Here is a 57,671-nt window from a genome sequence, read left to right as displayed (position 1 = left end):
TAATACGTCTTGATCTAATTCATTTAAATTAATCAAGTAATTTTTTGTAACACTATCTTGTTCTATGGATGTAACAGGAACATTTAATTTTATTTTAAAATACGCAGTTAACGGTTTTATACGACGATGCGTTGGCTTCATCACAAATTTGCCCGAAAGTTCTTTATCGTTATCCTTATTTAATACCCCTTCCATGTTTTCACATGGTCCTAACATGGTGTTAAGATTAAAAAGTATTGATTTTTGAATCTTTTTATTAGGATATGTATACTTATGAAAACCTACTCTTTTTGTGCTTGTTAATTCTGTTTTTATAGCGTATCTATTTAGCTCAACATAATGATAACCAGGAGACACCTTTTCTTTATCATGCGAGAATTTTGAATAAAAATCTTTGTATATATTTTTTTTATTTGATTTATCAACTGTAACTGGCAATACAGATAAACCAGACATTTGCCAAGCATGAATATGACTATACCCTTTTATGGTGTCTTTAGAAAATCGATAACCAGATCCCCATGCACCATTTATTTCTGTATCTGGACTTAAATTAACCATTCCGAAAGGACGACTAGCAGAAGAAAAGAAAAACCATCTAGAATTTTCTGTATCAAGTAATGGATACACATTATCGACAAATTGTGTGTTTTCTATAGTTGTTATTTTTTCTTCCTTACAGGATATGAAAAAAAGAAAAAACAATACTATTACAATATTTCTTTTAATATAAATTCTATTCAATTTCATTGACTTCTAATCTATGACAACCTTAATATTTGGGCTAAACTTTCTATTTAATTCTTATAGAAATGAGACTTATTTTAATGTCTTAAGCTTGACACTGATATTCATCTAAAACACTGACAAGAAGGTGTTTATGTTTTTATTTAATTTATAAAAAATATAAGCAGGCAATTTAACTCGCCTGCCTATATCTAAAAACTAAACTCAACTATTCAAATTCTTACTTGTGCTATTAATTATCGTAATTAGGGTTTTGTGTAATACTACCTCCAGTAATATCTATTTCTTTTTGAGGAATAGGACGTAAAAGATGTTTTGCTTCCAAAGCATTATTAAATGCTGCATGTGGATTATGTATTAAAGTTCTTTCAATTAACTTTCCTGTTCTTTTTAAATCCATCCATCTATTAACTTCACCTGCTAACTCTCTAGCTCTTTCATCAAGAATAAAATCTAAATCAACATCTCCTGCTACAACAGGTGTAGTTAAACCTGCTCTAGATCTTAACGTTGTAAGTCTTGCAGCAGCATCAGTTGCATTAGAAGCTTGTAAATATGCTTCAGCAGCAATTAAATAAGATTCCCCAGATCGCATCATAACCATATCTCTTTCTCCTTGTGAAGATTGATCTGGTTGTGTAAATGGTACCGATGGGTCTTCAAATTTTATAAACTGTGGGTAATGTACTGGTGTAATACCATCACTTGTAAAATAAGTACCTGGGTTTATTACTGCATAAGGCACAGCATCAATCTCTGCTTGAGTCCAAGCTGTTTTCGGTAACAATATAGCTAATTCTCCTGCAGATACTGCTTCACCATTTTTCCCAGTATAATCTTGAGTAGCATAAATTTCTCTTGTAAATGTAGCTTCTGCTCTTTCATCTGCATCATCAAAAAGACTATAAAAGAATGGTGTTGGCATAGGATCTAACCCTTTAAGTGTTCTTGTTAAACCAGGATAGTCAAAAAATCTAAACTGGTATAACATGTGTCTTGAATTACCCCAACCTCTACTAACTGAATTACTTCCAAATAAATATGAAAATACAACTTCAGAGTTTCTTTGGTTACTTATATCTACTAAATTAGCAAATGAAGGAACTAAAGGATGGCTTGAAATTACTGTTTCTGCTAATGCTGCAGCCTGAGTAAAATCTGCTCCAGAACCAAAAGTTTTGTAACCTCTAGTTAATAATACTTTTGACATAAAATGTCTTACCGCATCCTTAGTCACCCTTCCATATTCACTTACTGTTGAAGGAACACCTGCTAAAGCATCTTGAAGGTCTTGAACTATTTGTGTATAAACAGCTTCTTCTGTAGCACGAGTGTAATCTGTATCAGGGCTAGAAACTTGGTTAAGCACCAATGGCACTCCTCCATAGTTTTCTACTAAATTAAAATAAGACAATGCTCTAAAAAATTTAGCTTCAGCTATTCCTGTCGTTTTAACACCAGCATCAACGCCTTCAATTAAATCTGCATTATCTAAAACAATATTTGCTGCAGAAATTATACTATATTGATTCGACCAATATATATATACTACCCCATTTAACGGATTAAAATTCACATAATCATTAATATCACTTACTCCAGAAATTGCTGTTCCTCTTGTAACGATATCTGTACCTAAGTCTTCAAGCATATAATACATATCTGGAGCGTAACTAGTTGTAGCTTCTCTAGATCTTTCGTAAACAGACGCTACTAATTGATCAAAAGTTTCAGATTTTAAAACAGCTGTTTCTATAGTTAATGATGAGTTATTCTCTTCTTCTAGGAAGCTTTCACAACCCGTACTAAACACTGCTATAACAAGCAGTATTAAAATTAATTTATAATTAATGTTTTTCATTTTTCTTAAATTTAATTTAATTATTAGTTAGAAGCTTAAATTAATACCTGTCATAATTGTACGTGACATAAATGCTGCACCCCATTGGTTTCTTCCTGCATTTTCAGGATCCCATCCATCGTAATCAGTAAACACAAAAGGATTTTGTACCGTAGTATAAACTCTTAAACTGTTTATTTTAAGCTTTTCTAATATTTGAGAAGGAAGTTTATACCCTAAAGTTATAAACCCTACTTTAGTGAATGATATATCTTTATATTGAATAGCATTACGATAAGGACCAGCATTACCTGGTTGATGCCATGTATTTGAAGGACTTTCAGGTGTCCAGTAATCTACATTATAACCGTTAAAGGTTCTTTGAGCTTGATTACCCCATCCCCAAGAATAGTTTGCATGAAAATTACTTCTCATTTTAGCGCCTTGACTTGTATTTATCATGAATGAAAAGTCAAAGTTTTTATAGTTCATAGTACTTGTAAAACCGCCTGTCCATTTAGGAGTTACTTGCCCAATTACTTTTCTGTCATCAGATGTAATTTGACCATCATTATTAACATCAGTTACTTTTACTTGACCAGGATATTGCCCGAATGTTGCTGCTTCAGCTTCTTCATCTAATTGCCAAATACCAGCAAATTCATAATCAAAAATAGCACCTATTGGCTCACCTACTCTATGAATAAGACTTGTTCCACCTACGTTAAAAAAGATATCTTGATCTTTAGCTAATTTTTTAAGTTCGTTCTTATTTGAAGCAAAATTTAAATTGGTAGTCCATTTAAAATCACCTTTATCAATTATTGTTGTATTTAAGGCAATCTCAATTCCTTTATTACTAGACTCTCCAATGTTTTCAAATATTCTAGTAAACCCAGTAACCGCTGGTAATTCTTTACCAAAAATAATATCAGTATTTTGTCTATCATAAACATCAATAGAACCATTAATTCTATTATTCATGAATCCAAAATCAAAACCTACGTTTATCTCTGTCGTTTTTTCCCAAGAAAGATCCTTGTTTGCTATACCAGTAATATAAGCACCAGACACTGAACTATCTCCTAAATTAGTAGCGCTAGCTGCAATAAGTGACTGTGATTTTAAAGGACCTAATCCGCCTCCTTGACCATTGTTACCAGTTTGTCCATAACTTAACCTAAGTTTAGCATTAGAAAACGTTTGTTGATTTTGCATAAAATCTTCATCCATCATTTTCCAAGCAAAAGCTGCTGATGGGAAAAATGCCCATTTATTATCTTCTGCAAGAATAGAAGCCCCATCATAACGTCCTGTTACTGTAAACAGGTACTTATCCATAAGTGTGTAGTTTATTCTACCCGTGTAAGATTCTAAAGATTGTTTAGAAAAACCACTTGAAACATCTCTAATATCAAGACCTGCACCTAGATTATAAAATGTAAAATCATCTGTAGTAAAATTTCTAACTTGATTATTATAACCTTCAGAACGCTCTAAAAATCTTGAAATCACACCTGTTACGTCAAGTGCATGAACTCCTTTATTAAACTTATAGTTAAATATATTATCCCAAGAATAAGAGAAGTAGTTAGAATTATTTACAACAGCTCTTCTGTTTGAAGCATTACCACTAACACTTTTTGAATACAGTCCACGGTATTCACCATAACGGCTATATTTAATATTAGGCGAAAATTTAGAAGTAATAGTTAAAGCTTCTATAGGCTTTATTTGCACTGCTATATCTCCTATATACTGTAAAAATTTTGTTTCTCTTGTAATATTTTGAGTATCAAATATTGGATTTGTAATTTGAGTTTCCTTATTTGTTGGAAAAAAACGCAAAGACCCATCATCATTATATGGACGACCTATAGGTTTTAATCTTACAGCACTTCTAAACGCCTCCCTACTTCCTTCATTTTGAATAGCGGTAGTGATATAATTACTTACACTTACATTAAGCCAATCAGAAAGATCACTATTCAAACTTCCTCTAACATTATACCTTGTATAATCTTCTCCTGCTACAGTACCTTCATCTTGCGTATAAGCCAAACCAGCCGAATAAGTAGTGTTTTCATTACCTCCACTTAATCCAAGTGTATGGTTTGTTTGAAACCCATTTCTAGTAATTAAATCTACCCAATCAGTACTTATACCATCAGCAACATTTTGTTGTTCTTCAGCATCAAATATTCCTGCCGTAAGATCGACATCACTCGCTCTATAACTCGTATTTCCTGAAACAAACTCTGCACCAACGGCTACATCTTTAATAAACTCAACATATTCTGCTCCATTAAACAATGACGGCATATGATATGCTTGTTTAAAACCTACATAATTACTGTAATCGACTTTTAATTTCCCGCTTTTTCCACGCTTGGTTTCTATTAAAACCACACCATTACTTCCTCTTGAACCGTATACAGCAGTAGCTGATGCATCTTTAAGGACATTCATATTACTAATATCTGCAGGATTCAAAAATGAAATATCATCTACAAAAATCCCATCTACAATAAATAATGGGTTTTGTCCAGGATTAAATCCATTACTATCATTTGTGTTAATTGTACTAGCTCCACGAATACGTATATTAAACCCACCTGAACCAGGCTTATTATCAGTACGTTGAATAACAACACCAGGCGCTTGACCTTGTAATGCTGAAACAGCATCTACCTTATTTGCTTGCTGTATAGTCTTAGAACTAATTTGAGCAACAGAACCTGTTAAATCACTTTTCTTTACAGAACCGTAACCAATAACAACTACCTCATCTAATTGAGCAGCATCCTCACTTAATTTTGCATCCAGTTTAGATCCTCCATTATAAGTAAGCTCTAATGTTTCATAACCAAGGTAAGAGAAACTAAGCACGTCTCCCACATTGGCTTTAATTGCATAATTTCCATCAAAATCTGTAGCACTTCCCGTTGTAGTACCTTTAATAACGACATTTACTCCTGGTATAGGAACATCATTAGCATCCGTTACAACTCCAGACACACTATCTTGCGCCCATGAGATTGATGAAAAACATAGCAACATGGCTATTAATAATAGTTTTAGTTTTTTCATATTTAGTTTGTTTTAATATTTATTATTGAGCTAAACTAGAATTTAACATAAAATTATAGATGGACATATTATTCTTTAATATGGACAAATTAAAGACTCCTTACTATAGTTGAGATACAATGAATACAGAAAAAGATAATTAAATAAAAACCACAGATGTATTCTCACAAAAAATTACAAACTAAGGGGGATATAGGTTGTATTATTTGGTTTATTGCTTCTAGTATTTTGTATAAATCTAACTTACTTATACTTATTTTTAAAAAATTATAAAAAACCCCCATAGATTATTCACGAAAAAACAATTTAACCAACTAGGGTTTAATAGATTTTTTGACAAAAAACACCAAAACAGGTAATATAGTATCGCTTTATGGTGTTTTTTTCTTTAGAATAAAATTCTAACACTTTACTTTTACAAAAACAAAATAATGCAATAAATAATAATTTATAAATTAAAAAAAAGCGAAGATCTCTTCAGAAAATTAGTCTGATGACATGGACGCCTATAATAACAAACATTAATATGATGAGTAAACTATTAGTACCAGCTTTTATTCTATGCTTTTTTATAAGTCTAGCACAAAAGAACACAAGCAGAGGTTACCCAATATCTCCTGTACCATTTACTTCGGTAAATGTTACAGATGTCTTTTGGGGACAACGCCTTAAAGCCAGTAGAGTTACAACTATTCCACTTGCCTTTGGCAAATGCGAAACAACAGGACGCTATGAAAATTTCTTAAAAGCAGCAAACCCTGATAAAAAATATAAAGTAGAAGGCTTTACATTTGATGATACCGATGTTTATAAAACAATTGAAGGCGCTAGCTACTCCATGCAAACTTTTACTGATGAAAAATTAGATAAGTATATTGATAGTCTTATTACAATTGTAGGTAAAGCTCAAGAACCAGATGGGTATTTATACACCTTTAGAACAATGAATCCTGAACATACTCACGATTGGGCAGGTACAAAACGTTGGGAAAAAGAAGAAGATTTAAGCCATGAACTGTACAATCTTGGACACATGGTTGAAGGTGCTATTGCACATTACCAAGCAACAGGAAAACGAAATTTTCTTGATATTGCTATTAAATTTGCCGATTGTGCCGTACGAGAAGTTGGAGATCAACCCGGACAAACCATGGTCGTTCCTGGACATCAAATTACAGAAATGGCGCTTGCTAAACTTTCTGTTGTTACAGGAGAAAAAAAATATCTTGATTTTGCAAAACTAATACTAGACAAACGTGGGCACACGCATATTAAATCAGAATATAGTCAATCTCACAAACCTGTTTTAGAACAAGATGAAGCTGTTGGACATGCGGTTCGCGCAGCATACATGTATTCTGGCATGGCTGATGTTGCTGCCCTTACTGGCGATGAAAATTATATTCATGCCATTGACAGAATTTGGGATAATATAGTGTCAAAAAAACTATATATCACAGGAGGTATTGGCGCAACAGGACACGGAGAAGCTTTTGGTAAAAATTATGAGCTCCCTAACATGTCTGCTTATTGTGAAACTTGTGCCGCTATTGGTAATGTATACTTAAATCATCGTTTATTCTTACTACATGGAGACTCTAAATATTACGATGTTTTAGAACGTACTTTGTATAACGGTCTAATATCTGGAGTATCCTTAGATGGTGGTAGCTTCTTCTATCCTAACCCATTAGAATCTATTGGTCAACACCAACGACAAGCATGGTTTGGATGCGCATGTTGCCCGTCAAATATTAGTCGCTTTATACCTTCTATTCCAGGATATGTATATGCTGTTAATAATGATGATATATACGTAAATCTTTTCATGTCTAACAATTCAGATCTTAGCGTTAATAACAAACAAGTTTCTATAAAACAAAACACAAATTATCCTTGGTCTGGAGATATAAACTTAGAAATTTCTCCAAAAAGAAAACAGGTTTTTACTCTTAAAATTCGTATTCCGGGTTGGTTACAGAATAATGTCGTCCCATCTAATCTTTATACTTTTTATGATAAAAAAGAATTAGGTTTCACTATAAGAATAAATGGAAAAGAAACACCAAGTAATATTGAAAAAGGGTATGTAAGCATAAATCGAACTTGGAAAAAAGGAGACAAAGTCGATGTTCATTTTGAGATGGAAGCAAGAACTGTAAAAGCAAATCCTGCTGTTAAAGAAAACCAAGGCAAAGTATCTATTGAACGAGGCCCTGTTGTTTATTGTGCAGAATGGCCTGATAACGATTTTGATATTTTTAGCATTATTCTAAATAAGCAGCCCAAGTTTAAAGTAGAAAAGAAAAACGATTTACTTTATGGTATTAATACGATTCAAACGCAAGCACAATCATTAAGCTATAGCGACCAAGGCAAACTTGTTACAAAAGATGTAAAATTAAACATGATACCTTATTATGCGTGGGCACATCGTGGAAGCGGCGACATGTCTGTTTGGTTACCAATAGAACTAAACGCTACAAAACCAACAATGCCTCCAACTATTGCTTCTAAAAGCAAAATAGAAGCATCTCATAACGTTAAAGCCATTGCCGCCATTAATGATAGACTTTTACCTAAAAATGAAGATGACAAATCTTTACCATATTACCATTGGTGGCCAAAAGAAGGTACTACAGAATGGATTTCTTATAGTTTTGCTGAAGAAAAAACAATAAGTCGATCAACAGTATATTGGTATGACGATAAACCCTGGGGGGGATGTCAAGTTCCTGAAAGTTGGACTTTATATTATAAAAACAAAACAGATGAATGGATTCCTATAGAAAACACATCAGAATACGGAATTAAAAAAGGCTTTGGTAATGAAGTTAGGTTTAAGCCTATAAAAACAAATGCTTTAAAACTAGAAGTAAAACTTGCCAAAAAAAATGCTGCGGGTATTTTTGAATGGGAAGTTGAATAAAAAGCATTAGTAATACTGTAACCTATAACACGAAGGTGTAACACCTTAAATTTCTTTAAACTTCCTATTAAAGGTAGTTGTATTTTGAAAACCACATTGTTAAGAAAATGAAGAAATGAAAAGGTCTGGACTATTATAAATAAGCTTACAAGCATTTTCTATGCGTTTTTCAATTAAAAATTGAAAAAGTATTTTATTTATGCGCTTTTTAAAATATCTACAAAATGCATTTTTACTCATATGTGCTTTTGTTGATACTGCATTTAAAGTTATTGGTTTACAATAATTTTCCATAGCAAATTTAAAAACGTCATTCATTCTTTTACCTTCATCATCCATTTCAAACCATTCTTCTATGAAACTTATGAAAGAAACTCTGTTTATCTAGATGTAACACAAAATGATTATAAGTAAAAACGAGAGGATTGAATATACTAAAGCATTTAGCTTTGAAAACCAAAAACCTCCACTTTTAAAATTAAGCGAACTTAATTTTAAAAGTGGAGGTTTTGAATTTATTAGTGACCGCGAAGGGATTCGAACCCCCAACCCTCAGAGCCGAAATCTGATATTCTATCCAGTTGAACTACGCAGCCATTTCTTCCTAAGAAGGCAGGAATCTTATTTTAAGTTAATTTTTGTCTTACTATGTTCGAAATGATTTTACCATCAGCTTGTCCTGCTAACTCTTGACTAACAATGCCCATGACTTTCCCCATATCTTTCATGCCTTCCGCTCCAATCTTACTAATTGTTGTAACCACTACTTTTTCTATTTCTTCTTCGCTAAGTGCTTCTGGAAGAAATTGATTTATCACTTCAGCTTCTGCTAATTCTGGAGCAGCTAAATCTTCACGTCCTTGCTCTAAATATATAGCAGCACTATCCTTACGCTGTTTTACTTGTTTTTGAAGTATTTTAAGTTCTTGATCTTCTGTTAAGTCTTCTTTAGCTCCACTTTCTGTTTGAGCTAATAAAATTGCAGACTTCACTGCACGTAAAGCTGTTAGAGCTGTTTGGTTTTTAGATTTCATGGCTTCTTTTAGCGCCGTCATTATATCTTGTTGTAAACTCATTATATTCTTTATTTAATTGCGAAGATAAAAAATAGATTCCTGCCTTCGCAGGATTGGCAAAAAATAATTAAAGGAAAACCCGAAAAGCTGAGGGATACTTTTCGGGTTAATAACTAAGTAAGTTTAGTAATATTTAATCTACATTATCATGTAAAAACGAATTGTTACTTCTTAATTGTATATCATCATTATCATCTAATCCTATACTTGTTCTAGATAAATCTGTTTCTGATGAGTGCTTAGCATCTTCTAGGTTTACACCTTGTCTTTTATAAGCAGGAACTTTCTCTATATCATCAATTTTTGCATTATTGAATTTATAATTAAAGTCTTTCATCTTACGTCTTCGCTCTTCTGCACGTTCTTTAAGTAATTCAGAAATTGGACTATTCATAGGATCCACTTCTTCATTTACAGTCTCTTCAGCAGCTTCTTGTTTAATAATTTTCTTTTCAAAAACAATTTCTTCTTCTACTTCTTCTAAAACTTCATTTGTAGATTTTTGTTTTTTATTTAAAGACGATTCTATTTCTGTATAGTCATCTAGGACATAACGAACATCTCCTTCTTCATTTGTTTCATTAACAGTAATTAATTCAACATAATCATTTACAGGAATCTTTTTAACCTCATCATCGGTTAACTCATATGATATTTTATCATCGGATTCTTTAATTTCTTCTTTTTTAGAAGAAATTGGTAAATCGAATGTTAGAGTAATTTGTTGTTCTTCTTCAATGTAATCTGAAAGCACCTCAACATCACTAATATCTTCAACATCATCAGACATTCTAGTAACAGGTTTAATAATAAAATCCTCTTCCTCTTGAACATTAGCTGAAACTTCTTCATAAACCACATCTATGTTTTTAATAATCTCTGATGTGGGAATTAAATTTATATCATCGAAAACTTCATTTGAAACTTCTTTAGTCTCAATTGCTCTTTTAACAGGAGTTTCTTCCTCAACTTCTACATCTAAAGTATGTCTTACAACTGGCGGCTCTTCTTTCTTTTCTAATTCTATAACTGGAGCAATAATAACAGGTTCGCGTTCTTGAGGGGCTAAATCCTGATCTTCACTTAACGAGTGAATTACTTTTTTAGTTTCCGTATTAGAAATCTCATCTTGTTGCTCCACATTAAATCCTGTAGCTATAATAGTAACTGCTATTGACTCTTCTAAAGTTTCATCCTCACCAACACCCATAATAATGTTAGCACCATGACCAGCTTCACTTTGAATATGATCATTTATTTCTCCTATTTCATCAATAGTAATTTCATGAGAACCAGAAACAATTAGCAGCAATACATTTTTAGCCCCAGTAATTTTATTATCATTTAATAATGGTGAATCTAGTGCTTTACGAATAGCATCTTGCGCACGGTTTTGTCCTGATGCCAATGCTGACCCCATAATGGCTGTACCACTATTACTTAGAACCGTTTTAGCATCACGTAAATCAATATTTTGTGTGTAATGATGTGTAATAACTTCGGCTATACCACGAGCAGCGGTAGATAAAACTTCGTCTGCTTTAGAGAACCCAGCTTTAAATCCAAGATTTCCATACACTTCGCGAAGTTTGTTATTATTAATTACAATTAAAGAATCTACAACATTTCTTAATTTTTCAATCCCTTTTTGAGATTGTTCGATACGCATTTTTCCTTCAAACTGAAAAGGCATCGTTACAATTCCTACTGTTAAAATATCTAAATCTTTAGCCATTTTAGCAATAATTGGAGCAGCACCAGTACCTGTACCACCTCCCATTCCTGCGGTAATGAAAACCATTTTAGTGTTTGTATCTAACATTTGTGAAATGTCATCAAAACTTTCAACTGCAGATTGCTCTCCAATATCTGGATTTGCGCCTGCTCCTAACCCTTCAGTTAAATTAAGACCTAACTGAATTTTGTTTGGAACACCACTATTTTGAAGTGCTTGTGCGTCTGTATTACAAACGTAAAAATCTACGCCTTTAATACCTTGTTGGAACATGTGGTTTATGGCATTACTACCACCACCTCCAACACCAATAACTTTAATTACATTTGATTGGTTCTTAGGTAAATCAAATGAGATGCTTTCGAATTCTTTTTTGCTGCTCATAAATTCTGTTTTACTGGGGTTTTATACTATATATTTTTTATTCAATGGATTTAATCACTCTGCGTTATCTAAAAAATCTTTAACGCGCTCTGTTAACTTATCAAGGAATGAGCGTCTTTCCTTAACTGGTTTCTCTATAATTTCATCTTCTACTGATGTTTCTTCTACAGTAGCTTGTTCTTCTTCCTGCTCAATCTTCTTTCTTTCTTGACGTTTTAAGCCGTCTAATACTAACCCTACTGCTGTTGCGTATAACGGACTTGTTACATCTTCATCACTATCTCCTGCTAAATGCTCATTTGGATAACCTATTCTGGTATCCATTCCTGTTATATATTCTACTAATTGTTTTAAATGCTTTAATTGGCTACCACCACCTGTTAAAACAATACCTGCTATTAGTTTTTTCTTTTGCTCTTCGTGTCCGTAGTTTTTAATTTCAACATATACTTGTTCTACAATTTCAACAACACGTGCATGAATAATTTTCGAAAGGTTTTTAAGAGTAATTTCTTTTGGCTCTCTACCACGTAAACCTGGTATTGAAACAATTTCATTATCCTTATTTTCTCCTGGCCATGCTGAACCAAATTTTATTTTAAGTAACTCTGCCTGCTTTTCTATAATAGAACAGCCTTCTTTTATATCTTCAGTAATAACATTTCCTCCAAAAGGAATTACTGCTGTATGACGAATAATACCATCTCTAAAAATGGCCAAATCGGTTGTTCCTCCTCCTATGTCAATTAATGCAACACCTGCTTCTTTTTCTTCCTGACTTAAAACAGCATTTGCAGAAGCTAATGGTTCTAAAGTTATTCCTTCAAGGTTTAAACCTGCACTTTGTACACAACGACCTATATTTCTAATAGAAGACACTTGCCCTACTACGACATGAAAATTAGCCTCTAAACGCCCCCCATACATTCCTATAGGTTCTTTTATTTCAGCTTGCCCATCAATTTTATATTCTTGTGGTAATACATGAATAATTTCTTCTCCAGGAAGCATTACTAATTTATGCACTTGATTAATCAACCTATCAATGTCATCATCATCTATAACCGTTTCTGAATTTGATCTCGTTATATAATCGCTATGTTGTAAACTACGAATATGCTGCCCTGCAATACCAACTGTAACACCTTCTATTTTGGTTGCAGCAGCAACTTCAGCTTCTTGTACAGCTTGCTGTATTGACTGAATAGTTTGCGTAATATTATTTACAACACCACGATGCACGCCTAAACTTTTAGACTTACCAATGCCGATAATTTCGAGTTTGCCGTATTCGTTTTTACGACCAATCATAGCCACAATCTTTGTGGTTCCTATGTCTAATCCTACTGCTATATTATGCTCCATGGTTTATGTTTTGGTACATATTACTTGGTTGCCAAATTGTAAATTGACTTTACTATAATTATTAAGCGCTTTCTCTTTTTGTTTTTTTTGATAAAACGCTTTTAAATTATTAATCTTCTTATCTAAAAAATTTACATCACCTAATTCCACTAAAAATTTACATTGTCTCAATTTTAAAGAAATCTTGTTATTGATATCTTGATGAATCTCAATAACATTTTTCTTTAAAAAGCCATCTACTTTAATTTTTATTGCAACTTTATAGACGTTTTTTAAATTATTTTTTTCAACATAACCAGTAACCAGCGGCACTCTTGCAGAATAATTATTTGACAAAGGCATGTAAGAACCTTCATCATCAATATAATACGACGCATTAGTACTAACTCGCGCAATAGGTGTCTTTTGCTCTATTCTAGCATTAAGTAAGCCATTAACAGCAACATACACTTCTGCAGTTTTTATCATTGGATTAGATTTGAGGGCATTCTCTAACTTATTCAAATCTAAAGTTTCTTTAGACACGTTTTTAACTGTCCCGTAATTTTGTATTAACAATTTACTAACAGTTTCATTTGTTATAAAAAGATTGTCTTCACCAATAAATTTCACATTAGGGTTAGCTACTTTTCTATTCATATTTCTGCTTGAAGCAAAAGCAAACAAAAAGACCACTAAACCTAGCAGAACAAACATCTTTATGTAATTCCAATTAACTCGCAATAGTAAATTCTTTTTTAATATGTTTCACTTCCTGACCTATATCTCCAGCTCCAATAGTTAATATAATTTGCGCATCACTTTTATGTATCTGCTTTAACAAATCCTTTTTACTAACTAATTGTTTCTTTTTATTATCAATTTTACTTAACAACCATTCTGATGTAACACCCGCTATTGGCAGTTCTCTTGCAGGATAAATATCTAGCAACATCAATTCATCAAATTGAGATAAGCTCTTTGCAAAATCATCTATAAAATCGCGTGTTCTACTATACAAATGAGGCTGAAAAATAGCCAACACTTTTTTATTTGGATACATTTCTCTCACGGCTTGATGTACCGCGTTAATTTCTTCAGGATGGTGCGCATAATCATCTATAAAAACAAGATTATCTGTTTTAATTTGATAAGTAAATCGTCGTTTTACACCTTTATAAGATGCTAAAGCTTTGGCGAGCTGTTGGTGAGGACAACCATATTCTACAGCCATCGCCAAGGCTATTAATGCATTCGACAAATTATGTCTACCAGGTAGGTTAAATTGTATATTTTCTAGCACTGTTTTTGGTGTTTTAACATCAAAAACATACGCACCCTTTTCTATTTTTATATTTTGAACAGCATAATCTGAATCGTCTTCTATACCGTAAGTTATTCCTTTTAATGGCAATCCGTTTTTAACAAACAACTTCCCATTTGGTTTTATTCTTTCTGAAAATTCTTTAAAAGAATCCGTTAAAGCATCAACTTCACCATAAATATCTAAATGATCGGCATCCATTGAAGTGATACAAGCTAAATCTGGAGATAATGTTAAAAAAGAACGATCGAACTCATCAGCTTCAACTACAGACACATCTGTACCGTTTAATATTAAATTAGAATTATAATTTTCACTAATCCCTCCTAAAAAAGCTGTTAATGGCACGTTGCATTCTTTCATTAAATGACCAAGAATACTAGTTGTTGTTGTTTTACCATGCGTACCCGCTACCGCTAAACAAAATGTGTGTTCGGTAATTAATCCTAAAACTTCAGAACGCTTTAAAACCTGATAACCATTACTCTTAAAATAATTTAATTCAACATGATTTTTAGGAACCGCTGGCGTATATACAACCAGAGTACTTTCAGTATTAAAATAACTAGCGTTTATATTTTCAATAGTATCTTCAAAATGAATATCAATACCTAATGACACTAAACCATCTGTAATTTCTGTCTGCGTTTTATCGTAACCAGCAACCTGCTTATTATTCGCATTAAAATATCGAGCCAAGGCACTCATACCAATGCCGCCAATACCAACAAAAAACACGCTATTTATATTCTCTAAACTCATTTATTTTTTTTCAGAAGTTTTTCAACTTCATCTGCTATTTGTTTTGTTGCATTTACTAATGCTAACTTTTTTATATTCTCTCCTAATTCCTTTTGCTTTTCAGGAGATGCTACTAACTGTGAAAATTTATTTTGAAAATCGGCATCTAAATCTTCTTCCTTAATTATCATGGCTGCATTACTATTCACAATAGACATAGCGTTTTTAGTTTGATGATCTTCCGCAACATTAGGAGACGGCACAAACACTACTGGCTTACCTACAATACAAAGCTCTGAAACCGAACCCGCTCCTGCTCTAGATATTACAATATCGGCAGCTGCGTAAGCCAAATCCATATTATTCAAAAACTCATAAACCTGTACGTTTTTTGTATTATTATAGATTTTATATTGCTGATAATATAATTTACCACATTGCCATATTATTTGGATGTTTTGCATATCTAAAAACTCCAATTCTCTTTCAATCAATTCATTTATACGTCTTGCGCCTAAACTCCCACCCAACACTAAAAGTGTATATTTACCATGCTTTAAGTTGAAAAAATCTTTAGCTTCAACTGTTTTTTCTTCAATATCCAATAAACCTTGTCTCACAGGATTTCCTGTTTTTATAATTTTATCCTTCGGAAAAAATCGTTCTAAACCATCATAGGCTACACATATTTTTTTAGCCTTTCCAGCTAATAGTTTATTTGTAATACCTGGATACGAATTTTGTTCCTGTATTAAACTTGGTATTTTTTTAGAAGCAGCCACATGCAATAATGGTCCGCTTGCAAAACCACCTGTACCAATAACAACATCTGGCTTAAATGCTTTTATAATTTTCCTAGCATTCCACAAACTACTTATCAGTTTAAAAGGAAACATCAAGTTTTTAGCAGTTAGCTTACGTTGAATTCCAGTAATCCACAACCCTTCTATCTCATATCCTGCTTGCGGCACTTTCTCCATCTCCATTCTATCTTGAGCACCAACAAACAAAAATTGTGCTTCTGGAAAACGACTCTTCAATTCATTTGCAATAGCAATTGCAGGATAAATATGCCCCCCTGTTCCTCCTCCTGATAATATGATTTTGTAATGACTCATTATATTGCTTCAGATAAAATTTCTAACGGATTATCTTCATTTATTTCTTGTTCTTTAATCTCTTCTCTTTTTGCACTTACACTTAATATAATCCCTATCGCTAAACAGGTCATCCAAATAGAAGTACCACCACTACTTATTAACGGTAATGTTTGTCCTGTTACAGGAAACAATTCTACTGCAACTGCCATATTTATTAAGGCTTGAAACACTATTGGTAACCCAACACCCAACACTAATAATTTACCAAAAATAGTATCAGCCTTTTGCGATACAATAACAATTCTAAACAACAGCCACATATACAAAAGCATAATAGACAAACCTCCTAGTAAACCATATTCTTCAATAATAATGGCAAAAATAAAATCAGATGACGACTGCGGCAATGCATGTTTTTGAACACTTTTACCTGGTCCTACACCCCATATTTGTCCTGAGGCTATAGCTACTTTTGCCTTTTCTATTTGATAATCGGCTTGTGTATCTTCTTTATTTGAAAAGTTTTTAATCCTATTTTCCCAAGTTGTCACTTTAACATGAAGCGGCCCCGTTGTTAACTTAGCCACCATCACAAAGAAGACTAAAGCTACTAATCCTGTTCCTAAAATAACACCTAAATAACGCACTGGATACCCACCAAGAAAGACCAATATCATTACCATTAAAAACATAATAGCCGCCGTTGAAAAATTTGACGGCAATATTAAACCAAGCACCATAAAAACTGGTAGCCAAAGCGGTATAACAGAAGCTTTAAACGTAACATCTTCGTCTTTTATTTTAGACATATAACGCGCTACATAAACCATTAAAACAACAAATGCCAACGTTGAAGTTTGAAAAGACATCCCCACTATTGGAATTTTAATCCATCTACTAGCACTCGCTCCCCCCATTACTGTTCCTTGCAACATAGTAACAACCAAGAGTACTAAAATCACCGGCATCATCACCAAAGACAAGCCTTTAAAATACTTATATGGAATTTTATGAACCCCATACATAATAGCAAAACCTAAAAACAAATGCATAAAATGTTTTACAAATGAAATAAACGTATTCCCATCATATTTGCTATACGCCAAATCACTTGCAGCACTATATACCGGTAAAAAAGACAATATTGCCAACAACGCCACAATAGCCCAAATTAACCGATCTCCTTTTATATTTTTAAATAATGCCTGCACGCTTTCTTTTTAATTTTATGACTTATAAATTTCTTACTGCATTTTTAAATTGACGTCCTCTATCTTCATAGTTTTCAAACAAATCAAAACTTGCACATGCAGGAGACAGCAATACATTATCACCACTTTCTGCAATTTTATAAGCAATTTTAACTGCCTCACTCATAAATTGGGTTTCAACAACTAAATCAACCATATTACCAAAGGTGCTTATTAGTTTTTCATTATCAACACCTAAACAGATAACAGCCTTTACTTTTTCGTTTACAAACTGAAACAACTCTTGATAATTATTACCTTTATCAACACCTCCTACAATCCAAACCGTAGGCGCATCCATACTTTCTAAAGCATAATAGGTCGCATTAACGTTTGTAGCCTTAGAATCATTTATATACTGCACCTTATTAATTTTAAGCACTTGCTCCAATCGATGTTCTACACCTTGAAAATTCTCCAAACTTTCTCTAATAGTTTGTTTTCTAATTTTCAACAAATGCGATACTGTTGTAGCAGCCATAGCATTTTTAACATTGTGTTTTCCTTCTAAAGTCAAATTTCTTGTCGGCATAATTATCTGGTTGTTGTTTATTGTTATTTTTATATTCTCTTTGTCTAAATACGCACCGTTTTCAATAGTTTTTTCTAATGAAAATGGTAATAATGTAGATTGAACTGGATTCTTATTTAAATGATTTACTATAACCTCATCATCAGCATCATAAATCAAATAATCATCTGATGTTTGATTCATAGCTATTCTAAATTTTGAAGCGATATAATTTTCAAACCGATAATCATATCGATCTAAATGATCGGGAGTAATATTTGTAATGACAGCTATTTTCGGTTTAAAATCGACAATATCATCTAATTGAAAACTGCTTATCTCTAACACGTAATTTTCAAAATCTTCTTCTAAAACCTGTTTTGCAAAACTGTCACCAATATTCCCCGCTAAACCCACATTCAATTCTTGTTTTAAAATATGATGCGTTAGCGTAGCCGTGGTCGTTTTACCGTTACTTCCTGTAATTCCAATAATTGTTGCTTCTGTAAATTTTGCTGCAAATTCAATTTCTGAAACTACTTGTATTCCTTTTTCATGAATTTGTTTTACTAAAGACACTTTATCTGGAATACCAGGACTTTTCATTACGACGTCTGCTTTCAGAATTCTTGCTTCTGTATGCTTCTCATCTTCCCATTCAATCTCATTATGTATAAGAACTTGTTTGTACTTTTCTTTTATTTTTCCCTTATCGGAAACAAAAACCTCATAGCCTTTTTCCTTTCCTAAAAGCGCTGTACCAACACCGCTTTCTCCGCCTCCTAATATGACTAATCTTTGTTTTGTCATTCCGTTATTTTGAGATGCTTCGACTTCGCCCAGCATGACAATTATTATCTTATTTTCAATGTTACTATCGAAAGAATTGCCAGCAATATGCCTACAATCCAAAAACGTGTAACTATTTTACTTTCGTGATATCCTAACTTTTGATAATGGTGATGCAATGGCGACATTTTAAAAATGCGTCGTCCTTCTCCAAACTTTTTCTTGGTATACTTAAACCAACTTACCTGCATAACCACGGATAAATTTTCAGCTAAAAATATACCACATAACACAGGTATTAACCACTCTTTTCTAACAGCAATAGCTATTACAGCTATAATACCACCAATAGTTAAACTCCCTGTATCTCCCATAAACACTTGTGCTGGATACGTATTGTACCATAAAAACCCAATAAGCGCTCCTACGAACGCAGCTATATATATTGTAATTTCTCCAATACTTGGGATATACATAATATTGAGGTATTCTGAAAAATCGACACGACCAGACACAAAAGCAAAAATTCCCAAAGTGAGAACAATTATTGCTGATGTACCTGCGGCAAGGCCATCAATTCCATCAGTAAGATTCGCGCCATTTGACACTGCTGTAATAATAAAAATAGAGGCCAGAATAAAAACCACCCAAGCATATTTAGCCCATTCCGGATTCATCCAAGTAATTAAATCGGCATAATCAAACTCATTATTCTTAACAAAAGGAATTGTTGTTTTAGTTGACTTCACTTCATCTTGAAATAATTTTGAAGGAGAAATATTTGGATTTTCTGCCAAAAGAACTTGTTGCTCATTAATAGGCAATTTTTCTTTCATGGTAACATCTTGATGAAAAAACAAAGTAGCTCCGACAATAATCCCTAAACCCACTTGTCCAGTAACTTTAAATCGACCTTTTAAACCTTCTTTATCATTTTTAAACTTTTTTAAATAATCATCAATAAAACCGATAGCCCCCATCCAAAGGGTTGTAACTATTAAAAGAATAATGTATATATTTTCTAACCTAGATAATAACAGCACAGGAATTAATGTTGCCAAAATGATGATTAAACCACCCATGGTTGGTGTGCCAGCTTTTTCTTTTTGTCCTTCTAAACCTAAATCTCTAATGGTTTCACCCATTTGTTTTTTCTGAAGAAAACGAATAATACGTTTACCATAAATTGTAGATATAAGCAACGACAAAATCATAGCAAAAGCAGCTCTAAAGGTTATAAAACCAAAAAGTGATGCTCCAGGAAATTGGAATTGTTTTTCTAAATATTCAAATAAATAATACAGCATATTATTTTTGTAATTGTTTTAAAAGTTCTTGCACTATTTTATAATCATCAAAATCAAAACGCTCACCATTAATTTCCTGATATGTTTCATGCCCTTTTCCTGCAATCAGAATAATATCATTAGGTTGCGCCATTTGACAAGCTGCTTTTATAGCCTGTTTTCTATCTTCAATGGTTAATGTTTTTTTGAAATTTTGTGGCTCCACTCCTTGCTCCATCTCACTTAAAATAACCTCTGGTTTTTCGCTTCGCGGATTATCACTTGTAAAAATAACCTTAGTACTTAAAGCCGAAGCGATATGCGCCATTTTAGGACGTTTTGTTTTATCTCTATCGCCACCACATCCAACAACCGTTATTAGTTCTTCGTTTTTTGTTCGAATACTATTAATGGTTTCTAACACATTTTTTAAAGCATCAGGTGTATGTGCATAATCAACAATAGCTGTTATTTTTTCGTTTGAAACTATGTATTGAAAACGCCCACTCACACTTTCTAAATCGCTTATTAATCGAAGTACTTCTACTTTTTCAAGTCCTAATAATTCCGCAGTAGCGTAAATAGCTAATACATTATAAGCATTAAAGTTCCCTATCAATCGAGTCCAAACTTCGCTATCGTTAACCTTCAATAACAAACCACCGAATTGATTTTCTAATATCTGCGCTTTATAATCAGCATAACCTTTTAAAGCATAGGTATATTTTTTTGCTTTGGTATTTTGAAGCATTACCAAACCATTTTTATCATCAACATTTACCAATGCAAATGCTTGAGGAGGCAAACAATCAAAAAACACCTTTTTAACATCTCTATATTCTGCAAAAGTTTTATGATAATCTAAATGATCGTGCGATAAATTGGTAAATATCCCACCTTCAAAACGCAAGCCTTCGGTTCTATTTTGATGAATACCGTGTGAACTTACTTCCATGAAACAAAACTCAACCCCTTCATCATTCATTTCCTTTAAATACTCATTTATAGTTAATGAATCTGGCGTTGTATGTGTTGCTTTGTAGGCTTTATTATCAACCATTATTTTAACCGTAGACAGTAAACCTACTTTAAAACCCGCATTTTTAAACAACTGAAATAGCAAACTTGCAACCGTTGTTTTACCATTTGTCCCTGTAACTCCAACAAGTTTTAAATTTTCTGATGGTACGCCATAGAAATTTGATGCCATAATTGCTAGCGCTTTACTAGAATTATCTACCTCAACATACGTAACACCATCTACTATATTTTCTGGTACAACCTCGCAAACAACTGCAATAGCACCGTTATTAATTGCTACATCTATATATTTATGACCATCAACAACACTACCATTTACAGCTACAAAAACATCGCCTTTTTGCACACTTCTAGAATCAAAATACACAGCATTAATTTCAACACTTGTATTTCCTATTACAGCATTTAAGGTAACCTTATATAATATGTCTTTTAATGCTATCATGAAGCTTTTAAAACAATTGTTTGATTATTCTTTAATTTTTGACTTTTACTTACCGACTGCTCTTTTACAACACCATTCCCATTAAGCTTTACTTTTACTTTCACTTCCATATTCTCCAAAAGCGCCAAAGCATCCATTGCAGGCATACCTACTACATTTGGCATAATAGTTTTGTATGTTTTAGATGTTTCGTAGAACTTATCATACTTATTATCAATAAGCCCCAACTTAGCATCTAGGGATTCAATCTCATCAACTACAGGTGTGTCTATAAATATTTTTTGTGCAATTTTTTTAAAAACTGGACCCGACACATCTGCACCATAATACCCAACACTTTTATCCGGCTCATGAATAACGACAATGCAAGAATACTTAGGATTATCTGCTGGAAAATAACCTGCGAAAGACGAGATATAATTCAACTTTTCTTTATTTCGATAATCTTTTTGACAGGTTCCTGTTTTTCCTGCCATTGAGAAGTTTTCAGAATACAACCTATGCCCTGTACCATGTTTTTTCTCCACAACATTTTTAAGTAACTGCTGCACCTTTTTTATGGTTTCTTTAGAGCAAATTTGGTTATTTACAACTTTTATCTCATAAGGCTCTATAACTTTATCAAACTCTTTAACCTCTTTTAAAAATTGAGGTCTCACCATTTTACCATCATTCGCAATAGCATTATAAAATGCAAGTGTTTGCAAAGGCGTAAACGACACACCATAACCATAAGCCATCCACTGCAATGCAATTCCACTCCATCTTCCATTTTTTATTCTCGGATCTGGTATTACAGGACTAGGCTCTCCAATTATAGACACACCAAGCTTTTCATTTAAGTTCATAGCATACAACCTATCTACAAACTTGCTTGGGGTTTTACTATAAGCTTGATCAATTACTTTAACTATACCTGTATTTGAAGACACCTCAAAAGCCTTCGAAATTGATATTTTACCATAGCCACCTCGATGCGAATCCCTTACTTTTTTTCCATAGAATGTTAAAATTCCATTCTCGGTATCAACAACATCACTCGTATCTATTACTTTATCTTCTAAAGCTGCTGTTAGTGCCATTAACTTAAACGTAGATCCAGACTCATGACTTTCCCCTACAGCATAATTCAATCGTTCATAATAAACACCTTTACTATTTCTTCCTAAGTTAGAAATAGCCTTAACCTCTCCGGTTTTAGTTTCCATAACCACAACACAACCATGATCTGCTTTATACTTATCTAATTGTTCTTTAAGCGCATGATGTGCTATATCTTGAATATTAACATCAATAGTTGTATAAACATCATAGCCATCTTTTGGCTCTATTTGATAATCAGTAAGTGGCTTCCACTTTCCTTTTCCTATTTTTTGTTTTAATTGTTTTCCATCAACACCCCTTAAGTATTCAACCCCAAAAGCACCATCAATACCTGGACGCGTAACATTACCTTTGTTATCTATTTTCTCATAACCTATGGTACGCCTAGCAATACTCCCCATTGGGAATTCTCGTTTTGTTTTCTGATTTACAATAAGCCCCCCAGGAATCGCTCCTAATTTTAAAAGCGGAAAATTTCTAAACCTTACGTAATCGGTGTAATTAATATCCTTAGCCAACAATAAATACTGATTTTTATTTGCCCTAGCCTTTCTAATAGCTCTTTCATAATAATTAGAAGACTTACCTGAATAACTAGAGAGAGAATCACACAAAGGCTTTACAAATTCTTCAAACTTACTTGTAGGAGCCACCACCGCATCAATTGCAATATTGTATTTAGGAATAGAAGTTGCCAACAAACTTCCGTCATCGGCATACACATTCCCCCTATTAGCTGGAATAGTTACATTTTTAACATCCCACTTCTCTACCAAGTCGCGATACTTATCACCTTGCAAAAACTGAATACTAAACAATTTAAAAAGCACAGCAATCCCGAAGATGAACATACATCCTGCGATAAAATACAATCGGTTTAATATGCCTCTTTCGTTTACTGCCAAGGTCTTGCTTTAATTTTGAGATTTAACTTTTATCTTTTTAGGCGGCACCACCGAAGACACCAAGCCCTTATCTTTCATTTTATCCACTACTGCAGATTCCATTTTAAGCCGCATTAGTTTTGAGCGACCATCTACAAATGCCGATCGCATTTCTTTAACCTCATTTGTCAACCTAACAATTTCATATACTTTTTTATCTGCACTATGTGAACTCGCAATCATAACAATAGCCAACCCAGAGAGAAACAAAATAAAACGCCAACTCTTAAAAGAATCATCGCTAATTAAAAAAGTACCTTTTAATATGTTATAGATATTTTTTTTCATTACAATTTTTCTGCTACTCTTAGTTTCGCACTTCTTGCTCTGCTATTTATTTTTATTTCTTCTTTACTAGGCACTATTAAACCGTTTACCTTTTTAAGTGGCACTTCAAAATTCCCAAACATATCACGCTCTGGCTCTCCTTCAAACAATCCATTTCTTATAAAACGTTTCACTAATCTATCTTCTAACGAATGATAAGAGATAAAACTTAACCGACCTCCTTTAACTAAAATCTCTGGCGTTTGAAGCAAAAACTCTTTTAAAGCTTCAATCTCTTGATTCACTTCAATTCTAATAGCTTGATATATTTGCGCCAACACTTTGTTTTCATGTCGTGGCGGTAAAAATTTCCTCAATACCGTTTTTAACTGTTCACTCGTTATTATAGAATCTGTTTTTCTATGCTCTACAATTAACCTAGCCATTGCCGGAGCCGCTCTCAACTCCCCATATTGCAAAAACACATCCTTCAATTGTTCTTCCTCATAATCATTAACCACATGATATGCAGATATTTCATTTTCCTGATTCATTCGCATATCTAAATCTGCCTCAAACCGGGTAGAAAACCCACGCTCTGCAACATCAAACTGATGAGACGACACACCAAAATCTGCCAAAACACCATCAACCTGTTTTACACCATAAAACCTTAAAAAACGCTTTATGTATCTAAAATTTTCATTTATTAATGTAAACCGACTGTCATCAATTGCATTCCCAAGCGCATCTAAATCTTGATCAAAAGCAAACAACCTCCCCTTTTCACCAAGTCTTTTTAATATTTCTTTACTATGTCCGCCACCACCAAAAGTAACATCCACGTAAACACCATCTTCTTTAATATTTAAACCGTCAACAGTTTCTGTTAACAATACTGGATTATGATATTCCATAGTCATCATCATCTTGTCCCATTACTTCTTCAGCTAAGTCTGCAAAATCTAAAGACGCATCATCAATAGCTTGCTCGTATAAATCTTTATCCCAAATTTCAATAATATTTATAGCAGAAGCTACCACTATATTTTTTGAAATATTAGCAAAAACCGTCAAATCCTTAGGCACCAATAAACGCCCATTAACATCCACCTCAACTATTTTTGCTCCTGCAGTAAAACGACGAATAAAATCGTTGTTCTTCTTTTTAAACTTATTTAACTTATTCATTTTTTGCATCAACACCTGCCACTCACTCATTGGGTACAACTCTAAGCATTTCTGAAACACCGAACGACGCAACACAAAACCATCTTGCAACACCGAAGCCAACTGCTTTTTTATTGCAGCAGGCATCATTAGTCTGCCTTTGGCATCTACTTTACATTCGTATGTCCCTGTTAATAAGCTCAAAGCGATTGAATAAAGTTTAAATCTTAAAGATTCAAATATATCGAAAATTTTACCACATTTTACCACTTTATACCACTTTGTTAATAAATTTTCGATTAAACGTGTTTTATAACAGGTTTTTCGCAAAAAAAATAGCACCATCACTCACTTTCAACCTATTAGAGAAAAAGATTAAAAAAGAGATGTATTGTTAACATCTTGGTTAAAAACTATTATTTTTGCAGAACAATTAAAATCATTGAAACTATGAATGATTTACCTATATTTGTTTTTAACGCAATGACTAATTAATGGCGCATCGTTTAAAAAAAGAAAAAGATTTCAGTTATATTGAAACTGGTGAAGGCACCCCTATAATTGTATTACACGGTTTAATGGGAGGACTAAGTAATTTTAATGGTGTTTCTGATTTTTTTAGCAAAAAAGGGTATAAAGTTATAATACCAGAACTACCCATATATTCAATGTCTTTACTTAAAACAAACGTAAAAAGTTTCGCCAAGTATTTATTTGATTTTATAGAATTTAAAGGTTTCGATGAAGTTATTTTATTAGGAAACTCACTTGGCGGACACATAGGCTTATATCATACAAAACTATACCCAGAAAAAGTAAAAGCTCTTATAATAACCGGAAGTTCTGGACTTTACGAAAGCGCAATGGGTGGCGGCTATACTAAACGCAGCGACTATGAGGTTATAAAAAAGAAAGCACAAGATGTTTTTTACGACCCTGAGGTTGCTACAAAAGAAATTGTAGATGAAGTATATGAAACCGTAAACGACAGAAACAAACTTATAAAAACCTTAGCGATTGCAAAAAGCGCGATAAGGCACAATATGGCTAAAGACTTACCTAAGATGCATACACCAACCTGTATTATTTGGGGTAAAAATGACAATGTAACACCGCCTGAAGTTGCTGTAGAGTTTAATGAACTTTTACCAGATTCAGATTTATATTGGATTGATAAATGCGGACATGCTGCTATGATGGAGCACCCAGATGAGTTTAACACGATACTTGATACTTGGTTTCAAAAAAGAAACCTTTAAGATTCAATTAATAAAACTCCCGATTTCTCGGAAACAATAAAATATGAAAATTAAGTCGGCCGAATTTGTTATGAGTAACTCTGATGTTGCCAAATGCCCAAAAAGCAAGTTACCTGAATATGCATTTATAGGCAGGAGCAATGTTGGAAAGTCATCCTTAATAAATATGCTTACTAGCCGAAAAAGCTTAGCAAAAACATCTGGAAGACCAGGAAAAACACAACTTATAAACCACTTTTTAATTAATAAAAACTGGCACTTGGTAGATTTACCTGGCTATGGTTATGCGCGTGTTTCTAAAAGTTCTAAAAAAGTATTTCAAAAATTTATAACTCAATATTTTGGTTTACGCGAGCAACTGGTTACCGCTTTTGTTTTAGTAGATATTAGACATACGCCACAGCCTGTAGACTTAGAATTTATGCAATGGATGGGAGAAAACGGCGTACCATTTTCTATTATTTTCACAAAAGCCGATAAGCTAAGACCAAAAGCCATTAACGACCATGTTGAAGCTTACAAAAATATACTTCTAGAAACTTGGGAAGATATGCCGAATTATTTTATCACCTCATCGTCTAAAGACATTGGTAAAGACGAGGTTTTAAAATATATTGATAGTTTGAATGAGAATATGAACTTAGATTAAGCTTTCTTACCCTTATTTACATCAATTTTATTATCAGATAAAAAGCTAGAACAACTGTACATAAACTCTATAAACTTTAAAAGCAACTCCACTCACTAATTCTTAACATCCAAAGCATCTCGCAAGGCATTCCCAATAAGCATAAATGCCATAACTAAACTCACAATACAAAGCCCAGGTATAATAGCTAAATACGGTTTTCCTAGTATAATATAATTATAATGGTCTTTAATCATTGCTCCCCAGCTTGCCATTGGCGGTTGTGCGCCTATGCCTAAAAAACTAAGCCCGCTTTCAATTAAAATAGCACCCGCAAAATTAGCTGCTGATATTACTATAACCGGAGCCATTATATTTGGTAAAATATGTTTGGTAATTATTCTAAAATCGTTAAAACCAAGCGCTCTTGCCGCCGTAACATATTGCATTTCTTTAGTACTAATTATTTGTCCGCGCACTACTCTAGCCACCTCGACCCACATAGTAAGCCCAACTGCTATAAATACTTGCCAAAAACCTTTACCCAAAGCCAAAGTTATAGCAATAACCAATAACAAGGTAGGAATAGACCAAGTAACATTAATAACCCACATAATAACAGCATCTACTTTACCGCCAAAATAACCAGCTATACTTCCAATAAAAACTCCAATAATTAACGAAATAAATACCGCCACAAAGCCAATAAAAAAAGATATTCTAGCGCCTACCAACACACGACTTAATAAATCGCGCCCATACTTATCTGTTCCAAAAAGAAAGGTTTTTTCTTTTATATAATTGGCTATGTTTTTTTTAGGAAAGCTATTTAAACTCACTATTTTTTCTACACCTTTTAAACCATCGGCAGCGTATTCGGTATATGTTACTGTATTTTCATTAATTGTGTATGCTGAAATAGGAATTTCGGTATCTGTATTTTTTTTTCCAAAGAACAATTTATCAAAAGTGCTTTGTTCCATTTTTAATTCTGAAGGCAACGTAATCATATTAACTGTAAACCCTGGTTTTTCTGAATGAATAGACAAATGCATTTGATTTGCATATTGTGAGTTGTCTGGAGCAAACACATAAGCAAACACAGAAACCAAGCCTACAAATACAATAAAATAGAAACTAAAAACGCCCCAAAAGTTCTTTTTAAACTTTTGGAGCGCTAATTGTTTTAGTGAGTTAGACTTATGACTCATCTATAATCTTAGTTTTTTACAGCAGATGCTACATTTTTAATAGGATACGACGTTTTTAAATCTTCTAAAACATTTAAGGCTTCTTCTACGTATACATCTTGACTCAAACTCTGATGCCAACGCTCGCGCTTTTCTTTTAAATCGGTAGTATCGCTTTCAAAAAGAGATTTTTCAAAAGTCGTAGAATCAAACGTTAAATTTGTTTTATAATCTGATATGGCATCAAATTGTTTGGCTTCTTCTTCATTCTTCTCTAATTCTGCTTTATATTTTTTATAATTTAAAGAATAAAGTGTTTCATCTATTTTACTCTTCACCCATTTAGCATTTTCTTCAATAAGTTTTAACTGCCCATTATTACTCATACGGTCTTTACTTTTGGTAATTGTTGAATCATAATCAAAATAATTTTCCCATGGCGTAAATTTCGCTGCATCAATTTCATCCCAAGGCAACGGATTATCTTTATCTTTTTCTCCTACATTAATAAAGCTAAATCTACCAGGTACTTCTACATCACTTTTAACGCCTTCTAATTGCACAGACCCTCCATTAATTCTATAATATTTTTGAGTTGTTACCGCCAATGCACCAAGATCTCCACTAGTATTATTTCTTAGCATATTATTCAGGTTTACAACATTTTGAACTGTCCCTTTTCCATAGGTTTGTTTACTTCCAATAATAACAGCTCTTTTATAATCTTGCATTGCTGCAGACATAATTTCGGAAGCAGAAGCCGATATTTCATTTACCAAAATAACTAATGGCCCATCCCAAGAAATAGACTTATCTCTATCGCTTAAAACATCTTTTGCTTCTCCTGTAGAACGTACTTGAACAATAGGTCCGTCTTTTATAAACAAACCAGCCATTTCAACAACTGCTGGCAAAGAACCACCTCCATTATTACGTAAATCTAATACTAAACCTTGCATTCCATCAGCCTTTAATCTCTCAATTTCTTTTTTAACATCTTTGGCTGCATTAACATTTTTATAATCTTTAAAATCTACATAAAATGCAGGTAAATTAATAACACCAAACTTTTTATTGTCTTTTGTAACCAACGATGCTTTTGCATAGGTTTCAACTAACTCAACTACATCTCTTGTAATAGTTACATCTTCTATAGAACCATCTACTTTCTTTATCGTTAAAGTCACCTTAGTTCCCTTTGGTCCTTTTATGTATTTAATAGCATCACTAATTCGCATACCAACAAGATCTACAGGGAATTCCTCATCTTCTTGTTTTGCTTTCAAAATAATATCTTCTACCTCAAGTTCATTACTTCTCCATGCTGGACCACCTGAAATTAATTCTACAATTTTAATATAATCCATTCTTTTTTGAAGTCTGGCTCCAATACCTTCAAGTTTACCAGACATACGCTGATCGAAATCTTCCTTGTTTCTAGGTGCCAAATAATAAGTATGAGGATCAAACTCTTCTACAATTGTATTTACATATTCTGCAAAGTAATCTTCTCGCTCTTTATCATCTATGTAATCGTTAAATAAAATATCTAGCGATTTTAAAGTTGATTCTCTTGCTTGTTTTTCTATTTCTGCATCTGTTTTCATTATGTAGGACGCATCTTTTTCTTTAAGTTGTTTTTCTTCTGTTTGAAGGTCGTCATAATTAGAAAGTGTAGAAAATTTAAGTAATTTTCTCCACCTGTCTTTCATTTCTTTTTTACTTTTAGCAAAGCCTATTTTATCATAATCTGTTTCATAAGTTTCATCAATAGCATAATCAAAAGGCTTAGATAATAAATCTCTATATATTTGTTTAGCCTCATCAATACGTATAAGCAATCTTTCATTTGTTACATTAAAAAATGTAATATCTGTAGCTTTTAATTGGTCATCAATATTTAACTTATATTTTTCGAAATCTTTAATATCCGATTGATAGAAATAACGTTTTACCGGATCTATAATTTTCACATAATCTTTAAATAATTCAGCTGAAAAATCATCATTTATATCCACCGGATCAAAATGCCCTTGCTCTAAAACAAAGGTAATTACTTGAATTAATAATTTATCCTTATCTGGGTTACTAAACGTTTTAGACATGAAACTACACGAAGCAAAAGCCAGTAATAATAACATTGATAGTATTTTATAATTTCTCTTCATAATTCTTTTCATAAATTTATTTTTCATGGCACACAAAAACAAAGCCCAACATTTTTTCACTAAAATAAAGAAAAAACCATGCCAATAAAGGCAATTGTTACTAATTTTTTGTTAAACCAAAGAAATAAGCAGTTTACTGAGGAAATTATGTATTTTAGCGACACCTTTTAAGTTTACGCATGACAAACAAACCACTAATTTTAGTTACTAATGACGACGGGATTACTGCTCCTGGTATTAGGATGCTTATAAGCATCATGGAAACTATAGGTGACGTTATTGTGGTAGCTCCCAACAGCCCACAAAGCGGTATGGGGCACGCTATTACTCTAGATTCGACCCTGCATGCCGAAGAGATTAATATAGATGATAAAACTCAAAAAAAAGAGTACAGCTGCTCTGGCACACCTGCCGATTGTGTTAAATTAGCTATTAGAGAGTTATCGCCCAGAAAACCAGATTTATGTGTTTCAGGCATAAACCATGGCTCTAATTCTTCTATAAATGTTATTTACTCTGGTACCATGAGCGCTGCCATTGAAGCTGGTATTGAAGGTATTCCTGCCATAGGATTCTCGTTGCTTGATTACACATGGAATGCCAATTTTAAAGCATCGAAAACATACATTAAAACCATTACCGAAAATGTTTTAAAGGAAGACTTACCTAACGGTGTTGTTTTAAATGTTAATATCCCTAACCTTTCTGAAAAAGAAATAAAAGGCATTAAAATTTGCAGACAAGCAAAAGCTAATTGGGTAGAAGAATTTGATAAGCGTAAAACACCTCAAGGAAAAGATTATTATTGGCTTACTGGAAAATTTGTTAATTTAGATAGTGGTGAAGATACTGATGAATGGGCTTTAAAAAATGGCTATATTTCTTTAGTTCCTGTTCAATTTGATTTAACAGCACATTACTTTATTAAAAACTTAAACAATTGGGATTTAAAATAGTTATTGAAAAAAATCAATATAAATGAGAAAAGAAATTTTTATAGGTATGTTTGTAGGACTTATAGCTAATACGATCGGCCTTTTTGGAGCAGCTAATTTATTAGGACAAGGTGATGATTTTACAACTGTAATTAAGGCAGCTGCAAGTGAAGGATTTTTAGGAAAACTAATTAGCCTAGGAGCTATTTTAAACTTAATTGCCTTTTTTATTTTTATAAGAAAAAAACAGGACTATAGAGCTAGAGGCGTTTTATTAATCACTGTTTTTATTGCAGTTTTTACTTTTGTTTTTAAACTCTTTTAATGAAACCAAATTGATTGAAAAGAATTTATTACAGAAATGCTTTTTTCAATTATTACAAGGTTACATGTGACAGGTGAATACAAATAATATTATCACATGAAATATTACATTCTTGCTGGAGAAGCATCGGGAGATTTACATGGTTCAAACCTAATGAAAGAACTACTTAATGAAGATGTAAATGCCGATATTAGATTTTGGGGTGGCGACCTCATGCAAGCCACTGGCGGCGCCTTAGTAAAACATTACAAAGAGCGTGCATTTATGGGATTTATTGAAGTTATTATGAACCTCAATAAAATATTTAAACTCATTTCCTTTTGTAAAGAAGATATTAAAAATTTTAATCCCGATGTTGTTATTTTTATAGACAATTCTGGTTTTAATTTACGCATCGCAAAATGGGCAAAACAAGAAAATTTTAAAACCCACTATTATATTTCACCACAAGTATGGGCTTCTAGAGCAAGCAGAGTGAAAGCTATTAAGCATGATATAGATGCTATGTATGTGATTTTTCCTTTTGTTAAAGATTTTTATAACAAATACAACTATAAAGTTGAATTTGTAGGACATCCGCTTATTGATGCTATATCTAACAGAAATCAAGTAGATGAATATGAATTTAGAAAAACACATAAACTAGGAGACAATCCCATTATAGCTTTACTTCCTGGGAGTAGAAAGCAAGAAATAAAAGAAATGCTATCTGTAATGCTTAGTCTAGTAAATGATTTTCCAGATTACCAATTTGTAATTGCTGGAGCACCAAGTCAAGATTATAGTTTTTACCAAACCTTTATTAAATCATCGCAAGTACAATTTATTGCAAATAAAACGTATGACTTATTAAGCATATCAACTGCTGCATTAGTAACATCGGGCACAGCAACTTTAGAAACAGCTTTATTTAAAGTACCACAAGTAGTTTGCTATAAAGGAAGTGCAATTTCATACTTTATTGCAAAGCAAATTATTACACTAAAATATATTTCGCTAGTAAACTTAGTTATGGATAAAGAAGTTGTTACCGAACTTATTCAGAACAATTTCAATAAAAAAAGCCTAAAAAAAGAACTTGAAAATATTTTAAATACAGAAACACGTAAAAAGCTTTTTGTTGATTATTACGATTTAGAGAAAGCCTTAGGCGGAAAAGGTGCCAGTAAAAAAACAGCGGAATTAATTTACAACACTATTAAAGCCTAAATTATTTAGATGAAGCAAATTGTTTTAATACTCATAATAATAGCAAGCTTTAGCAGTTGTAAATCTTCAAAGCGAGCTAAAAGCAGAAAAACATCTTCTTCAAGAGTAATCACAAAAAAAATTGATGTTGTAAATACGAAAGATGAAATTATTACTGACACTAAAAACAATCATGTTCGCTCTAGAACCAATGCATATACAACATCAGAAAACATAATAAATTACGCAAAGCAGTTTGAAGGTGTACGCTACAAATGGGGTGGCACCACAAAATCTGGAATGGATTGTTCTGGACTAATTTTTGAATCTTTTAAAGCTTACGATATTTTATTACCTAGAATATCAAGAGACATGGCAAAACGAGGCAAAAAAGTTTCATTAAAAAATGTTATTAAAGGCGATTTATTATTCTTTAAAACTGGAAACAAAAGAAACACCATTAATCACGTAGGATTAATTGTTGCTATAAAAAACAATAACATTCAATTTATTCATGCCACAAGTAGCAAAGGCGTTATTACATCATGGCTAAATGAAACGTATTGGCATAAAGCCTTTTTTGAAGCTCGTAAAATATTATAAGATATTTCTTATATTAGTCGAGTATGAAATTACTCAACTTCGCTATAATTAAATTAACTATCTGCCTTATTTTAGGCATTATAATTGGGTCTCTAACAAATCTTTCTTTAAACTCAATATTATATACAATATGTGTTCTTTTTGGGTTTTTATTACTATTTTTTTTTATAGCTAGAAATCAATTTACAAAAACTATTTGGTTTGGTGTTTCAGCATTTATTTTAATGATACTTGTTGGGGTTTTAACAACTAGCATTCACAATCAAAAAAACTTTTCAAATCATTATACTAATAATATTTCAAAAGAAACAGACTCTTCTAAAACTATCACATTTAGAATTAGAGAAGTCTTAAAACCTGGTAATTATTACGACAAATATATTATTGATATATTAAATATTGAAGACAAAAACGTTTCAGGAAAATCACTTTTAAATATTGAAAAAGATTCAACACAATCTCCCTTAAAAGTTGATGCTATTTTTATTAGTAAAACAACATTTAAAGATTTAATTCACCCTCTAAATCCGCATCAATTTGATTATAAAAACTATTTAAAGAAAAAATATATTTACCATCAAATTTTTATTTCTAACAAATCACTTTTAAAAGTTAATAGTGAAACACATACTTTGTTTGGCATTGCAAACAACATAAGAAACTATATTAACAGGAAACTAAAACCTTACCATTTTAACCTTAATGAACTTGCTATAATTAATGCGCTTTTACTTGGCCAACGACAAGATATTAGTAAAGAAGTTTATAGTAGTTATACCAATGCTGGCGCCATACATATTTTGGCTGTTTCAGGTTTACATGTTGGTATTATTTTACTTATTCTTAATTTTATTTTTAAACCTCTAGAAAACTTTAAACAAGGTAAACTCATTAAAACTATTTTACTAGTTGCTATTTTATGGAGTTTTGCATTAATATCAGGATTATCTGCTTCTGTAACGCGCGCTGTTACCATGTTTTGTATTGTTGCTATTGCCATGAATCTTAAAAGACCGACCAACTTATACAATACGTTGGCAATATCTATGTTTATTATTTTACTATTCAAACCTATGTTTTTGTTTGACGTTGGTTTTCAATTAAGCTACTTAGCTGTTTTTGCTATTGTTGTAATAGATCCGTTATTATATAATTTATGGAAACCTAAAAATAAAATCATTGATATATATTGGCACACATTTACTATAACCATATCTGCTCAATTTGGAATTATTCCTTTAAGCTTATATTATTTCCATCAATTTCCTAGCTTATTTTTTATATCGAATTTGGTAATTATTCCACTTTTAGGGCTTATTTTAGGTTTTGGAATCCTTGTCATTTTACTAGCCACAGTAAACTTATTACCACAATTTATAGCAAACACCTACGGAAGTATTATTGGTTATATGAATCATTTTATAAGTTGGATTTCTAAACAAGAATCCTTTTTATTTAAAGATATTGCTTTTAGCTTATTATATGTTTTCACCTCATATTTATTAATAATTGCTTTTATAAAACTTATTAAGAAATGGCATTTCTATAATTTGAAATTATTTTTAATAAGCATTCTTGTTTTTCAATGTTCTATTATTTATACTAATTTTAATAAACCTAAAAATGAATTTATTGTATTTCATAAAAGCAGATATAGTTTGCTAGGAAATACCACAAAAAACAAAACAACTATCGCACATGATTTTGATAGTATAACGCAAATAAAAAGTAATATTATAAAAGACTATACTGTTGGAAGCCATATTAATACTATTGAAAAAGACTCCATTCAATCTATTTATTTACTAAATAAAACAACACTATTTGTAATAGACAGCTTAGGAACTTACAATATAAAATCGTTTAACCCTGACTATATATTATTAAGACAATCGCCAAAAATTAACTTAAACCGACTTATAGATTCTATAAAACCAAAGTATATTATTGCCGATGGCAGTAATTACAAATCGTATATTGAAAGCTGGGAGGCTATTTGTAAAAAAAGAAAGCTCCCTTTTCACCAAACTAGTAAAAAGGGAGCTTTTATTATTAGCTACTAGAAGCTATTAACTCTTAAACTCAGATTTAAACGCTTTATAATACTCGCTAAATTCTTCTTGAGTTGTTATTTTTTTATGATCATTTGTTTTGAACATTTTTAAATACAACTCTAAACCTGCAGGTTGTTGATACCCTTTTATTGGAGCAATAAGCTCACCTGTTTCATCCATAAAAACAATAGTTGGATAAGCTTGAACTTGAAAATATCTAGATAATTCGTGTACAGAATTTCGTCTATTAGCTAATGCTGGATTATAATTAGGGTTTGAAAACTTTTTACCTTTATAATTAACTACATCATTTCCTTCTGCATTAAATTTAACAGCATAATAATGTTCATTGACATACTTTACAACATCTTCGTTGTGAAAAGTATTTTTATCGAGCATTTTACAAGGGCCACACCAACTGGTATAAACATCCATCATAATTTTTTTAGGCGTTTTTTTCTGAAGCTCTAGAGCTTCTTCAAAAGATACCCAGTTAATTTCTTGAGCAGTTGTGCATACTGTTGTAAAAACAGCTATCAGTAATATATATATTGTTTTTTTCATGTATTTATAATTATTGTTTTTTATCTGTTATGCGCAACATTCATTTAATCATTTTCGTGAGTATCAAAAACTTAATTATGATTGCTTAGTAATAACTTTAGGTACAAATGTTATACCTAACTTACATAAAAAGCTCCTAATTAGGAGCTTTTTAAATATTATTTAACTTTTTTTTCTGATTAACTCTCTTACTTGTATTTGTTTATGAGTAGATTCAATCGTAAAGAAACTCCCGGTATGTCTATAGAAATAAGGCTTAAATATTTTTAACAAAGTTATTTGCTACTTCCAACCACTTTGTAGCACCACCACGAACATACCCGGTACTTCCAAGCTTACTTAAACTTTTCTTACCGTCTTCCGCTTTTTCTGGCTTCGCAAAATGTATAGATGGATAACCTCTTACTTGAAACATTCTTTGCATTTGCGCATTCTGAATTTGAAGCTTCTGATCCAACACTTTTCTTTTAGGAAAATCTAACTCTACTAAAACCACATTATCTTTAGCCCATTTTTTAAAATCGGCAGTTTTTAAAACTTCGTTTTGCAATTTAATACACCAACCACACCAATCGGATCCTGTAAAGAACAACAAAAGGGGTTTATTTTCCTTTGTTGCAATTTCATAGGCTTTATCCATATCTGTATGCCAAGTTAAATCTTCTTGAGCAAAACCTTTTAAAAACACCGAAACGGTTAATAGTAATAATATTATTATTCTTTTCATAATTCAATTTGTTGCAAAATCTGCTCCGAACTTACAAAAAAAGCTCCTAATCTGGAGCTTTTTGAGTGTTTTTTAGTTATTTATTCGATTAACGCACACCATGCATTAGTTTTTTAATAACTGGATATAATATAGCAGACAAAACCCCTAAACCAACCGAAACAGCTGTTAAAATCCAAAAGAAGCTACTTAATCCACTTTCTCTAGCTATAGCTTCAGAAGATTCAGCAAAAACACCTGCTAATTTCATACCGATTGCAACTGCTAAATACCAAATTCCAAACATAAAAGCTATCATTCTTGCTGGCACCAATTTACTAACATATGATAATGCAACTGGAGACACACATAATTCTCCCATAGTATGAAATAAATAAACTAGAATTAACCAAATCATACTTACTGAGGCCGTTTTTGCTCCAGGCTCAATATCTGAAGCACCAATAGCAACACAAGCCATACCTAAACCTAATAAGAACATACCAATTGCCCATTTCATATTAGCATTTGGGTTGTACTTACTTTCCCACCACTTAGAAAATAACGGCGCTAAAGTGATAATAAATAAGGAATTTAATATTGAAAACCATGAAGCTGGAACCTCCGTTGTATCTTTCTGAAATTCTGCGGAAAGCATCCAAATAGCAATAGCCCAAACAATTAAAAAACTTACTGATAAAAAGATATTTGACAACGCATATTTTCCAAAAGTCTTTTTAAATAATAAAAACAAAACCCATGTAATAATACCCAATGGAATAATTGTCATTAATGAATTAACTATTTTAAAAATAAAACCTGTTTCACCCACCAAAGTCCTTTGAGTATAATCTTTAGCAAAAACTGTTAAGGAACTTGGTGATTGCTCAAAAATTGCCCAAAAGAAAATAGTAACAAAAGCAAAGAAAACAACAGCAATCATTTTATCACGCAATATTGGAGAATAACGAGGAATACGTATTAATAATAAAATAATAAAAATCACCAAAGCCAATAATATCGCTGCATTGGAACCTGATAAAGCCCCTATATTAAATGAAAACAAATTATATTCACCTTCAGATATTTTTGAAATTGGATCATTAAAAATCCATGCTAAACCTAACAAAGCTGACACCAAAATCATTATTTTCTGAACACTTGTAAATGGATTACGCGCTTCTTCAGTTGAAGCTTCAGAATTAACAATATCATCTATAATATCTATATTCTTATTTTTTACACCTTTACCAATTTCACCAAAAATGCCTTGTGCATACCAAAATTGTAATAAACCAAATAACATAAATATACCTGCAACACCAAATCCCCATGACCATCCTATTTTCTCTCCTAGATAACCACATAATAAAATTCCTAAAAAGGCACCTGCATTAACACCCATATAAAAAATAGTATAAGCACCATCTTTCTTTTCAGCCTTTCCTTCATACATCTCTGAAATAATAGAAGTCATATTTGGCTTAAAAAATCCGCTACCAATAACTAACAACCCTAAACCACAATAGATAAAAAACGGTGTTTCTAAAGCCATACAAGCATGACCTAGCGTCATTAACAAAGCTCCAATAACAACAGCTTTTCTTATACCTATGACATTATCTGCAAAATACCCCCCTAACATAGTTGAAAGATATACCAAAGAAGTATATGTACCAAAAATTGCAAATGCCCACTCACGAGGCCATCCCCAACCTTCATCCATTATTGATGCCGTAAAAAACAACACTAAAAGTGATCGCATTCCATAATAAGAAAAACGTTCCCACATTTCTGTAAAAAACAAAACAAACAATCCTGCAGGATGTCCTAAAACTTTATCTTTAAAAAGGTTTTCAATATCTGTATTCATAAATAAAAAAAATTGGTTGTTATAAAAAAGAAACCTAATAAGTTTAAAACCCATCAGGTTAATATATGTTTAATCATCTGCTAGTTCAAAGCCTTCAGCTTGAACTTTATGCATCATACGTTCATTATCTTCAGCGCCATGAGTCAATCGTTTCAATGGCTTTAAAATTAAAATAAATACAAGTCCAATAATAATAGTAAACACAAATATCCCCATAAACACGGTGTATTCACCAAAATCAGAAGCAAATTCACCAACAACACCAGCAACCTTATTTCCTAAACCAGAAGTAGCAAAATAAACACCCATCATTAAAGAAGCATATTTAGCAGGAGCTAACTTGGTTATAAAAGAAAGAGAGACAGGTGAAAGGCACAACTCACCAATAGTATGAAAAAAATAAGCAAGAACTAACCATATCATACTAGAAGTTCCTGATCTTTCAAATTCCATAGCAGCAAAAACCATAAACAAAAAGCCAAACCCCATAATAATAATACCGATGGCCATTTTAAATAATGATGATGCCTCATTGCCTTTCAACTTTCTTGAAGCCCAATAACCAGCGACAAGTGTTGCAAATAATATAATAAAACCTGCGTTTAGGCTTTGAAACATAACTGTTGGAATTTCCCACCCTAAAAGAACTCTGTCTGTTTTAGTATCAGTGTATAAATTCATCAACCCTCCAGCTTGTTCAAATGCTGCTCCAAAAATTATAACCATAATAAATGATAGTAATAACACTACAAATCGATCTTTAAAAATTTGAGACTCCAAATCTTTATAAATCATCATCAATAGAGAAGTAATCGTTGTTAAGAATAAAAATAACAAACCATAACCCCAATCCATTTTATACCACCCATAAATTGATAAAACGAATAAAACCCCAGCTATCAATAGCTGTTTAGGTGAGTGTAATAATTTCCCATACAATTTAGCATAAGAAACATGATCAACATCGTTCTTGGTTGAAACAAAATCACCTACAAGAGTCAAGTATTTTTGACCTGCAATATAATTAATCAAACCTAAAACCATCACTATCCCTGCCAAACCAAAACCTGCATGCCACCCCCATTTTGCTACAACACCACCAACAATCATAGTTGAGAGAAAAGCTCCTAAATTAATACCTATATAAAATATACTAAACCCTTTATCTCTCCTTATATCTCCTTCCTTATAAAGACCTCCTACCATGGTAGAAATATTGGGTTTTAATAAACCAACTCCTAAAATAACCAATCCTAAACCTGTATAAAAAGCCCAAATATCAGTTAACACAAGCACTCCATGCCCTAAACATAAAGTAATAGAACCAAACAACACAGCCTTTTTCTGACCAACTAATTTATCGGCTATCATACCTCCAATAATACACATTACATAAACCAACATGGTATACCAGCCATATAATGCTAAAGCCTCTTTATTTGTCCACCCTAAACCAGCCCCCCTTACATCATCACCAAGAGTAGAGGTTGTCATATACAACACTAATAAAGCACGCATTCCATAATATGAGAAACGTTCCCACATTTCGGTTAAAAACAACACGTACAATCCTATTGGTTGACCAAAGAGTTCTCTTTGATGCGGTTTCAATATTGTATCTGACATAAATTTATGGTTAGTTAATATTAAGTTATTTTTTAATTACATTAGCTTTTAATTCACCTTTCTAACTCCTCTAAGCTTTGTTCGATGAAGTTAATGATTTTTTAATATACATTTATACCATTATTAAATACTGCATAAATATGTTTGATGTATAAAAAACAAATATTAAATTTATTTGACTAAGAAATTTACCCCCCATCACTTTGCTTCTAGTGATAAAATTACAATTAAAAAAAGTACAAATATAAAAGGAGAATTTTAGGTATTCCATTAAAAATGATATTTATTTCGCAAAACGATGTCAAGTTTACTAAAATTTAAGTAAAAAACCTTTTAAATTAACACTTAAATATTTTCAAATTTAAAACATGCTTTTCTATTTTCATGCGAAGAGTGGTATCTTTGCTTTGTAAATTAACATTTTATGAGTAAATCTATTGCTGGTTTTTCAAAACTATCAAAATCTAAAAAAATTGATTGGATTGTTGAAACTTATTTTTCTAATGCCGAAGAAGCTAAAGGGATCTTAAAACAATATTGGAATACCAACGAAAAACTACAACAGCTACACGACGAGTTTATTGAGAACACCATTACCAATTACTATTTACCACTTGGTGTGGCGCCTAATTTTTTAATAAACGATACATTATACACCATCCCCATGGCTATTGAAGAAAGCTCGGTAGTTGCTGCAGCTAGTAAAGCTGCTAAATTTTGGATGGATCGAGGTGGTTTTAAAACAAAAATTATTTCGACAACAAAAATTGGTCAGGTACATTTTATGTTTTACGGCGATGTAGAAACATTAAAAAGCTTTTTTAATAACGTAAAACCAAAACTAATAAAAGATGCCACACACATAACCAAAAACATGGAAAAGCGTGGTGGCGGTATTTTAGATATTGAATTACGAGACAAAACACAAGATATAAAAGGCTATTACCAACTACATGCATCATTTGAAACTTTAGATGCTATGGGTGCTAATTTTATTAATTCATGTTTAGAACAATTTGCTAAAACTTTTAAAAGTGAAGCTTTAGTTTTTGATGCTTTTTCTGCTGAAGAAAAAAACATTCAAATAGTTATGAGTATACTTTCTAACTATGTTCCAGACTGTTTAGTTCGTGCCGAAGTAAGTTGTAAAACTGAAGATTTAAATGAAAACAACACTATTTCTTCTGAAGAGTTTGCTAATAAATTTGTTCAAGCTGTAAACATTGCTGAAGTTGAACCGTACAGAGCTGTAACTCACAACAAAGGCATTATGAATGGTATTGATGCTGTTGTTTTAGCTACAGGTAACGACTTTAGAGCTGTTGAAGCTGGTGTACATGCATATGCATCAAGAAACGGAAAATACAGTAGCTTATCGCACGCTAAAGTTGAAAACGGCATATTTACCTTTTGGATGGAAATTCCTTTGGCATTAGGTACTGTTGGCGGACTTACAGGCTTACACCCGTTAGTAAAATTATCGTTAGAATTATTGCATCATCCAAGTGCTAAAGAGTTAATGCAAATTGTTGCAGTTGCTGGTTTAGCTCAGAATTTTGCCGCTTTACGATCGCTTATAACAACTGGAATTCAAGAAGGACATATGAAAATGCACTTGATGAATATTTTAAATCAGTTTGAAGCGACTGCTATTGAAAAGGAAACGCTAACAGAACATTTTAAAAATAATACAGTATCACACAGTGCGGTGGTTAAAGCTATTAAAGATTTAAGACTTAAGAACAACAATTAGCGAATGCAGAAGTACTATAGCAACGGAAAACTTTTACTTACTGCAGAATATGTGGTTCTAGATGGCGCTTTATCGCTTGCTGTTCCTACAAAGCAAGGACAATCATTAACTATTGAATCTATTGATGAACCTAAAATTATTTGGACAAGTTTAGATGAACTTGGCTCTACTTGGTTTGAAGATACTTTTTTAATAGAGCAAATTACTTCTGGTTTTTCAAACCCTAATAATGCTATTTCTGAAAGAGTCATTCAAATTCTGAATGCCGTAAAAACTCTAAATCCTAATTTCTTAAATACAAATAACGGATTTAAAATAACCACGTCGCTTACGTTTCCAAAAAACTGGGGGCTGGGAACCTCTTCTACTTTAATAAATAATGTTGCGCAATGGGCAAATGTGGATGCTTTTGAATTGCTTAAGCTAACTTTTGGTGGTAGCGGCTATGACATTGCTTGCGCACAAAACAATACTCCAATCACTTATCAATTACAAAAGGAAAACACAGTTATAAATCCGGTTAATTTTAATCCGACGTTTAAAGAACACTTATATTTTGTTTACTTAAATAAAAAACAAAATAGTCGTGATGGCATTGCAACTTACAAGGCTAATAAAAGTAATTTAGAATCTGTTATTTCTGAAATAAATGATATTACAACAAGTATGATTAGCTGTAAAACTTTAGACACTTTTGATGCTTTAACTAAGCAACATGAAAGCTTAATTTCTAAAATAACAAAACAAGACACTGTAAAAGATGCATTGTTTAAAGATTTTAATGGCTCTGTAAAAAGTCTTGGAGCTTGGGGAGGCGATTTTGTTTTAGTTACTGCGAAAGAACATCCTGAAAATTATTTTAAGAATAAAGGTTTTGAAACTATAATCTCTTATGAGGATATGGTTTTGAAATTTTAAGCATGTTTTTCATAAATTAAAAAAAGGGACTTCGATGTTTTATCGAAGTCCCTTTTTTGCGTTAGGGATTGAAGCATTTGTTGAAGCTCTTTTTGTGTTGTTGCACATATGCAACACAAAAAAGCGACTGCTGAAAGCCCGACCTGTTCCTGAACTAAATTCAGGATAAAGGTAACGCCCTAATTATATTTTTAGCTATACAAAGCTTTATATGTTGCGCATGCTCTATAATCTGATGATTCTGGATCCATACCAAAAGATGCCCAGGCACTTGGACGGAATATTTTATCTTCGGACACATTATGCATATTCACAGGAATTCTTAACATGGAAGCCAGCGTAATTAAATCGGCTCCAATATGCCCGTAGGTGAACGCACCGTGGTTGGCACCCCAATTTGCCATAACGCTATAAACATCTTTAAACGCGCCTTTGCCCGTTAAATTTGGCACAAACCAAGTGGTTGGCCATGTAGGGTTGGTACGCTCGTTTATTGTATTATGTACATCTTCGGGAAGTTCTATGGTTTTTCCTTCGGCAATTTGCAATACAGGTCCAATTCCTTTTACAATATTAATTCGGCACATGGTTACTGGCATACCGCCTTTTGTTTTAAAGGTAGATGAAAAACCGCCGCCTCTAAAATACTCTAACATACCTGGTCCCCAAGTGGTGTTTTCTAAACATTTTTCTACTTCGTTTTCGGTGATATCCCACCAAGGTTTCATAGCAGGTTTACCATCAATTTCTTGTTCTCCTGTACCATCTAATGCTGATGCTCCAGAATTTATAAGATGAATAAATCCGTTTGAAGCATCGCCTGTTAAAGTATGCCCCGTAACACGTTTTACGGCATCTGGACTCCAATAAGTACGAACATCGCTAAATATTTGTGCAGCACCTGTTATTAAATGTCCGAATAACATAGAGATACCATTTAAACTATCGTTTTCTGTGGCGAACATAAAAGGTTGCCTAATGCCATTCCAATCGAAAGAGGATGTTAAAATTGCTTCCATAAAGTCGCCATTAGGGAAATGATCTGTCCATTGACGTTGCCCCTGAAAACCTCCAGAAATAGCGTTTCTACCTAAGGCTTCTTCGGCATAACCTATGTCTTTTAATTTAGGATTGCCTATCATTAAATCGCGACAAATTAATGCCATTTTTACAACAAACTCCCAATCTTTATCTAATTCGGCTCTTGATTTCTGTCTGTCTTCCGGATTATAATCTTTACCTTCTTTACAGTTTGCTTTTGCCCAAGCGAGTGCTTTTGTAAATTCTTCTTTATCGTAAATTTCTTGTTCTATACGTCTAATAAATTCAGACATATCGATATTTTCACAACGCATACCTAAATAGCTTTCGAAGAAATTAGGATCTAGAATGGAACCTGCAATTCCCATAGAAACAGATCCCATAGATAAATATGATTTCCCTTTCATAGTTGCTACTGCTAATCCTGCTTTTCCAAAAAGGAGTAATTTTTCTTGAACATCTTCAGGAATACTGGTATCATCGCTATCTTGAACATCTCTTCCGTAAATACCAAAGGCTGGAATTCCTTTTTGATTATGTCCTGCTAAAGCTGCTGCTAAATAAACAGCTCCAGGACGCTCGGTTCCATTAAAACCCCAAATAGCTTTCGGTATTGAAGGATCCATATCTATAGTTTCGCTACCGTAGCACCAACAAGGTGTAACCGTTAAACTAACACCAACACCTTCTCTTGAAAATTTATCGGCAGATGCTGCTGCTTCTGCAACGCCACCAATACAGGTATCTGAAATGACACATTCTACTTTACTGCCATCAGCATGTCTTAAATTTTTAGACAAAAATTCAGCTGCAATTTTTGCCATATTCATAGTTGATGTCTCAAGAGATTCTCTAACACCATCTAATCTACCATCAATAACAGGTCTGATGCCTATTTTTGGTAAATGCCCAATTAAATTTTTATAATTCATTCTTAATATATTTTATTCAATCTTAAAATTAGGAAGACTGATTTTTAGGTTTCATAATCATAGTCACTAAAAAGCCAACAAGAAAAATAGCAATAGTTCCAAATACAATAGTTAAATATGTATGAAATGATGCGCCAACAGAATCTTCACCAAAAATAGTTTCAGAAAATGTTAACCAAAGAATTACTAATATACCAGCAATCATTCCTATAATAGCACCTTTAGCATTTTTTGTTTTTGAAAAAATTCCTAAAAGAAATAACCCTAACATACCACCACTAAAAATTGATGACAATTTCCACCAAGCATCTAATGCACTCTTTACATTTATCATAGCAATGGCAATGACTATACCTATAATACTAATAATTATTGACGATATATAAAGTACTTGCATACTTCTTTTTTCGGAAGCATTTTGTTTAAAATATTTATTATAATAATCGGTTAAAAATACAGTTGCCGAACTATTAAAACTTGTAGAAATCGTACTCATTCCTGCTGCAAAAATAGAAGCAATCATTAACCCTGTTAAGCCTGATGGAAGGGCATTGACAATAAAATGAGGAAATACTCTATCAGCTTTACTAATATCTTGAAGTGCCAAAGGCAATGTTTCAGCAGAATTATAATATCCATAAAGTGCTGTTCCTATAAAAAGAAAAAGAGCCGATATAGGTAAATATATTAAACCTCCAACTAAGGCAGATCGTTGTGCTTCTTTATCAGATTTTAAAACCATATAGCGTTGTACATAGTTTTGATCGATTCCGAAATTTTGAAGATTAATAAACACTCCATAAACTAAAACCACCCAGAATGTTGGTTTAGATAAATCTAAATTAAAACTTCCTAAGCTAAATTTATCATTCTCAGCTGCAATAGTAAATATTTGTGAAGGTCCTTCGGGCATACTAAAAAGCATAAAACCAATACAAACAAAAGCTCCCGCAATTAATATAATACCTTGAATGGCATCTGTCCAAAGTACCGCAGTAATACCTCCAAGCATAGAATATACAGCAACTATTAATCCTGTAAACACAATAATAGTAGCAATATCCCAACCAGCTATGGCATTAAGTGTTAATGCTAGCAAATATAAAATAGTCCCTATCCGCATTAATTGAGTAAGCAAATAGCAAATAGAAACATAAATTCTAGCCCATGGACCAAAACGTTGCTCCATAAAAGTATATGCTGACGGACTATTAATCTTTCGATATAACGGAACAAAATATTTAACTGCAATTAAGGTTGCAATGGGAAGTGACAAACTAAAAACCAATGCACTCCAATTAGACTGAAACGCATTTCCTGGTAAGGCTAAATAACTAATACTACTAACAAAGGTTGCAAAAATGGACATGGTTACTACCCAAGTTGGAATATCTTTATTTCCTAAAGTATAGGATGAAGATGTTCTGTTTTTTTTAAAGAAAGAACCTCCAAAAAGTGCAATTCCTCCTATGTAAACAAAAAAAACTACAATATCGATAGTATTCATTAATGCTAATTTTATTAGTTAGTTATGTTGGCAAACTTTACATAAGTGTCTTTAACTTGGTTAGAGTTAAATTTTACATTTAATTACAACACTTTTGCTATTTCTATTTCAATGCGTTTAATATTTTTAACAACTTCTGCCATTTCTTTTTCTTTAAAAGTATTAAATGGCGGAGCAATATTAGCTTCAATGATTCCCAAAGCTCTAAGAGCTCCTTTCATTCCTTTTAAATAACTAGAACCATACGAACCTAAAGTATAAACTTTAGTTGCAATCTCCATAACTAAACTTTGTAATACTTTAATACGAGCAAAATCTTTAGCTAATGTTGCTTTATAAAGTTCTACATACAACTTTGGAAAAAGATTAGAACCTCCATTAACGCCTCCGTTTCCTCCCATTAAAACAGTTTCTGAAGTGATTTCTTCAGGACCAACCAAAAGGGAAAAATCTTCTTTAGCTTTTAACAAATAACAAAGTGACTGAAAATATACGGTATTAGCAGAACTATCTTTTAAACCAATAATATTTTTATGCTCAGCTAAACGAACTACTGTTTCTCTATCAATATTAACTTTAGTATGTGAAGGCATATTGTATAAGAAAAGTGGTAAGGTAAGTTGATCGGCAAGACTCCAATAATATTCGAATAATTCTTCTTGTCCTAATCCATAATAAAACGGTGGCGCAGCAACAACTGCAGTAACTCCAGCTTTATGAGCAATAGATGCCAAATTAAGACTTTCCTCTATGGAAGTATCTGATATACCAACAAAAACCGGAATTCTGTTATTAACAATTTTACAAGTTTCAACAATAAGCTGTCCGCGTGTTTTGTAACTTAAACTCGTTGCTTCACCTGTGGTTCCAAGAATAAACAAACCATGAACACCACCTGCAATAATATGTTCAATTAATCTATTAACGCCTTTTAAATCCAAAGATAGATTATCGGATAATAATGGTGTTACCATTGGAGATATAATCCCGTTTATCATTTGCTTTATATTGTAAATTTTATTTAAAATAACCTTATATCTTTATTTATAGTTTTGTAAAATAAAAATATTTGGCTCACTACTCTTTCAAATATATTATATAAAGCTTTAGTATTGTTATGGAATAGACCTTTGGTTTTTTGTTTAAAACAAAGACAAAAAAAAGCCAAACTTAAAAGTTTGGCTTTTTTACACATAGAAATTCTACAATTTCATATATATCATTTTTACTGAATTTGCGTTTTAGCTCTATTATCTTCAATAACTGAAGCTTCTTTTAAAGCATTATATAGTTTAGATGAAACAACATTTATTTTTTGTTGTTCAACTCTGTTAGCAGCAGCTTGATAATTATCTAATTCTACAGCAGGAGTTATTTTTGTTACTTGAACCATATAAACACCATTTGTACCATCAATCAATTTAGATGTTTCGCCTTCATTCAATCCGAAAGCTGCTCCAACAACTAAAGGCTCTCTTCCTGCTCCAGAAATAGTTGGTGTTTTCATGTTAATAGCTGATGCAGATCTTACTGTTGTATTTTCTGCAGCTGCTAAATCTTCTAATGTAGTAGCAGAAACTCTATCTCTAATCATTTGTGCTTTCTTTTCTTTTCTAATAATTGGTAAAACACTAGCTGTAGCATCATCTGCAGACATTAATCCTTCTTCATGTTTTGCTACTAATTGTGCAATAACATAACCGTTAGGAACACTAAAACGCTTTACATTTCCAATTTCAGCATCTTCTTCAAAAGCCCAACGTACAATTGGTCTTTGACTTCCAACACCTGGTATATTTTCGTCTAATACTTTTATACCATTTACTGGTTTTACTGTAAATTTACTTTCTTTAGCTACTTCTTCAAAATCGTTTTTACCAACTGCAATTTCAAAATTAGAAGCATCTCTAAAAATTTTATCAATTGTTTTTTCAGAAGGCTCAATTTCTCTAGCTATTGTTCCTACTTGCACTGCTCTCTTTTTGTCTTTCTGACCTTCAATTTCCATAATATGAAAACCAAAAACAGTTTTAACAACTCCTAAATCTCCTACTTTACCTTCAAATTCGAAATCGTTAAATTCAGGAACCATCGTATTATATGCATGCCAATCGTAACGTCCTTCTTTTTCTACACTTCCTTTATCAGAAGAAAACTCTTTTACAAATTCAGGGAATTTAGAACGATTTGATTTTAAAACTTTTAAAAGACTATCAGCAGTTACTTTTGCCTCAGCTTCAGTTTGAACAACATCTTGTCCTGCACTTTGAGAGCCAATGAATGGTAATAATATGTGTCTTACTTTTACTGAATCTGGTATTTGCTTAATAGCGATTAATTTTGATATTTTAAAATATCCGTTATCCTTGTATGGTCCAAAAACTTCACCTTCATTTAAATTATAAATACTATCTGCAACAGCTGTAGGTAAATTAGATTTAAACACAAAACGCTTATCAAATTTAATATCCGAATTAGCATTGATAAAATCTTCATTATTTGTGGTATTCAAAAAACCAACAATATTTTCATTTACTTTAGAAGCTTTATTGTATTCTACTTTATCTTTTAAAAGCCCTTTTAAGTCTGATTTTATAGCATTTTCATCTTCAATACTTGGTACTTCTTTAAACTCTACAAACTTGATGTCTCTAGAAGCATCAACTTCATATTTCTTTTTATTTTTACTAATATAGTTTTCTATATCAGATTTTGAAACCTTTACAAGACTATCTGCAATTGAAGAATATGCTACTTGCACAAACTTAATATCAACTTTATTTCCTTCCAACTTATGTTCTAATTCGCCTTCTGCTAGTGTTCCTGTTAACCCTGCTTTAACCATGTTAAAGTAGTTTTGTTGTAAACCATTAGCCGCTATAGATTTTTCGTAATTAACCCAACCTTCAAAACCTGCTGGCGAAGTTTCTTTTAAATTAGCTATATACTCGTTTAATTTATTTTCATCAAACAACCCTGCTTCATTTAAAAATTGTGGATTTGTTGCTAAAGCCGTTTTTAACAAGTCTCTCATTTGATCTTTCTCTACAGTAATCCCTAACTCTTCAAATTGAGTTCCCATAACTGCTTGTCTTACCTCTTGATCCCAAACTCTATTCATTACCTGAGTACTTGTTGCATTAGGACCTGCTTGTCTTTGTGCAGCTTCTACTTTTTGCAAAAAGTCTTCACGTGTAATATCTTTACCATTTATAGTAGCTACTATATTTTGCGATTTTGCTGTAAGCGCATCACCGTTTTTAAATAAATCTGCTAATACAAAAGAAAATAACGCTAAGGCTATAACTATGATTAAAAATAGTGAACGTTGTCTTATTTTATTTAAAACTGCCATTGGTATGTTGAATTTTTATAAACCCTTTTTTTGGATTTAACTTGTTAAATTGGTTATCAATTAATTAAAATTGACGAAAATATCGTGCGCGAAAATACCATTTTCTATTTAATAATAAAAGCAGAAAGATGCATTAATTATTTTAATCGTAATAGTTTTAATCTTCATCTAAAAGTTTAAGCTGTACCATGTCGATTTTTGTGTTGGACACTTCTAATATTTCGAATTGAAAATTATCTATTTTTACAACCTCATTCTGCTCTGGAATTTCTTCTGTATGGTTAACAACTAAGCCTCCTAAAGTTTCATAATTCTCGCTTTCTGGAAGGCTTAATTTATATACTTCATTTATATAATCGACTTCTAAACGTGCTGAAAACTTAAATGTACATTCATCTATTCTCTCTTCAATTAAATCAATAGTATCATGCTCATCTTCAATTTCTCCAAACAACTCTTCTACAATATCTTCTACAGTCATTATACCAGATGTGCCACCATATTCATCTAAAACAACCGCAATACTCTTTCGTTTTTTAGTAAGCACATTAAGTACATCTTTAATAAGCACAGTTTCAGGTACAAACTCAACAGGCATCATCATAGACTTAATATCTTTTGTTTTTTTAAATAACTCAAAAGAGTGAACGTAACCTAAAATATCATCAATAGTATCTTTATATACTAATATCTTGGTACGCCCTGTTTCTGTAAAAAGTGCATTCAAAGATTTTATAGAATCGTTAATTTCAACAGCTATAATTTCTGTACGTGGTATCATAACTTCACGTGCTTTAACTTCAGAAAACTCTAAAGCATTTTGAAAAATTTGTATTTCGCTATCAACATCGTCATGTTCTTCAACAGACTCCATTTGCTCAGATATGTAATTAACTAACTCTAGTTTAGTAAATGCGAGTTGAATTTGATCGCCTTCTGTTTTAAAAAAAGTTTTCAGAATAATATCTGATATCCAAATAACAAAACCTGAAACAAACGTAAACAAGACATAAAAAATATATGCTGGAATAGCCAAAGCCTTAATTAATGAATTGGCATAAATTTGAAAAAAAACCTTAGGCAAAAACTCTGCAGTAATTAATATAACAATTGTAGATATAATAGTTTGTGTAAGCAAACTAAAATCGGTTAACATAACATCTATAAAAGAATAAGGTGTAGGCACCAGTGACTGAAACCACTCTACCAATAAATCTCCCATAAAAAAACCATAAATTACAAGTGCAATATTGTTTCCAATAAGCATGGTTGTAATAAATTTAGATGGTTTTGCTGTTAACTTTGCTAATACTTTAGCTAATATCCCTTCTTGCTTTTTTTCAATTTCAATATGAATTTTATTCGAAGATATATACGCAATCTCCATTCCTGAAAAAAAAGCAGAAAGAATTAAAGATACAATTATAATAAGCACATAAATACTCATTTAGTTTTGCCTGTCTTTGTCTTGATATTTTCTTCTAAACTTTTGTCTGAAGAAATACATAAAAACAGCTAAAGCAGCTAATCCTAAAGAGATATATGCTCCATTAGTACCGTCATTCCATTTTGAAACACCATCATATATAAATAATGCGGCAAAAACTAAATATGCGTATTGAAAAATTTTAGAATATTTCATTTCTATTTTTATTTAATAAACACAAAGATAGACAAAGAATCTTTTTAATCCTCTACTGCAATATCTGAATCATTAAATTCTATAATTTCTAACTTTTTAAACTCTTTATCAGTATCTAAAACATTTCCTTTAAGTACAGATCCATCATGAGTTTTAAAGACAAAAGGAACATTAGTAAACAACCATTTTTTTTTAGGTTTATAATATAGTTGCTCTGTAAATAATGTATCGTTATCAGAAGTAATAATTTTTACATTTTTTTGTAAATCTATTAAGCTTGTTTTTTCATAAACTATAGCATAATCAGAAAGTATGGTGTGTTTTCTATTACTCTCATCAAAAACATATAATGTAACACCTTCTACAAATTCTCGATAAGGGAAGTTTCGATTAGTAAAGTCAAGCATTTTAGTACTTAATAAATTTGCTGCTACACGTCCTGAATCTGTATATTTTACATTAAAATTTTCTGCAATAGTAGTAGGTTCGTTTTTAGAAACTCCTACTTGCTGGACCTTTTTTAAACCGTTAGTGCATGAAAAAAACATAGTCACAGTAAATACTGTGACTATGTTTATAATATATATGTTTTTTAAACTCATTCTTAATTATGGTACTGTAACAGAAGAATTAATCCAACATCCTATTTTAATAGTTTGTCCTGAATTTGCAGCCGTAAAAATATCTGCTTTTGATGGTGCCTTAGCTACATAATTTGCAATAGATTTTCCTGCTGCCTTTTTTAAAGTAGGATCTACACGTGATGCTTTTCTAGCTTCGTCTGCCGCTAACCAATATACTGCTCTTTTATTAAAAGTTGTATCTCCACAGCTATTAGCACTTGCAGCATACATAGCAGCTATTGCCATATAAGGTCTTCCATTTGAAGGATTTAACGAAAGTGCTTTTCTAAAATAGCCCCTAGCTTGTCCAAATCTTCCTTTCTTTTTAAGAATTAAACCTATTCTGTAGGCTAACTTAGATTTCTTAAAAGAATCTGTTTCTAAATCATATGATTGATTAAAATAACTAATAGCCTCAGTTTCTTTACCATCTTTTAATAATAAGCCACCAACAAAATACTTAGTATCTGCAGAAGGTGCTTCTTCATCATAAGCTTTAACTAATTGGATATAAAGAGGATCATCAGTACATTCTTTATTATACATTCTACTTACAGCACGTTTTAACCAAATAGCATTATGTCTGTTTTCTTCAAAATCTCTTTGGTACAATGGAATTAAATTCTCGCAATTTGCTCTTTTCCCTAACTTGCTATCAATACTTCCAGAAATTTGTGTGTAAGCTTTTAAATAACTTTCGTAAAACTTTTTATATTTTTTCTCTTTACTTGTTATAGCTGTTCCAGCATCTTCTTTTTCAATAAGCTTATTAAGCTTCACTGAATAATTTTGAATCTCAGAATCTATTTTTTCAACAATGTCATCATATTTATTAAATAAATCTTTAGCAGGTTTTTTTCCAGCATCAAACATATCTACCATTAAAGAAAAATAAGTATACAAACTTTTAGGGTTTGTAAATGTTTTTTCGTCTAATTTATATGCTGCATCAAAACACTCATACAACTCTTCTTTACTTTTGTGCAAAACATCTTTATTATCATACATTAATTGACATGACATTGCAGCATATTTTCCTTTTGGAGTTTTACTAGCAAAATGAACACCTTTTTGTTCCCAAAGCTTTATTAAATCATTTATATAAGCTTCCTTATCTGCTCCTGCAGCTTTTTCAATTTTGTCTTTTAATATTTTTTCACCATCTACATATATGGCATTATTAAACTTTGGACACTTGTTTCTTACTGCCATCCATGGCTCATAAGCTGCGTCATAATTTTTTGCTTTTACATATTCGTGAAATATGGAAAGTTTAGTCATGCACTCTTCATCTTGCTGCGCAAAACTTATGTTTAATCCTAAAAATAATAATATTAATAATGTAATTTTCGCCTTCATGTTAATAATTTTAAGCTGTTAGTCAAATTTCCTTTTCTGAAACCATCTATCGTTCAAAGATAAACTTAATTGGAAATTAATAAAATTCTCTTGTATTAAATTACTGTTCGTTGTACCTCTTTTTCCAATCTCGAAACCTAAATTCGCATTAGATATTCCGTTCCCTACTGGTAAACCTACTCCAAAAGATATGCCAAACTCGTTTATTGACTCAGCATTTATATTTAAACCTGTTTTTTCGTAACGTATTCCACCTCTATAAATAACTCGTTTTAAATAACTTGAAAAAGAATTATATTGTGGTATATAAAAACCTCCAAGAGAGAAAGTAGTAGCATCTTCATATTGCGTAGTAGCACTGCTATACAAAATATTAGAAAAATTACTTGTTTTTTGAGATGTATATTCTGCTCCTGCAAACCATTTTCTTGGCTTTCCTACCCCTGCTCCTATTGAATACTTTGATGGCAATACCAAATCTGTTTCTAATAAACCTAAACCTTCTAAATCTACATCAATATTACCAACGGCTAACTCTTGCCCTGTATTTATAGTTGATGATGTTACTGTTGAAAAGGATCGTTCATTTTTTGAAACCAAAGTGCTTTCTGGCGTAAAAGCAAAAGCAGAAACAAATTCTAACTTTTCAGTTAACATGGTTTTATAAGATAAACCCAAATTAAAATTTAATCCACTTAAATCCGATCTGTTATTTTCACGAGACTGGTATTGGGTTAAACTCCCATCATTATCATATAAAAACTCAATAGTACTATTTTGAATGTTACCAAAATTATAATGAGCATCTATACCAATACTTAATCCTTCTATAATTTGATATCCTAAACCAAGAAACGCTTTATTAAGACCTCCTTCTCCTGTAAATCTATTCGAAATATCTCCAGATGTATTTAGAGACTCTAATTTATAACCAACCGAAGTAAATGGCATCAACCCAAAACCAAAACCAAATTTACCCATAGGAACGGATAATGCTAAATAATCAAAAGTTGTTGTTGATGCTTTAGCGTTTCCAGAATTACTTTTTAAATCTAAACTTGAATATGTAGTACCTACAGTAAACTTAACCGGCCTGCTTTCTCCACTAAATGGATAGGCATCAATATTTTTACCAGCGTAAGACGCTGGATTTCTTAAATTCACATGAATACTATCCATATAAATGCTCAAACCTCCCATACTTCTGTTTTCAACTGTGCCTTTAAATTTAAGGCTTCCTATACCATAAAATGAATAAGGAGAAGCTGTACCTTCTTGGGCATAACTTTGAATTGCGAAAACAGCAATAAAAACTATTACAAGTTTTTTTATCATGAGTTTATATTAAATTGTAAAATAAAATTCAGTCCCTCTAAAAGAAAATTAGAGTTCGCAAATATGCTACTTTTTAATTGTTTAGACAAGAAATTAGTGTCTCCTCCTGTTAAAATAACTGTTAAATCAGGATATTTTAACTTATATTTTTGAATTGCGCCATCAATTTCAAATAAAACACCATTTACAACACCAGAGTGTATAGATTCTTCTGTAGAGTTTCCTGTAATAGCATTTGGAATTTCTAAATCTAATAAGGGTAAGTTAGCAGTTAAATTATTTAATGATTTATAACGCATTAGTAAACCAGGAGAAATAGCGCCTCCAATATACTCATTGTTAGAATTAATAAAATCGTAAGTAATACAAGTACCAGCATCTATAATAAGTACATTTTTTTCTGGATATTGACTAATAGACGCTCCAATCAAAGCTATTCTATCAACACCTAAAGTTTTGGGCGTTATATAAAGATTTGTAATGGGTAATTTTGTGCTAGAATCTAAAATCAATAAATTAAAAAGCTTTTTAATAACTTTAACATCGTCTTCTTGCAATCTACCAACAGATGAAATAATAGCATACGTTAATTTATTATATTTATTATTAATAGCAATAACATGCTTCAAAAACACATTGATTTCTACAACCTTTTTAAACTTTAGCTTATTTTTGCTATAAACTGCTAGTTTAACAAAAGAATTCCCTACGTCTATAATTAGATTCATAAATTTTAAAAGCTATAAATTTACAAAACGAAGTATAATAATTATTCATATTTAACTTATTATACTGATTTCAAAACAGATAAATAGTATAAAATAAAAAAACACAAAATAAGATGCATTTTTTATAAATTTATCTTGCCGAATAACAAAAATCAATATATATTTGCAACCGCTTTGGCGAGGTACCTTAGCTCAGTTGGTAGAGCAAAGGACTGAAAATCCTTGTGTCCCTGGTTCGATTCCTGGAGGTACCACAAAAAAATCCCGAAACTTTATGTTTACGGGATTTTTTGTTTTCTAAACAAATTATTGTTTAAAACATATCTTAATTTAATACAACTCGTTTCTGCCAAGATTTACCTTTAGAAGATATTTTTAATATATAAACACCTGCTGTAAAATCATTAATTTTTGTCTCATTCATTCCTGTTTCTAGGTTATTAAATTCTTTAACAACTTGTCCCATTGAATTAATCATCAAACCTTTGTAATCATTTAACCCTTTTGCATTTAATTGAATAAACAATTTATTCTTAACAGGATTTGGCCAAACTTTAAATAAATTTTCAAACTCATCATTTTCAACAGAAAGTGGATCTTGGTATGTAAATTTTAAAATTGATCCAGGATTATTTAAACTAGAAACAACATTCATACTAGATTCGTCAGATGTTTTACCAGAAGAATCTGTAATTATATATATAGACTTACCATCTGGAGATACTTCAATATCTCGATATCTATTTTGTGTGTAGAAAACTTGTGTAACATCATTTCCTTGAACAGAATTTCCTTCTGAATTCAATTTTATTCTGTATACTCTACCTCTTTTTAAACTTGTAACCAATAAAGAATTATTCCATGAAGAAATCGCATTATTTTCATAAATAGCTATACTTGATGGAGCAATATTAGGGCGACACATCCAAGCATCAGTACAAGAAGGATCTTGAGGCGTATCAGGAGTAAATAAAGACATTAAAGGATCTTGATAATTAGACTCTACAAAAGCCGTTTCATTAACGGCATTACAAATAGCACCATCTTGCAAGTTATCTTTTAAACCCGCAACATATGGCCACCCATAATTTTTTCCTGAATCAATAATATTAACTTCATCATCAGAACTTGGTCCGTGCTCACTTGAATATAACTTCCCGTTACTACCTAAAACAATTCCTTGAGGATTTCGATGACCATAGGTGTAAATATGACTTCTAACTCCATTTAAAACAGGATTGTCATTTGGTATCGTTCCATCAACATTTAATCTCAATACTTTACCGGGATATTTAGACCAATCTTTAGAATCTATCTCTTGCTGGCTTGGTAAAAATTGTGCTAAATTAGAAACACAGTCTTTATTTCCCTGATCACCAATCGTGTAATAAAGTTTATTATCAAAACCAAAAATAAGCCTACCAGAATTATGATCATTATACGCTGGTAAATTTTCTATTAACAATACAGGTGTATCTAACACACCATCATTATTAGCAACACTATATGTGTAGCGCACTATTTTTTGTTTTAAATCAGATTTATTAGTTCCTATTGAATAGGATAAATAAACATAAGGGCTTCCTGTTAAAAAATCTGGATCAAAAGCAAAACCTAAAAGTCCATCTTGTCCTCCTGTAGAAAAAGCATCTGAAATATCAATCAATTCATCTCTTAAGGCCGTTGCCGGATTAATCCTTACAACTTTACCTGAAACCTTTTCACTTACCCATAAATAATTATCAGGGCCATAATTTAAATCAAAAGGAATATTCAATAAATTATTTGAACCTATTTGAGTCATGACAAAATTTTCATTTTGTGCTTGACAAACAAAGCCTATCAAAAGGACGAAAATTAGTCGAAAAAAGTTTGAAAAAATCATATACTATAATTGATTAAATTAAAATAGAAAAAATCTGAATTCATTATAAATTTAATAAAGGATACCTCTTAAATAATACTCTAATAAGACAAATATTAATTAATTAATAATAATCTAACTAAATTTTTAATCAATGACCAATTATATAAATACTTATTAAGAATTAATTAGGCTTTAAATAATATTTTAAAATAGAATATGAAGATAATAAATAGAAGTTTCACAAAAGCTAACCACTACTATCGCTCCCGCAGGAGGTATCAGCTAGAGTTCGTATTAATTCAAGAGTCGTTTAATGTCTACTATATTTTAGATTAGAGCAAAAAAAATCCTCATCAAATAAATGATGAGGATTTA

Annotated in this window: 45 protein-coding genes and 2 tRNA genes (1 of these 47 running past the window's edge); 11 read left to right on the top strand and 36 right to left on the bottom strand. The window is 31.9% G+C overall.

Translation table 11 applies throughout. From position 1 onward, the window contains the following. From ACH5TW_RS00635 to ACH5TW_RS00625, 3 genes are all read right to left on the bottom strand, one after another. Positions 1–750, bottom strand: the 5' end (the start) of a protein-coding gene (locus ACH5TW_RS00635) for a GH92 family glycosyl hydrolase (RefSeq protein WP_439334538.1). The gene continues 1,572 nt to the left of window position 1, outside the view; 750 of the gene's 2,322 nt are visible here — the first part of the coding sequence; the start codon lies at positions 748–750; the stop codon falls past the left edge of the window. Between the two features lie 229 nt (positions 751–979). Continuing rightward, positions 980–2,608 carry a RagB/SusD family nutrient uptake outer membrane protein gene (locus ACH5TW_RS00630; RefSeq protein WP_439334537.1) on the bottom strand — a complete coding sequence of 543 codons (1,629 nt, stop codon included), beginning with the start codon at positions 2,606–2,608 and terminating at the stop codon, positions 980–982. Positions 2,609–2,635: 27 nt separating this feature from the next. Further along, positions 2,636–5,677, bottom strand: a complete 3,042-nt coding sequence (locus tag ACH5TW_RS00625; protein WP_439334536.1) for a SusC/RagA family TonB-linked outer membrane protein — start codon at positions 5,675–5,677, stop codon at positions 2,636–2,638. A 529-nt stretch (positions 5,678–6,206) separates the two neighbouring features. Here ACH5TW_RS00625 and ACH5TW_RS00620 point away from each other — a divergent pair. Beyond that, positions 6,207–8,606 carry a glycoside hydrolase family 127 protein gene (locus tag ACH5TW_RS00620; RefSeq protein WP_439334535.1) on the top strand — a complete coding sequence of 800 codons (2,400 nt, stop codon included), beginning with the start codon at positions 6,207–6,209 and terminating at the stop codon, positions 8,604–8,606. A 99-nt stretch (positions 8,607–8,705) separates the two neighbouring features. On the opposite strand, the gene ACH5TW_RS00615 is transcribed toward ACH5TW_RS00620, so the two are convergent. The 16 genes from ACH5TW_RS00615 to mraZ all read right to left on the bottom strand — a co-directional run bounded on the left by ACH5TW_RS00615 (position 8,706) and on the right by mraZ (position 25,321). Beyond that, positions 8,706–8,945 (bottom strand): helix-turn-helix domain-containing protein, encoded by a 240-nt coding sequence (locus ACH5TW_RS00615; protein ID WP_439334534.1) that lies wholly within the window; start codon positions 8,943–8,945, stop codon positions 8,706–8,708. A gap of 183 nt (positions 8,946–9,128) precedes the next feature. Next, positions 9,129–9,202: transfer RNA gene (locus ACH5TW_RS00610), tRNA-Arg, on the bottom strand. A gap of 30 nt (positions 9,203–9,232) precedes the next feature. Further along, on the bottom strand, positions 9,233–9,682 hold the full coding sequence (locus tag ACH5TW_RS00605) for a GatB/YqeY domain-containing protein (RefSeq protein ID WP_439334533.1): 450 nt from the start codon (positions 9,680–9,682) through the stop codon (positions 9,233–9,235). A 133-nt stretch (positions 9,683–9,815) separates the two neighbouring features. After that, positions 9,816–11,801 carry a cell division protein FtsZ gene (ftsZ, locus tag ACH5TW_RS00600; protein ID WP_439334532.1) on the bottom strand — a complete coding sequence of 662 codons (1,986 nt, stop codon included), beginning with the start codon at positions 11,799–11,801 and terminating at the stop codon, positions 9,816–9,818. A gap of 54 nt (positions 11,802–11,855) precedes the next feature. Next, on the bottom strand, positions 11,856–13,166 hold the full coding sequence (gene ftsA / locus ACH5TW_RS00595) for a cell division protein FtsA (RefSeq protein ID WP_439334531.1): 1,311 nt from the start codon (positions 13,164–13,166) through the stop codon (positions 11,856–11,858). Positions 13,167–13,169: 3 nt separating this feature from the next. Then, the gene (locus ACH5TW_RS00590) at positions 13,170–13,805 is read right to left on the bottom strand and encodes a cell division protein FtsQ/DivIB (RefSeq protein ID WP_439334530.1); all 636 of its coding nucleotides are present in this window, start codon (positions 13,803–13,805) and stop codon (positions 13,170–13,172) included. 73 nt (positions 13,806–13,878) lie between these two features. Continuing rightward, on the bottom strand, positions 13,879–15,231 hold the full coding sequence (gene murC, locus ACH5TW_RS00585) for a UDP-N-acetylmuramate--L-alanine ligase (RefSeq protein WP_439334529.1): 1,353 nt from the start codon (positions 15,229–15,231) through the stop codon (positions 13,879–13,881). Further along, a complete protein-coding gene (murG, locus tag ACH5TW_RS00580; protein ID WP_439334528.1) occupies positions 15,228–16,328 on the bottom strand; it encodes an undecaprenyldiphospho-muramoylpentapeptide beta-N-acetylglucosaminyltransferase in 1,101 nt (366 codons plus the stop codon). The genes murC and murG overlap by 4 nt, the downstream gene beginning before the upstream one ends. Then, positions 16,328–17,521, bottom strand: a complete 1,194-nt coding sequence (locus ACH5TW_RS00575; protein ID WP_439334527.1) for an FtsW/RodA/SpoVE family cell cycle protein — start codon at positions 17,519–17,521, stop codon at positions 16,328–16,330. Before ACH5TW_RS00575 ends, murG begins: the two co-directional genes overlap by 1 nt. A gap of 22 nt (positions 17,522–17,543) precedes the next feature. Then, the gene (gene murD, locus ACH5TW_RS00570; RefSeq protein ID WP_439334574.1) at positions 17,544–18,881 is read right to left on the bottom strand and encodes a UDP-N-acetylmuramoyl-L-alanine--D-glutamate ligase; all 1,338 of its coding nucleotides are present in this window, start codon (positions 18,879–18,881) and stop codon (positions 17,544–17,546) included. Positions 18,882–18,925: 44 nt separating this feature from the next. Then, complete coding sequence (mraY, locus tag ACH5TW_RS00565; RefSeq protein ID WP_439334526.1) at positions 18,926–20,167, bottom strand: phospho-N-acetylmuramoyl-pentapeptide-transferase; 1,242 nt, start codon at positions 20,165–20,167, stop codon at positions 18,926–18,928. A 1-nt stretch (position 20,168) separates the two neighbouring features. Next, positions 20,169–21,632, bottom strand: coding sequence for a UDP-N-acetylmuramoyl-L-alanyl-D-glutamate--2,6-diaminopimelate ligase (locus ACH5TW_RS00560; protein WP_439334525.1), 1,464 nt, complete (start codon positions 21,630–21,632; stop codon positions 20,169–20,171). Continuing rightward, positions 21,629–23,587, bottom strand: coding sequence for a PASTA domain-containing penicillin-binding protein (locus ACH5TW_RS00555; protein WP_439334573.1), 1,959 nt, complete (start codon positions 23,585–23,587; stop codon positions 21,629–21,631). The genes ACH5TW_RS00560 and ACH5TW_RS00555 overlap by 4 nt, the downstream gene beginning before the upstream one ends. Positions 23,588–23,650: 63 nt before the next feature. Then, positions 23,651–23,968, bottom strand: coding sequence for an FtsL-like putative cell division protein (locus tag ACH5TW_RS00550; protein ID WP_439334524.1), 318 nt, complete (start codon positions 23,966–23,968; stop codon positions 23,651–23,653). Then, positions 23,968–24,864, bottom strand: coding sequence for a 16S rRNA (cytosine(1402)-N(4))-methyltransferase RsmH (gene rsmH / locus ACH5TW_RS00545; protein WP_439334523.1), 897 nt, complete (start codon positions 24,862–24,864; stop codon positions 23,968–23,970). Before rsmH ends, ACH5TW_RS00550 begins: the two co-directional genes overlap by 1 nt. Next, complete coding sequence (gene mraZ / locus ACH5TW_RS00540) at positions 24,851–25,321, bottom strand: division/cell wall cluster transcriptional repressor MraZ (RefSeq protein WP_439334522.1); 471 nt, start codon at positions 25,319–25,321, stop codon at positions 24,851–24,853. Before mraZ ends, rsmH begins: the two co-directional genes overlap by 14 nt. A gap of 290 nt (positions 25,322–25,611) precedes the next feature. On the opposite strand from mraZ, the gene ACH5TW_RS00535 reads away from it, so the two are divergent. Both ACH5TW_RS00535 and yihA read left to right on the top strand, forming a co-directional pair. Further along, positions 25,612–26,376, top strand: coding sequence for an alpha/beta fold hydrolase (locus ACH5TW_RS00535; RefSeq protein WP_439334521.1), 765 nt, complete (start codon positions 25,612–25,614; stop codon positions 26,374–26,376). Positions 26,377–26,419: 43 nt separating this feature from the next. After that, positions 26,420–27,025, top strand: coding sequence for a ribosome biogenesis GTP-binding protein YihA/YsxC (gene yihA, locus ACH5TW_RS00530; RefSeq protein WP_439334520.1), 606 nt, complete (start codon positions 26,420–26,422; stop codon positions 27,023–27,025). 95 nt (positions 27,026–27,120) lie between these two features. Here yihA and ACH5TW_RS00525 read toward each other — a convergent pair whose 3' ends face one another. Together ACH5TW_RS00525 and ACH5TW_RS00520 are read right to left on the bottom strand one after the other, a co-directional pair. Continuing rightward, positions 27,121–28,215 (bottom strand): ABC transporter permease, encoded by a 1,095-nt coding sequence (locus ACH5TW_RS00525; RefSeq protein ID WP_439334519.1) that lies wholly within the window; start codon positions 28,213–28,215, stop codon positions 27,121–27,123. A gap of 8 nt (positions 28,216–28,223) precedes the next feature. Then, positions 28,224–30,362, bottom strand: a complete 2,139-nt coding sequence (locus tag ACH5TW_RS00520) for a carboxy terminal-processing peptidase (protein WP_439334572.1) — start codon at positions 30,360–30,362, stop codon at positions 28,224–28,226. A 179-nt stretch (positions 30,363–30,541) separates the two neighbouring features. Here ACH5TW_RS00520 and surE point away from each other — a divergent pair, with 179 nt between their 5' ends. The 5 genes from surE to ACH5TW_RS00495 all read left to right on the top strand — a co-directional run bounded on the left by surE (position 30,542) and on the right by ACH5TW_RS00495 (position 35,476). Further along, positions 30,542–31,318 carry a 5'/3'-nucleotidase SurE gene (surE, locus tag ACH5TW_RS00515; protein WP_439334518.1) on the top strand — a complete coding sequence of 259 codons (777 nt, stop codon included), beginning with the start codon at positions 30,542–30,544 and terminating at the stop codon, positions 31,316–31,318. 22 nt (positions 31,319–31,340) lie between these two features. Next, positions 31,341–31,622, top strand: coding sequence for a hypothetical protein (locus ACH5TW_RS00510; RefSeq protein ID WP_439334517.1), 282 nt, complete (start codon positions 31,341–31,343; stop codon positions 31,620–31,622). Between the two features lie 96 nt (positions 31,623–31,718). Then, on the top strand, positions 31,719–32,831 hold the full coding sequence (gene lpxB, locus ACH5TW_RS00505) for a lipid-A-disaccharide synthase (protein WP_439334516.1): 1,113 nt from the start codon (positions 31,719–31,721) through the stop codon (positions 32,829–32,831). A 9-nt stretch (positions 32,832–32,840) separates the two neighbouring features. Next, entirely contained in the window at positions 32,841–33,413 is a 573-nt protein-coding gene (locus ACH5TW_RS00500) for a C40 family peptidase (RefSeq protein ID WP_439334515.1), read from the top strand. 23 nt (positions 33,414–33,436) lie between these two features. Beyond that, on the top strand, positions 33,437–35,476 hold the full coding sequence (locus ACH5TW_RS00495; RefSeq protein ID WP_439334514.1) for a ComEC/Rec2 family competence protein: 2,040 nt from the start codon (positions 33,437–33,439) through the stop codon (positions 35,474–35,476). 6 nt (positions 35,477–35,482) lie between these two features. On the opposite strand, the gene ACH5TW_RS00490 is transcribed toward ACH5TW_RS00495, so the two are convergent. The 4 genes from ACH5TW_RS00490 to ACH5TW_RS00475 all read right to left on the bottom strand — a co-directional run bounded on the left by ACH5TW_RS00490 (position 35,483) and on the right by ACH5TW_RS00475 (position 40,236). Next, positions 35,483–36,031 (bottom strand): thioredoxin family protein, encoded by a 549-nt coding sequence (locus ACH5TW_RS00490; RefSeq protein WP_439334513.1) that lies wholly within the window; start codon positions 36,029–36,031, stop codon positions 35,483–35,485. A gap of 256 nt (positions 36,032–36,287) precedes the next feature. Further along, positions 36,288–36,758, bottom strand: a complete 471-nt coding sequence (locus tag ACH5TW_RS00485) for a thioredoxin family protein (RefSeq protein ID WP_439334512.1) — start codon at positions 36,756–36,758, stop codon at positions 36,288–36,290. Positions 36,759–36,846: 88 nt separating this feature from the next. Beyond that, positions 36,847–38,610: a peptide MFS transporter gene (locus tag ACH5TW_RS00480; RefSeq protein ID WP_439334511.1), complete on the bottom strand. Its 1,764-nt coding sequence runs from the start codon at positions 38,608–38,610 to the stop codon at positions 36,847–36,849. A gap of 69 nt (positions 38,611–38,679) precedes the next feature. Beyond that, positions 38,680–40,236: a peptide MFS transporter gene (locus ACH5TW_RS00475; RefSeq protein ID WP_439334510.1), complete on the bottom strand. Its 1,557-nt coding sequence runs from the start codon at positions 40,234–40,236 to the stop codon at positions 38,680–38,682. Positions 40,237–40,660: 424 nt separating this feature from the next. On the opposite strand from ACH5TW_RS00475, the gene ACH5TW_RS00470 reads away from it, so the two are divergent. Then, complete coding sequence (locus tag ACH5TW_RS00470; RefSeq protein ID WP_439334509.1) at positions 40,661–41,989, top strand: hydroxymethylglutaryl-CoA reductase, degradative; 1,329 nt, start codon at positions 40,661–40,663, stop codon at positions 41,987–41,989. Positions 41,990–41,992: 3 nt separating this feature from the next. Then, complete coding sequence (locus tag ACH5TW_RS00465) at positions 41,993–42,907, top strand: GYDIA family GHMP kinase (RefSeq protein WP_439334508.1); 915 nt, start codon at positions 41,993–41,995, stop codon at positions 42,905–42,907. A gap of 191 nt (positions 42,908–43,098) precedes the next feature. Here ACH5TW_RS00465 and ACH5TW_RS00460 read toward each other — a convergent pair whose 3' ends face one another. From ACH5TW_RS00460 to ACH5TW_RS00415, 10 genes are all read right to left on the bottom strand, one after another. Then, the gene (locus ACH5TW_RS00460; protein ID WP_439334507.1) at positions 43,099–44,880 is read right to left on the bottom strand and encodes an L-fucose isomerase; all 1,782 of its coding nucleotides are present in this window, start codon (positions 44,878–44,880) and stop codon (positions 43,099–43,101) included. 28 nt (positions 44,881–44,908) lie between these two features. Continuing rightward, positions 44,909–46,387, bottom strand: a complete 1,479-nt coding sequence (locus tag ACH5TW_RS00455) for a sodium:solute symporter family protein (protein ID WP_439334506.1) — start codon at positions 46,385–46,387, stop codon at positions 44,909–44,911. Between the two features lie 83 nt (positions 46,388–46,470). Further along, positions 46,471–47,385, bottom strand: coding sequence for a dihydrodipicolinate synthase family protein (locus tag ACH5TW_RS00450; RefSeq protein WP_439334505.1), 915 nt, complete (start codon positions 47,383–47,385; stop codon positions 46,471–46,473). 227 nt (positions 47,386–47,612) lie between these two features. Further along, entirely contained in the window at positions 47,613–49,742 is a 2,130-nt protein-coding gene (locus ACH5TW_RS00445) for a peptidylprolyl isomerase (protein WP_439334504.1), read from the bottom strand. Between the two features lie 157 nt (positions 49,743–49,899). After that, positions 49,900–51,189 (bottom strand): hemolysin family protein, encoded by a 1,290-nt coding sequence (locus ACH5TW_RS00440; RefSeq protein WP_439334503.1) that lies wholly within the window; start codon positions 51,187–51,189, stop codon positions 49,900–49,902. Beyond that, entirely contained in the window at positions 51,190–51,384 is a 195-nt protein-coding gene (locus ACH5TW_RS00435) for a hypothetical protein (protein WP_439334502.1), read from the bottom strand. Positions 51,385–51,428: 44 nt separating this feature from the next. Beyond that, positions 51,429–51,986: an LPS export ABC transporter periplasmic protein LptC gene (gene lptC, locus ACH5TW_RS00430; protein ID WP_439334501.1), complete on the bottom strand. Its 558-nt coding sequence runs from the start codon at positions 51,984–51,986 to the stop codon at positions 51,429–51,431. A gap of 6 nt (positions 51,987–51,992) precedes the next feature. Beyond that, positions 51,993–53,366, bottom strand: a complete 1,374-nt coding sequence (locus ACH5TW_RS00425; RefSeq protein WP_439334500.1) for a tetratricopeptide repeat protein — start codon at positions 53,364–53,366, stop codon at positions 51,993–51,995. Between the two features lie 18 nt (positions 53,367–53,384). Further along, positions 53,385–54,701: a BamG family beta-barrel-assembly machinery protein gene (gene bamG, locus ACH5TW_RS00420; RefSeq protein ID WP_439334499.1), complete on the bottom strand. Its 1,317-nt coding sequence runs from the start codon at positions 54,699–54,701 to the stop codon at positions 53,385–53,387. Continuing rightward, positions 54,698–55,429 carry a type III pantothenate kinase gene (locus ACH5TW_RS00415; protein WP_439334498.1) on the bottom strand — a complete coding sequence of 244 codons (732 nt, stop codon included), beginning with the start codon at positions 55,427–55,429 and terminating at the stop codon, positions 54,698–54,700. Before ACH5TW_RS00415 ends, bamG begins: the two co-directional genes overlap by 4 nt. Positions 55,430–55,610: 181 nt before the next feature. On the opposite strand from ACH5TW_RS00415, the gene ACH5TW_RS00410 reads away from it, so the two are divergent. After that, positions 55,611–55,683 (top strand) — tRNA-Phe (locus tag ACH5TW_RS00410). A gap of 71 nt (positions 55,684–55,754) precedes the next feature. On the opposite strand, the gene ACH5TW_RS00405 is transcribed toward ACH5TW_RS00410, so the two are convergent. Further along, positions 55,755–57,314, bottom strand: a complete 1,560-nt coding sequence (locus ACH5TW_RS00405; protein WP_439334497.1) for a glucose/sorbosone family PQQ-dependent dehydrogenase — start codon at positions 57,312–57,314, stop codon at positions 55,755–55,757. Between the last annotated feature and the right edge of the window lie 357 nt (positions 57,315–57,671).

It is taken from the genome of Thalassobellus sediminis, from assembly GCF_044386045.1.
Lineage (GTDB): Bacteria > Bacteroidota > Bacteroidia > Flavobacteriales > Flavobacteriaceae > Thalassobellus > Thalassobellus sediminis.
The sequence above is the reverse complement of the archived record's forward strand: the minus strand, read 5'-3'. Positions and strand labels throughout refer to the sequence as shown.

Coding starts and splice junctions, on each gene's coding strand:
- ACH5TW_RS00480 (WP_439334511.1), bottom strand. CDS start 38,610: ATGAATACAGATATTGAAAACCTTTTTAAAGATAAAGTTTTAGGACAT.
- ACH5TW_RS00625 (WP_439334536.1), bottom strand. CDS start 5,677: ATGAAAAAACTAAAACTATTATTAATAGCCATGTTGCTATGTTTTTCA.
- ACH5TW_RS00495 (WP_439334514.1), top strand. CDS start 33,437: ATGAAATTACTCAACTTCGCTATAATTAAATTAACTATCTGCCTTATT.
- ACH5TW_RS00405 (WP_439334497.1), bottom strand. CDS start 57,314: ATGATTTTTTCAAACTTTTTTCGACTAATTTTCGTCCTTTTGATAGGC.
- ACH5TW_RS00590 (WP_439334530.1), bottom strand. CDS start 13,805: ATGAATAGAAAAGTAGCTAACCCTAATGTGAAATTTATTGGTGAAGAC.
- ftsA (WP_439334531.1), bottom strand. CDS start 13,166: ATGGAGCATAATATAGCAGTAGGATTAGACATAGGAACCACAAAGATT.
- lptC (WP_439334501.1), bottom strand. CDS start 51,986: ATGAGTTTAAAAAACATATATATTATAAACATAGTCACAGTATTTACT.
- murG (WP_439334528.1), bottom strand. CDS start 16,328: ATGAGTCATTACAAAATCATATTATCAGGAGGAGGAACAGGGGGGCAT.
- ACH5TW_RS00485 (WP_439334512.1), bottom strand. CDS start 36,758: ATGAAAAGAATAATAATATTATTACTATTAACCGTTTCGGTGTTTTTA.
- rsmH (WP_439334523.1), bottom strand. CDS start 24,864: ATGGAATATCATAATCCAGTATTGTTAACAGAAACTGTTGACGGTTTA.
- mraY (WP_439334526.1), bottom strand. CDS start 20,167: ATGCTGTATTATTTATTTGAATATTTAGAAAAACAATTCCAATTTCCT.
- ACH5TW_RS00460 (WP_439334507.1), bottom strand. CDS start 44,880: ATGAATTATAAAAATTTAATTGGGCATTTACCAAAAATAGGCATCAGA.
- ACH5TW_RS00535 (WP_439334521.1), top strand. CDS start 25,612: ATGGCGCATCGTTTAAAAAAAGAAAAAGATTTCAGTTATATTGAAACT.
- ACH5TW_RS00520 (WP_439334572.1), bottom strand. CDS start 30,362: ATGAAGAGAAATTATAAAATACTATCAATGTTATTATTACTGGCTTTT.
- ACH5TW_RS00415 (WP_439334498.1), bottom strand. CDS start 55,429: ATGAATCTAATTATAGACGTAGGGAATTCTTTTGTTAAACTAGCAGTT.
- ACH5TW_RS00510 (WP_439334517.1), top strand. CDS start 31,341: ATGAGAAAAGAAATTTTTATAGGTATGTTTGTAGGACTTATAGCTAAT.
- murD (WP_439334574.1), bottom strand. CDS start 18,881: ATGACAAAACAAAGATTAGTCATATTAGGAGGCGGAGAAAGCGGTGTT.
- ACH5TW_RS00550 (WP_439334524.1), bottom strand. CDS start 23,968: ATGAAAAAAAATATCTATAACATATTAAAAGGTACTTTTTTAATTAGC.
- ACH5TW_RS00525 (WP_439334519.1), bottom strand. CDS start 28,215: ATGAGTCATAAGTCTAACTCACTAAAACAATTAGCGCTCCAAAAGTTT.
- ACH5TW_RS00465 (WP_439334508.1), top strand. CDS start 41,993: ATGCAGAAGTACTATAGCAACGGAAAACTTTTACTTACTGCAGAATAT.
- bamG (WP_439334499.1), bottom strand. CDS start 54,701: ATGATAAAAAAACTTGTAATAGTTTTTATTGCTGTTTTCGCAATTCAA.
- ACH5TW_RS00615 (WP_439334534.1), bottom strand. CDS start 8,945: ATGGATGATGAAGGTAAAAGAATGAATGACGTTTTTAAATTTGCTATG.
- ACH5TW_RS00620 (WP_439334535.1), top strand. CDS start 6,207: ATGAGTAAACTATTAGTACCAGCTTTTATTCTATGCTTTTTTATAAGT.
- ACH5TW_RS00555 (WP_439334573.1), bottom strand. CDS start 23,587: ATGTTCATCTTCGGGATTGCTGTGCTTTTTAAATTGTTTAGTATTCAG.
- yihA (WP_439334520.1), top strand. CDS start 26,420: ATGAAAATTAAGTCGGCCGAATTTGTTATGAGTAACTCTGATGTTGCC.
- ACH5TW_RS00605 (WP_439334533.1), bottom strand. CDS start 9,682: ATGAGTTTACAACAAGATATAATGACGGCGCTAAAAGAAGCCATGAAA.
- ACH5TW_RS00455 (WP_439334506.1), bottom strand. CDS start 46,387: ATGAATACTATCGATATTGTAGTTTTTTTTGTTTACATAGGAGGAATT.
- ACH5TW_RS00475 (WP_439334510.1), bottom strand. CDS start 40,236: ATGTCAGATACAATATTGAAACCGCATCAAAGAGAACTCTTTGGTCAA.
- murC (WP_439334529.1), bottom strand. CDS start 15,231: ATGAGTTTAGAGAATATAAATAGCGTGTTTTTTGTTGGTATTGGCGGC.
- ftsZ (WP_439334532.1), bottom strand. CDS start 11,801: ATGAGCAGCAAAAAAGAATTCGAAAGCATCTCATTTGATTTACCTAAG.
- surE (WP_439334518.1), top strand. CDS start 30,542: ATGACAAACAAACCACTAATTTTAGTTACTAATGACGACGGGATTACT.
- lpxB (WP_439334516.1), top strand. CDS start 31,719: ATGAAATATTACATTCTTGCTGGAGAAGCATCGGGAGATTTACATGGT.
- ACH5TW_RS00470 (WP_439334509.1), top strand. CDS start 40,661: ATGAGTAAATCTATTGCTGGTTTTTCAAAACTATCAAAATCTAAAAAA.
- ACH5TW_RS00630 (WP_439334537.1), bottom strand. CDS start 2,608: ATGAAAAACATTAATTATAAATTAATTTTAATACTGCTTGTTATAGCA.
- ACH5TW_RS00450 (WP_439334505.1), bottom strand. CDS start 47,385: ATGATAAACGGGATTATATCTCCAATGGTAACACCATTATTATCCGAT.
- ACH5TW_RS00500 (WP_439334515.1), top strand. CDS start 32,841: ATGAAGCAAATTGTTTTAATACTCATAATAATAGCAAGCTTTAGCAGT.
- ACH5TW_RS00425 (WP_439334500.1), bottom strand. CDS start 53,366: ATGAAGGCGAAAATTACATTATTAATATTATTATTTTTAGGATTAAAC.
- ACH5TW_RS00490 (WP_439334513.1), bottom strand. CDS start 36,031: ATGAAAAAAACAATATATATATTACTGATAGCTGTTTTTACAACAGTA.
- ACH5TW_RS00445 (WP_439334504.1), bottom strand. CDS start 49,742: ATGGCAGTTTTAAATAAAATAAGACAACGTTCACTATTTTTAATCATA.
- ACH5TW_RS00560 (WP_439334525.1), bottom strand. CDS start 21,632: ATGATAGCATTAAAAGACATATTATATAAGGTTACCTTAAATGCTGTA.
- ACH5TW_RS00435 (WP_439334502.1), bottom strand. CDS start 51,384: ATGAAATATTCTAAAATTTTTCAATACGCATATTTAGTTTTTGCCGCA.
- ACH5TW_RS00440 (WP_439334503.1), bottom strand. CDS start 51,189: ATGAGTATTTATGTGCTTATTATAATTGTATCTTTAATTCTTTCTGCT.